The organism is Mariprofundus ferrooxydans PV-1 (assembly GCF_000153765.1).
Classification (GTDB): domain Bacteria; phylum Pseudomonadota; class Zetaproteobacteria; order Mariprofundales; family Mariprofundaceae; genus Mariprofundus; species Mariprofundus ferrooxydans.
Genome location: NZ_DS022294.1, coordinates 906,513 through 956,303 on the forward strand (window position 1 = coordinate 906,513; position 49,791 = coordinate 956,303).

The following is a 49,791-nucleotide window of genomic DNA, read 5'->3' on the forward strand; positions in this document are numbered from 1 at the left end:
TAATGCGCTGCTGGAGCTGGCTGACAGCTTTGGCGCCAAGGTCGTCGACGATCATATCGACAGTCATATGATCCTGGAGCTGACAGGCAAGGCGCAGCAACTCGATGAGTTTCTGTCGCGCCTGTCAGACTTTGATGTCACGGCCATGACTCGCACAGGTCCGGTCGGCATGCGGCGTGATGCAAAAGGTTTCAACCTGGACTGATATCTGCACCATAGCCGCGCTAAAATCATGGCCGGAGTCAGTCAGGCTTGCGGATAATAGAGTTGCACCATATGCAACAGCTGCTGCGGCGGGAACGGTTTTTGCAGGAATGGCAGGCTGCCGACTTCATGCAGAACATTGCGCCCCGAGATAATAATCGTTTTGATCTGCGGCACATATTTCAGCATCGCCCGATGCAGCTCAACACCATTCATCTTCGGCAGGTTGAAGTCGCTGATCAGCAGCTGCGGGGGCGCTTCTTTACTGTGCATATGTTCCAGCACATGTTCAGGATGGGCGAAAGCGTGAACCATGTATCCCTGACTGCTCAACAGGCAGGCCAGAAACTCGCAAAGGTGACTATTATCATCGACAACATAAATACTCATCCAAGCCCCTTCCCGCCCACCATTGCTGATTTTTATAGATGTAAAAGCAGTTATAGTCAAGTTGAGAGCTTTTCCGTATTGCCATCGAAAGCAGGGCGTAGCTGATATGCGGGCTTCGATGGCAACCTGCTTCTATGCTAAGCTAGGGCCATCCATTGATTTGTTTTGCCAAGAGAGGATTTCATCATGAGACCATTGCGCAAGATCATTTTTCCCGCTGCGGGTATGGGGACGCGCTTTCTGCCGGCCACCAAGGCCAGCCCGAAAGAGATGCTGACCATCGTCGACAAACCATTGATTCAATATGGGGTCGAGGAGGCCCTTGCTGCGGGCATGGATCACATCATTATGGTTACCGGTCGCGGCAAACGCGCCATTGAAGACCATTTCGATATCTCGGCTGAGCTGGAGGCCAATCTAAAAAGCGCTGGCAAAAGCAAGTTGTACAAGGCCGTCTCTCGCGTATCGCGCATGGCCGAGGTGGTTTATGTGCGGCAAAAGCAGGCTCTGGGGCTGGGTCATGCCGTGCTCTGTGCCGAGCACTGGCTTAATGATGAGCCGTTCGGCGTGTCGCTGGCAGATGAGCTTATTGTCGGCAACATACCGGCCATGCAACAACTGCGCGAAGTATATGAGGCAACAGGCTGTTCGGTACTCGGGCTGATGCAGGTACCGGAAGACCAGGTCTCCCGTTACGGCATCGTCGATTATATCGCCGAAGAGAGCGGGCTGTTGCGCCTGACCGATATGGTGGAGAAGCCGGCACCGGAGGACGCACCATCGCATCTGGCCATCGTCGGCCGTTATATCTTTACCCCTGCTTTGATGGCGCTGCTCAAAGATGTGCAGCCGGGCAAGGGTGGCGAGATCCAGTTAACCGATGCGATTGCCACACTGGCCAAACAGGAGCCGATTTACGGCGTACTGCTGGACGGCCAGCGCTTCGATGCCGGCACCCCGGAGGGGTTCCTGAAAGCCAATGCCGTGCTCGGCCTGCAGCATGCCGTTTACGGTGATGCCTTCCGACAGGCTCTGAAAGAGTATTTATGAAACAGTCGATGAATATACTGGCTCTGGATACAGCAACGGATATCACCTGTGCCTGCCTGCACGTAAACGGGCATGACTACCCGGCCGCACTCGATGGCGGCCAGCGTATACGCTCCACCGGCATTATGCCGCTGCTCACCGGGCTGCTGGAACAGGCGGGCCTTGAGTGGAAGCAGCTGCAACTGCTGGCCTTCAGCCAGGGCCCCGGTTCATTTACCGGCCTGCGTATTGGTGCGGCGACACTTGCCGGCATCAATGCAGGCCTGCATCTGCCCGTACTGCACCTCTCATCGCTGGCTGTCACTGCGCGTCAGGCGGCAGTAACCGACCAGCTATGGGTCGTGGAAGATGCACGTGCCGGCGAAGCCTTTGTCGGTTGTTATCAGGATGATGCAGCCGTAATGCCGGAACGCTGCATGCAGTGGCAGGATATCGTTTCACAGCTACCGCCGGGCAGGTTTGTCTGTCATGCTGAACCGCCTGTTGCGATGCCTGGCTGGCAGCGGCAGCCGCTGCTGCTTGATCGTGCTACAGCACTCGGGCAGCAGGTCCAGGCAGTGCTCCCTGCACAGGATAAACAGTGTGCATTGCCGGTCTACCCCGCACCCGCCTATATGCAGTTATCACAAGCGGAAAGGAGTGCTCATGCCCGCTAATCAGATCCGTGTCCTGTTTGTCTGTCTGGGAAATATCTGTCGCTCACCACTGGCTGAAGTGGTCGTGCGCGCAGTCGCACACGAACGAGGTCTACAGCACTACCACTTTGCCTCCGCCGGTACCGGTGACTGGCATGTTGGTGGCTCGGCCGATCCGCGCTCATCGGCTACCGCGCTGGAGCACGGTCTGGATCTGAGCTCTCATCGCGCGCAGCAGATCACCGGAGCCGGCATCGGCGGATGGGACTGGTTTGTGGCGATGGATCGCGAAAATCGGCGCGACCTGCTGCGCATGGGGGTGACAGAGGATCGGCTGCTGCTGATGCGCCAGTTTGAGGAGGACAACCCGGAGCCGGATGTGCCGGACCCCTACTACGGCGGCCCTGACGGCTTTGAACATGCCTATCGGATGCTGACAGCCAACGCCGAAAAACTGCTCGATTATCTGGAGTCAAACACCTGACAAAGGTATCAATCAACGTCAACGGCGATGGCGCGCCCGGCCTTGAAGGCTCTATCGTCGGCAAACAGCCATCTCACCATTTGCCCTGAGTCCGACACCCTTCTAGGTTAGGCAGATGCGTTTTGCCCCCTTTGCCCATCTGCATGTGCACTCCGACTTTTCTCTGCTCGGTTCCACCCTGAAAATAGGAGATCTGCTGCATAAAGTCGCCGAGCTGCGTCAGCCGGCCGTAGCCCTGACCGATTATGGCAACCTGTTCGGCGCTATCGAGTTTTACAGCAAGGCCATGCGTATGGGCATCAAGCCGATCATGGGCTGCGAGGTGTTTATCTGTGAAGATCACACCAAACGCATCTCCGAGGGACCGCGCGGACCGCGGTTTCCGCAACTGGTACTGCTGGCGCGCAATAACCACGGCTGGAAAAACCTGCTCAAGCTGGTCTCTATCTCCTATCTTGACGGCTTTTACTACAAACCGCGCGTCGGCAAACCGCTGCTTAGCGAGCATGCGGACGGCCTGATTGCCATCTCCTCCGGCTGGAACGGCGAGATCGAGCAGCACCTGCAGCGCGGTGATATCGAGGGCGCGCGTAAGGTGGCCATCGCCTACCGTGACATGTTCCATGAGGGCTGCTTTTTTATCGAGATTCAGCGCCAGAACGGCTCCGGTCAGGAACAGATCAACGAGCTGTTGATTGAGCTGGCTCACGAGCTGGATATCCCGCTGGTGGCCAGCAATAACGCACACTTTCTCGAGCGCGAGGATTTTGAGGCGTTTCAGGCGATGCAGGCGCTGCAACAGAACCGCACACTCAATGATGATGTCTCCGGCCACTTTACGCCCGAATATTACCTGAAGTCCTATGAGGAGATGCAGGAGCTGTTTGAGGATATACCCGAGGCTCTGGAGAATACGGTACATATTGCCAACCGCTGCAATGTGGACCTGCAGTTCGGCAATTATCAGCTGCCCGACTTTCAGCCGCCGGAGGATATGGAACTCTCTGCCTATATGCGTCAGCAATCGATGGAGGGACTGGATGATCGCTGGCCGGCCATTCTGGCCGGTGATCCGGATGCGGTGCGCGAAACCTACGATGCACGGCTGGCCTTCGAGCTCGACGTCATCGAGAACATGGGCTTTCCCGGTTATTTTCTCATCGTATCCGACTTTATCACCTGGGCGAAACATCAGGGGATCCCGGTCGGCCCCGGTCGCGGTTCCGGCGCAGGCTCCCTGGTAGCCTACTGTCTGAAGATTACCGACCTCGACCCGATCAAATACGGTCTGCTCTTCGAGCGATTCCTCAACCCTGAGCGCGTATCGATGCCCGATTTCGACATCGATTTCTGTATGAGCCGGCGTGAAGAGGCGATCCGCTACGTCACCCATAAATACGGCGAGGACAAGGTGGCTCAGATCATCACCTTCGGCTCTATGAAAGCCAAGGCAGTGATCCGTGATGTCGGTCGTGTACTGCCGATGGAACTGGCCAAGGTCAATATGATTGCCAAGCTGGTACCCAATGACCTGAAGATGACGCTGGAAAAGGCCCTGGTGGATGAACCGAAGCTGGCCAAAATGGTCAAGGAGGATGTCGAGGTAGCGCGGCTGTTTGCGCTGGCCAAACGACTGGAGGGTAGCCACCGCAATGCCGGCAAGCATGCCGCCGGCGTGATTATCGGCCGACGCGAGCTGGTGGATACAGCGCCGCTGTTCAAGGTGGCGGGTGAAGAGGGCAAGGTTGTACAGTGGGACATGGCCAATGTTGAAAAGGTCGGCCTGATCAAGTTCGATTTCCTCGGTTTAAAGACGCTGACGGTAATCGATATTGCCGTAAAACTGGTGCGCCAGTACGAATCGGGTGATGCCGCGAAACACTTTGATATCACGACGATTCCGATGCATGACGAAGCGACATTCCAGCTCATGCAGCGCGGCCAGACGGGCGCTGTATTCCAGGTGGAGTCATCGGGCATGCGCGACCTGCTCACACGCCTTAAGCCCGACTGCTTTGAGGATATTATTGCGCTGGTGGCACTCTATCGCCCGGGCCCGCTGGAATCGGGCATGGTCGACACCTTTATTGAGTGCAAACATGGCAGACAGGCCATCGAATACCCGCTGCCACAGTTGAAAACGATCCTGCAGGAGACCAACGGCGTGATTCTGTATCAGGAACAGGTGATGCAGATCGCCCAGCTGCTGGCCGGTTTTTCGCTCGGACAGGCGGATATGCTGCGTCGCGCCATGGGCAAGAAAAAAGCCGAAGAGATGGCCGAGCAGCGCAAGATTTTCATGGCAGGCGCGGAAAAGCAGAAGGTGGATCTGGACAAGGCCGAGCACATGTTCGACCTGATGGAGAAATTTGCCGGCTACGGCTTTAACAAATCCCATTCCGCCGCCTATGCACTGATCTCCTACCAGACCGCCTTTCTGAAGGCCCACTATCCCAGAGCGTTTATGGCCGCAACGATGAGCTGTGATATGGGCAATACCGATAAACTGGCGCTGCTGGTAACCGACTGCCGCAATATGGGCATTGATGTGCTGCAACCGCATATCAATGAGTCGGACTGGGAGTTCCGCCCGGAAGGGGATTGCATCCGCTACGGGCTGGGTGGTATCAAGGGCGTCGGCGAAGCCGCACTGCGCGCGGTGATCGACGAGCGCAAAACCAACGGTGAGTTCACATCGTTTGAAGATATGATCATGCGGGCACCGGCGCGCACGCTGAACAAACGCATTCTCGAAGCCATGATCAGGGCCGGGGCACTGCAAGGGCTGATTCCGCATCAGCGAGCGGCACTGGAAGGGTTGGGAGAAGTGCTGGAAAATCTCTCCCGTAAACGTAAGGAGTTTGCCTCCAACCAGTCCTTTTTGTTTACGGTAGCGGAGCCTGAGAGTGCCGATGGCGGTTTCCCGACACTGCCGGCATGGAGTCCCGGTGAAAGCCTGCAGGCAGAGCGCGAGGTGCTCGGCTTTTATCTGACTGGTCATCCGCTGGAGGCATGGCTGAAACGCACAACCGGCTTGGGTGATTGCAACTTGAGCGAGCTCAAGGAGCGAGAGGAGGGGGCTGAAATTGTCGTACCGGTCGGCATATCCTCCATACGCCAGTACCAGGGTGGACGCGGCACGATGGCTTTTGTGCAGCTGGAAGATTTGCACGGTCAGGCTGAAATGGTCTGTTTTTCAACCATCTACGCCGACATAGCGGAGCTGCTGCAGGCTGACATACCGCTGCTGATTGCCGCCCGGGTAGACAAGAGCAAGGATGAACCGGTACTGATTGCGGAAGCGGCTGCCTCGCTTGCGGAGCTGGTGCCGGAGCTGGTCACGGAAGTCCGCATTACCACAGCCAGTCTTGCCTGGGATGAAATAACCCTGGCACGACTGAAATCCCTTGCTCAGGGCGGCCCTGCACGTCTGTCATTCCATGTCAGACTGCCAGACGCTAGTCTTGCCATTCTGCAGACTGGTCCATGTCTGCGCTGGGATGAGGATGTCAAAACGCAGCTGGATGCGCGTTTCGGCCCTGAATCGATTCATTTACAGTGCAAACCATGGCAGCCGCAGCGTCCGGCGCGCCGGGCATATGAACGGAACGACAAGAGAGGATAAAGTGGCATTTAGTTATCTCGAATTTGAACGTCCGATCGCGGAGCTGACCTCCAAAATCGCAGAGCTGTCCAGTATGGGCAGCGGTTCCGGCGTGAATATCGCCGAGGAAGTGGAGCGCCTGAACGTCAAGCGCGACAAACTGGTCGAGCAGATCTACAGCAAGGCAACCCGTGCCCAGATCTGTCAGCTCTCCCGACATCCGGACCGTCCCTATATTCTGGATTATATCCCGCTGATCTTTGATGATTTTCAGGAGCTGCACGGCGAGCGCACCTTTTCCAACGATGGAGCCATTGTCGGCGGTCTGGCCAGTTTCCGTGGGCAGAGTGTGATGCTGATCGGGCATCAGAAGGGACGCGATACCAAAGAGAAATTAAAGCGTAATTTCGGCATGCCCAGACCGGAAGGCTATCGCAAAGCCCTGCGCCTGTTCCGTCTGGCGGAACGCTTTGATGTGCCGATACTTACCTTTATCGATACCGCCGGCGCCTGGCCGGGTATCGATGCCGAAGAGCACGGACAGAGTGAGGCGATTGCCCGTAACCTGCAGGAGCTGGCCGGACTGAAAGTACCGGTGATCTGTACGGTGATCGGCGAGGGTGGTTCCGGCGGCGCACTGGCTATCGGCGTCGGTGACCGGATGTATATGCAGCAGTTCTCCACCTATTCGGTCATCTCACCCGAGGGGTGTGCCGCCATTTTGTGGCGCGACCGTGCTCACGCCGAGGAAGCGGCAGAGGCACTTAAACCCACTGCCAAAGATCTACAGGGTCTGGGCCTGATCGACGGTATTATTGCCGAGCCGAAAGACGGTGCGCACCGAAACATCAACGAAGCAGCCGACCTGATTGCCGAGGTGCTGGACAGTGCGCTCAAGGAGCTGCTGGCAACACCGGTCAACAAACTGTTGGCCGCCCGCGCAGCACGACTGCGCAAGATAGGTTCATTCAGCGAATCCTGATTGTCGCCACCGGTCTGTGTTACGACGGCCCGCTTTACACCGGGCCCGGTGCCCCTATGCTTCGCGCACTTGATCAGACCTGCCTTCATGGAGAGGTATTCGAAGTGGTCATAACGGCACCGACTCGAAATCGGTTGGGGGCGAGAGTCCCACGTGGGTTCGAATCCCACCCTCTCCGCCATATAAAAAAAGCGCGCCTTTACGGTGCGCTTTTTTTATATGTACCGAGAGGTGACGATTAGAAACCAATCGGGTTCGACCGATCAGCAGGATCGCTGACCGGAACGCCGCATCAGCGGCGGCCCGCAAGGGTGGAGGGCAGGAGCCCGACATAATCCCGTCCGCCCATATCCATACGCTGAAAATAAAGCGCGCCCTTTACGGTGCGCTTTTTTAATATGTGCCGAGCGGTGACGCTTAGAAACCAATCGGGTTCGACCGGTCAGCAGGATCGCTGGCCGGAACGCCGCATCAAGCGGCGGCCCGAAGGGTGGAGGGCAGGAGCCCGACATAATCCCGTCCACCCACCCATATCTACGCCAAAAACAAAGCACTTCACCAGTTTGCAACGCGCTGTTTTTATAGGGAGAATGTGAGGTCACACGCCGGGTTTTAATCGAGCGAAAACACTACAACCGCAAATCAGTGGTGATGATCGACAATCGCTTCCAGCCGTGTCAGCCCCAGCATCAGTCGCATGCGGCGAGACTCCGGTGAAGCGGTCGGATCATTGATCTGCGGCTCCAGGCTCTCAATATCCGACCAGTAGGGATGCTGCTGCCAGAGAGTGGCGGCAAGGCTATCAAAGTCGTGGCCGGGCTTGCTCAGCAGCTGGGCAATGGCACGGTTTTGCAACAATGTCAGCCGGTGCAACCACTCCCGGCGCAGGTTATGTGCATCATCGTCAGCCCACTCCGGCGAGCGTAACGAACGCTCCATCTCATCAATAGGCAGCAGGGCAAGACATGCGCGACTGGCACTGAGACAGCGGTTCAGGCTGATGTGCATGGATGAGGCCAGATGTACAGCACAGGCGGACTGTGCCAGCAACGGCATGATCGCCAGATGCCGACAGTGCTCCTCCGCAAGCCCCGATGCAATCAGGGCTTCATCCGGATCTACATCAGCAGCCATTTTCTTGCGGAACCGGCGCAAGCCACGTAGCTGAGTAGCGATCCATGCCTGATCGAGCTGCTCGACCGGACACAGTCGCAACAGGTTTTCGGCAAACAGCATCTGTGATGCCTGTAACGCATGCTGCAGAGCCACCGCCAGATTCATGTCAGCAATATCATCCCAGATGGCTGTCCGTAGCGACTCTGTATCAAGCAGTACCTCGGCAATCAGCAGTGCTTCAACAATGTCGGCCGTTGAGGCATCCACCAGCGTTTCCATATGGTGAATGGTGCACAGTCCCATATGGTTGACCACATGATTGGTCACCTGCGTATTGATAATTTCGCTGGCTAGCGGGTGCGCCGAATAAGCGGATGCATATTTTCGCTTCAGGGCCGGCGGAAAATAGTCCTGTAGCAGCTGCTGACTGAATACGCTGCTCGTATCGAAGTCTGTGCCGGAAAGCCGCGCATGAATCCGATTCTTCTCCTGCCCCAGCAGTATCGACAGCTGAGGGCGCAGATGCAGCAGTTCATTATCATCGATTTGTGGTGCAACAGATGCATCCAGCCAGCCCTGATTGGCCAGCCCGTCGCGCAAACGCTGCATTCGCGGCGGATAGTGTCCTGCATCAAACTCCGCCAGTGTCAGCGCGCGAGATTGCAACAGGTTATCCATCAAACACTGTTCGGTCACTGCATCGGTAAGCTTCACCAGCAGGCTGTTTCGTCTGGCCAGCGGTGCTCTTACCGTCGGCACATTGAACAGAATCTTCAGGTTCACCTCATGGTCTGACATATCGACACCAGCGGAGTTATCCATGGCATCTGTATTGATCAGGCCGCCAGCCCGCGCATATTCAATGCGCGCTTTCTGAGTAAAGCCGAGATTGCCGCCTTCGCAGACCACCTTGCAACGCAACTCCGCAGCATTAACCCGCACAGCATTATTGGCCGGATCACGGGCTTCGGCATGGGCCTCTGTTGTCGATTTAACGTAGGTGCCGATACCACCGTTGTAGAGCAGGTCGACCGGGGCGGAGAGAATCGCACGTATCAGCGCCTCCCCGTCCAGCTCTGCCGCTTCGATACCAAGCACCATGCGCACATGAGCCGAGAGTTTGATCTGTTTGGCACTGCGTTCGAATACGCCGCCACCCCGACTGATGACTGATGTATGATAACCATCCCAGCCACTGCCTGCGGCAAACAGCCGGCGGCGCTCGGCGAAGGCCTTTGCGGCATCCGGTTCCGGGTCGAGGAAGATATGGCGATGATTGAAAGCCGCTACCAGGCGTATGGCCGGGTTGAGCAACATACCGTTACCAAATACATCGCCGCCCATATCGCCAATACCGACACAGGAGATCGGATCCGCACAGGCATCCACACCCAGCTTGGCGAACAGGTGTGTGGCGCAAATCCATGCCCCGCGTGCAGTAATGCCCACAACCTTGTGGTCGTAGCCGAAACGACCGCCACTGGCAAAAGCATCATCCAGCCAGAAACCATTCGCCTGCGATTCGTCGTTGGCATCATTGGAGAAACTGGCTGTGCCTTTATCGGCGGCAACGACCAGATAGGCATCATTGGCATCGACTTCCGGAATACGGATACCTTCGGGCGGTCGCAATGCGCCATCCACCAAATTGTCGGTCAACGCCAGCAGCGTTCGAATAAATGATCGGTACTGTTGCAACACAAAGGCTGGACCCTGGCCGCCGCGAATGACAAAACCGCCCTTGGAGCCGGTTGGCACAATCTGTCCGTTTTTGATCGTCTGCGTACTCATTAACTCCAGAATTTCAGTGCGGAAGTCCGCCGGGCGATCGGAGTAGCGGATACCGCCGCGGGCAATGGGGCCGGCGCGCAGGTGTGCGCCCTCCACATGTACGCCATGCACGAATATTTCACGCCACGGCAGCGGGTGAAGGGCAAAACCGAGTTGTGCTGTGTCAATTTTAATGCCGATTGGGGCGCCCCGGCTGCGTACAAATGCATTGGTGCGCACGCCGGCCTCAACCAGTTCGGCCAGAGCCCTGAACCAGCGGTCATCGGTCAGGCTGCCGACACTCTGCATGGCATGATCAAAAGCGTTACGCGCTTCAGCCAGAACACTGTCGGGCATACCAGAGAGGTGTCGGGCGGCGAACAGACGCTGCAGGCAGGCACTGACTTTGGCATGGCGCAGCATCATGTCCGTTAACGGCAGCCGGGCAGCATCAGGTAGCAGTTGTACCAGATGATTACGCAACGTGATCAGGATAGCCAGTTCATCAATATCCAGCGAAGCGGCTATCATAAGACCATTGACTGCATCATGGTCCGCCTCACCGTTGAGTACCAGTGTCAGGCCACGCTGCAACCGCTGAATATCGCCGTGATCCAGGTGGTGAGGTGCCCGGCAGGTCAAGGCAGAGATATAAATACGACCGCGACCGGGATCACCACTACCGTCGGGGGAGAGCCCGAAAGGCACCAGCGACTCCTGTATCGGATCCAGTGCAAACAGGCGCAGGATGTCGACCAGCTGCCCCAGCGACGGCTGCTCAAGCGAATAGATATGCAGCTGGGCAATCTCCCCGACAGAAGCCTTCTGGCTGACATGCACGCAGGTGCGGCCATTGGCCAGCAGGTGCTGACGCATTTTAACATCGCGAGTGTACTGGACAGGCGGAAACAGATCCTGATACAGTGACGGTACGCTCTCCAGCTCCTGCAGCGTATCGGGTATATTAAGGGTTGCGGCATGACGCAGCACTTCCGCCTTAGCCAGATCTTTCCAGAATATGATACAGCGACGGATCAGGGCGCTGAGTTTTGCCGGCGCGATCTCTGCCCGTTCGCGTGCAATGCTAATCAGAATAATGCGGTGAGGACCGATGCCGAATGAGTCATAGCCATGTACAGGTATGCCCGCATCGGCCAGCGAATCCATAACTCGCTGCATGACGACCGGCCCGAAACGTTTGGCCGCAATAGCCACCAGCAGGGTATCCAGATTACCACGCACAGACGGCAGGGTGTTGACGACCAGTTGCAGTGGATCCGCCAAGTCAATAATCCCCTTTAACGGTTCCAACCAGTCTTCCGGCCGGGTAGCCAGCAGAATACGTTTTGGCATGCGGTCAAATAGCGTACGCACTTCACGTCGATAAAAGGCGGAGTGCTGCAACAGTGGATCGGTAGACAGTGCACGCCAGCGTGCCGCCAGCATGGGCAGGTAGCTGGCATTAGCGAAACGGGCGCTGCGGGAGAAGTGACCGATAATCAGCGCCTCTTCCAGTTGTCCGCCGGGAGCTGTCCAGCATATACGGACGACTTCGACACTGGCTGCGCTGTAGAGATAATGCTGACAGGCAGCCAGATTCAGCCATTCGAGGCCCGGCTCTTCTGCCGCTCCACATGCCTCAACCTCATCCGGCAGTCCGGGCATCACGCGTGCAAGTACATTTTTGTTGCATAGCAATCCCAGTCTCTTGTCATGCTGGGTAATACCGAAATAGAGATAATGATTGTCGTTTATCCAGTCCAGCATGGCGGCAGCGTCGGGGTTCTCCGGCATCAGGCGTGCCACATGGTGGCCGACATGCATACGCATGTCGGAAAAATCCTGCACAGAAAGGTCAACAGCCTTCAGAATCGCCTTGATATCGAGCCTGAGAGGTTCGGCGTCAGGCGTCAGTGTGGCGGAAATATGTATGGCGATAAACATGAAGTTGTCTTCGTCATGAATATCCGGTTTGTACAGCTCCAGCGCGCAACCGTCAGGACCGCAGGGCATGCGTGCGACCATGGTCTGCTGACCTATCGGCTGGATGCCCAGACGAAGCAGATAGCCCTTGATTGCATCCAGATAAAAGGCCTGATCAGGGCAACGGATGGTGAAAATATGGCGGTGCAGGTCACCATGGGTGAGCGTGCGGGCGCCCATCGCGATACGTTTCGTCTTGCCCTTTGGCAGCAGGGCATAGAAGTCCTGCACCAGTGCCGCCATCAATCTGGGCTGAACGCGACCCATAGCGTGCTGCAGGCGTGCCTGATCCAGTAGATCAATGAGCTGACGGCGTAGGTGGCGCATGGCTGTAGTCAACCATGTCCATGGCCCGATGTCGACTGATCTTAAGCCGGACGCTGCTACCAATGACGTCCTGTTTGACGCAGAAACCTGTTTTCGCTTGCATGAGCTGATGGACGCGAGCATCAAGGGCCATCGGCAACGACTCCGGCAACGTTTTTCACAACGCGGTTTTGACGGCTTCCATGACTATGAGGTGCTGGAGCTACTGCTCACGTATGCCATTGCGCGCACCGATGTGAAGCCGCTGGCCAAGTCCCTGCTCACCCGATTCGGCACGCTGGCAGGCGTATTCGATGCGCCGTTGGCTGAGTTGAAAGAGGTTCATGGTATCGGTGAGGGCGGCGCGCTGTTTCTGACGTTGATACGTCAGGTTGAGGTGCGTTATCTGGCCTCTGATTTACCCGGCAGGCAGCTGCTTTATCGCCCCGAACGGGTCAGGGCATATCTGCGCCTGTTGGTTCAGGGCAGAGGCATGGAGTGTTTTGGCGCCATGTTTACCGACCAGCAGCACCGCTTGCTGACGACACAGATCCTGTTCGAAGGTACGGTGGACCGCACAGCCGTCTATCCGCGCAATCTGATGAAGCGGGCGCTGGAACTGGATGCCAGAGGTATGATTCTGTTTCACAATCATCCGGGCGGCACCCCGCATGCCAGTAACGAGGATATCGAGCTAACCCGGCGTATGGCCGAGGCCTGTGCACCGCTTGAGCTTAAAATCCTCGATCATTTCCTCATTGCCGACAAGGAGGTCCTCTCATTCAGGGAGCATGGCTGGTTTTAATAAACCGCTTCGGTAAACGCCTGCACCTGAGTCGAATCGAACACTCCGACCTCCGGTGCTGGCTGAGAGCACAAAAATGTGACAGTTTCTTCACGTATAATGGCGCAAGAAGTCAGAAGGCGGGGGCTCATGCGCCCGGGTAAGTGCAAATATAAGGCAGTCCCGGTCACCCGACCGAATCTGTCCGAATAGAGGTATCCATGTTTACAGGCAGCTGCATGTGCGGACAGGTCAGGTATGAAGTACGCGGTGAAGCAGGGCCGATCACCCATTGTCACTGTCCGACCTGCCGCAAGGCACATGCCTCAGCCTTCTCTTCGGTGACCGCGGTAGAGGCCGGCGGCCTCATATTTACTGCCGGTGAAGCACTGCTGAAATTTTATGAGTCCTCACCGGGCAAACGACGCTACTTCTGTTCCAACTGCGGTTCACAAATTTATGCCAAACGCGATGAGCAGAGCCACTATATTCTCCGCATGGGTACGGTTGACGGCGACCCGGGCATACGACCGGCATGTCACATATTCACGCGCTACATGGCACCATGGTACGATATACACCACCACCTGCCCGAGCACCTCGAGTGGCCACCGAAGCAAGAGGAGGGCAGCCCTGCCATACCTGCCGAGTACGAAGAGCTCCATACGACCATGCAGGATGTTTTTCATCTGGCGACCAGAAAAGAGGCCTCCACATCGCTGCTGCTGATCATGATTAATATCGGTGAAGAGCGAACGGATACCCCACCGTACATTACAGATCTGATCTGTCGCAAGATTCAACTGAACGTACGTGATTCGGACACGGTCGTCACCATTGGCAATCACCGATTTGCCGTTCTTCTCCCCTATACCGATGCCAAAGCCTCACTCATTCTGGCCGAGCGCATTCGTAATGCCATCAAGGGTACAGGGCAGCAGGCCATATCCGCCTGCATTGGTGCGGCCACACTTTCAGCCGATCAACTGGATCCGGCTGCCATGGTGGAGAGCATGCATACGATTATTGCCAGAGCCGAACATGCATGCCGGGCATCGCAGCAGAAAGGCGGCGATAAAGTCACCCATTGTGATGCCCTGACGCCCCTTTGAATCAGGCGCTGCGCAAACAACGAAGCTGTTGTCCGGATCACGGCTTCCTCTCAGTCTGACTGTTTAACAGATCAGTCCAACCTTATAGTAGCATAAGAAATATAATTTCCGAAAAAGCTAAAGTCAGGAAATTCTCAACCGATGAATAGGAGTGTGAGGCTCTGTATACACAGATTTCACCCAATATCAGTTTAAGGAGGAGTTGACTGTGGCAATGACTATTTCGCCAGCTGATGGTTTTATTTCGCGTCTGTTACAACAGACACGGCAGACTGCGCCCGCAAAAGCGCCCACAACAGCTACTTCGCAAGGCTTCAAACCGGATCAGACCTCGATCTCCCCGGAAGCCCGCCAGGCCATTCAGGGTTCAAATCACCAGAGTATGGAGTCAAAACTGCTGGATTTGTATAATCAGAAAGGCAATCGCAACGCTTAGTCGCTGTTTTTCGACTGGTGAAAGCAGTAGCAGTTTCTGCCACCATGTTTGGCTCTGTACATGGCATTATCCGCCGCAGTAATTAACAGGTCGCAACTCGTACTATCCTCAGGATAAATCGCAATGCCCATACTCATCGTCACCTGGTGACCCGCTCCCACATCCTCATACGGGGCCGAGATGGCTTCGATCAGTTTCCATGCTACCAGTTCAACCGTATCCCGCGTATGTACATCATCCAGAATAATCGCGAACTCGTCACCGCCCATGCGTGCCACAGTATCCACTTCGCGTACGTTCGCTCGCAGGCGGTGTGCCGTTTGCACCAGCAGGTTATCACCCGCCTGATGGCCCAGGTGATCGTTCACAGCCTTGAATCCATCCAGATCAAGATACATGACGGCAAACTGTTTCTGATGACGCTTTGAGTACGCCAAGGTCTGACTCAGCCGGTCATGAAACAGAGCTCGATTGGCAAGCCCTGTCAGCGCGTCGAAATGCGCCATCATCATCAGCCTCTCTTCGTAAGCCTTGCGTTCGCTGATGTCGTAAACAACCCCCTGCAAATAGAGGTCCTGATCATGATCCCGAACCGTAGCGGCAGCATCCTTCACCCAGAGATAGCTGCCATCTTTTGCATATATCCTGTATTCGGCATGAAAGGGGATCTTCGCATTCAGGCTCTGGTGCACCTCAGAGAGTACCCGCTCACGATCCTCCGGATGAATTTGTTGTGACCATATTTCCTGATTAGCCAGAAAATCATCCTGTCTATAACCCAGTATATCCTCGACCTGCGGGCTGACAAACAGGATTCGACTGCGATCGAGCGTGGCGATATAAGTGATGGCGGGAATCTGCTCTACCAACGTGCGGTAGGTGGCTACCGATTTTTCCAGATCAGCCTCGACTCTTCTCTTTTCTGACTGCTGGATGGCATTTTCAATGGCAACCGTCATCATGGTTGCCAGCTTTTCCAGCAGGACGACCTCACTGGCGGCAAGCCGGCTTGCCGCGTCGGCAAACAGCAGCAAACAGCCGAGAAGATCATGCTCTTTGCCGATGACCGGCACCACAGCCAGCTGCTCTGTTGCCGGAAAACAGTGGCCTGTTTGCTCGGCAAATGCATCCATCTCATCAGATTCGCGAATCACGAACGAGCGTTGGTTTGCCATCAGCTCGCGCACCCAGCCGGCTTCATCACCAAACCTGCATGGCAGCGGCTGCCGCCGATCACCCTTGACGTATTCGGTGAAAGCCAGACAGCCATCCATCATCAGGGCCGCGGCACCAGCATTGGCATCAACCAGTTGCACGGCTGTCAGCATGCCAACCTGCAAAATAGCAGGAATATCAATCGAGCCATGCATACGGTTGCTGGCGTCAGCAATCAGCGATAACAATGCTGTATGGCTTTGTTGCGCCTGGCTGGACATATGCACCCTCCTTCCCCCGCCGAAATCATCAGCATAAACAGAGTAAAGCAATTATCATTCCAAAAAAGGAAACAGGACCAATATCGCCCCTGTATATACGACTATATGGTCACCCCTGATAACGCAGGGCATCAATGGGCCGCATCATGGAGGCCTTGCGCGCCGGGTAGAGGCCGAAAAAGATGCCGACAGCCACTGAAACCCCGAAGGCGAGCAGCACAGGCATGGCGGTGATGGCTGTCCAGACATCGAACATCCGCGTGGCGACAAGCGCCAGACCGATGCCGGTCGCAATCCCGGCCACGCCGCCGGCCATCGTGATAATGACCGATTCAAGCAAAAACTGGGTCAGAATATCCCTGCGGCTGGCTCCGATAGCCATGCGGATGCCGATTTCGCGGGTGCGCTCGGTTACCGATACCATCATGATATTCATGATACCGATGCCACCGACAAACAGGGAGATCGAAGCAATCGCACCGAGCAGGATGGAGAGCATCCCGGTCACCTCCGAGGCCGTTTCGCTCACCTCCGTCATATTGGTAATGCGAAAATCATCCTCGGCGCGGGCATTGAGATGGTGACGCTGACGCAGCAGGTCATGAATGCTTTGCTCCAGCGGCGTCATATCAGCAGGCGATCTGGCCTGTACCATCACCATCGACACCGTACCCTGAAACTGCGTGCCGAAGAGCTGTCGTTGTGCAGTAACCAGCGGCACAATGATCATATCATCCTGATTTTGCCCGCCCATGCTCTGGCCCTTGGCATCAAGCAGGCCGATCACCAGAAAAGGTGAACGTTGCACGCGAATTGATTTGCCTACCGGATCCTCATCACCGAAGAGCTGACGCGCCACCTCCTGCCCGAGCAACGCCACGCGCACGCCGCTCATCGCCTCCGAATCCGAAAAGTCACGCCCGGCAACGACCCGCCAGTCGCGGATGCCCAGGTAATCGGCATTGGTACCTGCAGCCGTGGTATTCCAGTTATTGGGGCCGTATATGATTTGTACCGAACCCATGACGGTCGGCGCAACCAGTGCAGCGCGCGCAAGCTGACTGATAGCCACGGCATCCATGGTTGTCAGTGTGGGCATATTGCCTGCTCCGCCGTGCACGCCCCCCTTTCTTGGTGCGCCGGAACGAATGATCAGCAGGTTTGAGCCCATGGAGGCGATCGAGTCAGACACCTGCTTCTGCGTGCCCTGACCGATGGCAACCATCAACACGACGGCGGCCACGCCGATCAGAATACCCAGTGCGGTAAGAAATGTACGCAGCCGGTTGGCAGCCATGGCAGCCAGCGCTTCACCAAGCAGGGAAAGAATCATGCCACCTCCTCTTCGCGAAAGGCGTCCACAGGTCCATCATAGTGAATGCGTCCATCCAGCAGATAGACCAGCCGTGAGGCGTAACTGGCCACATTACGGTCGTGGGTGACCAGAACCAGCGTCATGCCGCTGTCGCGGTTGATCTGCTGAAACAGCGTCATGATCTCACGACCGGTGCGGGTATCAAGGTTGCCTGTCGGCTCATCGGCCAGAATCAACCGGGGTTCGGTGACCAGCGCCCGGGCGATAGCGACGCGTTGTTGCTGGCCGCCGGAGATACGCGGCGGCAGGGAGTTTAGCCATTCACCTAGCCCTACACGCTCAAGCATGGATGTCGCACGCGCATTGCGGATACCTCGCCCGATGCGCTGGTAGACGAGTGGCAGCGCAACATTGGCCACGAGCGAGGCGCGAGGCAGGAGATTGAAACCCTGAAACACGAAGCCGATAACCTGACTGCGCACTCTGGCCAGCTCGTTATCAGGCAGGCTGCCTACATCGTGTCCGTCAAGCAGGTATTGACCGCTGGTTGGCACATCCAGGCAGCCGAGGATATTCATCAGCGTCGACTTGCCGGAACCCGATGGTCCCATAATGGCGACGAACTCACCCTCCTGAATTTGCAACGACAAAGATTTAAGTACCGGTACCGGGCCGGCATCTGTCTCATAATCCTTGCCCAGATCACGCAGGGTCAGCAGCTCACTCATATCAATATCCTGCGCTAGCGGATACGTACACGAGCCCGGCGCTTGGCGTCGGCAGGGGTCGCGACATCAATGACCACCCTGTCACCGCTTTTCAGTGCCCCGGCCAGCACTTCCGTGTCGGTATTATCCGAAGCGCCCAGCTCCAGCCTTACCGGCCTCAGCCCCTTGTCCCCGGTCAGATAGACTGTGCCGCGTATGCCCTCTGATTTTCCACCGGGTTCGGGCACATGCTCATTTTCAATCACCGTATCGGCCGCAGGCCGGAAGCGGAGCGCCGCATTGGGCACCTTGAGCACCTTTTTCAGGCGAGCGGTGATGACGCTGACGTAAGCGGTCATGCCGGGCAGCAGCACACCATCATCGTTGTTAACGTCGATGACAACGTTATAAGTGACCACATTCTGTTGCGTGGTCGGGTTCAGGCGCAATTGGCGGACCGTGCCTGTGAACTCCCGGCCCGGAAAGGCATCGACAGTGAATGTCGCCTGCTGTCCCGCCCGTATGCCGCCGATATCGGCCTCGGCAAAACTGGAATCAATCTGCATGCTGGTCAGGCTCTGGGCAATCTTGAACAGGGTTGGCGTCTGAAACGACGCTGCCACGGTTTGTCCCACATCCACCTCGCGCGACACGACCACGCCGGAAACCGGAGAGCGGATCACCGTATAACCGAGGTTGATGCGGTCACGCTTTACCTGTGCCATGGCCAGAGCAAGCTGCGCTTGAGCGGCCTTCAGAGCCTGCGTAGCCGTATCGACATCCTGAGCAGTAACATACTCCTTTTTGAACAGTGCGCGGCTACGTTTCATGTTCGCACGGGCCAGATCAAGGGAGGCCCTGGCCGAGGCAGCATTGGCTTCCGATTGTGCCAGCGCCGCTTTCGTCAGCGACTGGTCGAGCTCAAGCAGAACCTGTCCCTCCTTCACCTTGTCATTGAAATCGGCGTGAATCTTCTGCACTACGCCGGACACCTGAGTACCGACATTGACCAGCGTTACCGGATTAAGCGTGCCATTGGCAGACACGGTTTCAACAAGCCCACCATCCTGCACAGCCGTTGTTGTATAGCGCTGACTCAGTGGCAACGCTTTCGGCCAGAACATGCTATATGCGCCGGCAGCAAGGAGTATGGCTGCGATGCTGCCAATGACCAGCTTGCGCCTGAAAAAGTGCATCACACTCATAATTATTGCTCCATACGGCGAATTTTCTGCAAAGCAGTGAGATCAAGCGCACCGACTGCCTGAGCCAGGGAAAAACGCGCTGCGTGCCAGTTATAAAGTGCACTGACATGCTGTTGTCGTGCGCTGGCCATGGCGCTCTGTGCCGTCAGCAGATCAAGGATATTGCCCACGCCTTCGCGGTAACGCCCCAGACTCATGGCCTCCGATTCGGAGGCTGAGGCCAGCAGATCGTCGGATGTGCGCAGTGCCTCTCCCTGAGTCCGCAGGTTCTGATAGGCCTGCCAGACCTGTAGCGTAACCTGCTGAGCCAGCTGATCACGCGTAGCGATAGTGTTCTCCAGTTCTGCTTCTGCGGCGAGCGTCTGATAGGTTGTATTGAAGCCGGTAAAGATAGGGAAGCTGATATTCAGGGCAATACTGCCGCCGCCTGTATTGGCATAATTACCTCCGGCCACGGCGCTACGGGAGTCGGACAGCGAGGCGTCGACGCTCAACTGCGGCAGACCTGCCGCACGTACTGATTCAATATTTGCGCCGGAAGCACGAATGCGCGCCTCGGCAGCCGCCAGATCAGGCCGCTGCTGCTGTGCCTCACGAATCAATTTGCCTACATTATTCTCCAGTACAACATCGGGCCGTGCCGGGGCCGGGTCGGCAAACTCCAGCTTCGCTGTCGGCGACATCCCCATCGCATTAGCCAGTGTGCCGAAGGCCTTGTTCATCGTACCTTCTGCAGTGATGCGTGTGAGCTTTGCCTGAGCCAGTGCAGTTTTGGCCTGCAATCGATCTGCCGGGGTGGCTGCGCCGACCTTATAGCGCTCCACGGCGGCCGACAGGCTGGCGCGCGCCGACGCCTCACTGGCGCGGCTTGCCTCTACGCTGGCACGTGCCGACATCAATGAGAAATAGGCCGTCGCAGCATTAAGGAACACACTTTGCAGAGTCGCATTACCGCTGGCGTTGGCGGCATCAAGCAGTGCAAGCGCATTGTCGATGCCAGCTTCGCGTCCCCCGAAGTCATAGAGCAGGTAACTGGCAGAGAGCGAGGCGCTCTGCTGATTGCTGACCGAGTGGACGCTGCCGGTGGCCGAAGCGGCGTGTGTGGCGGCTCCCGACAATGACAGCGTGGGCAGCAACGAAGACTTGCTGGCACCAAGCTGAGCCGCAGCACTTCTCGCCGCAGCCCAGGCGGCACGTGTCTGCGGGTTATTGCACAAGCTGATCTGGATGACATCGGCCAGGTTGAGTTGTTTCCCTTCGATGTGCTTCTCACAGGTTCCGGCATCCGCCGGTGATGGTACCATGGTGTTGACAGAAAACGGATCATCCAGCCCGGCTGCTTCCGCTGACAGCGCAGTCGCAAGCATAGCCAACAGGGTAAGGGAACAGAAAAACTTCATCATCGTCGCGATACGATAACGCAAGCACTTTGCACAGGACACCACCTTTACGTTTCGTTTACATATGCCCATGCGCGCTGGGTCATGGCAACACCGATTTCCGCCTGATTACACTGCTATTTATTAGTTGTGCGACTCATCGACATCGTTGCGGGTATCCCTCTTGCGCAACATATGCCCGCGCAGGAACCAGCCCGTGCCGGTACCCACCAACATAAGGAAGAGGAACATCAGTGAACGCGACATATCTATTTTCCAGAATAAAAAGCGCAACTCAACCACATCGGTATTCTGAATGATAAATATTGTTGCCAGCACAAACAGTGTAAGGATGGTCAATAGCTTCGGACTCATGGCTGCCTCACGTTAGGTGGCGCTCTTGTACGCCCTCATTTGTCGCTTGTTTCTAGCATAGTAGCGGCAAAATAGCCACACTGACAGGGGCAAATCGATCGCATCAGGCATAAGCCCGTTAATCATTTCTGCCGGTTGCGTTTGCAGTGATTGGACGCCAAGCTTGGCAAGCGGCATGATACGGAGACTATCTAGCCCGGATTACCTGGATGAGGTGCCATGACAGCCAAGCCTTGTGTGCAGGATGTAGCGTTTCCTGAATGTGAAAGCAGCCATGTAGGCAGACTGCGTCTGCAGCTCAACTGCAACAGCGACTGTGTACATGTATTGCGCTCTATCGTCGCTGTGATGAGCGCCCGTGCCGGCATGGATGAGTTGCGCAGCAATCGGGTGGCCATTGCCGTGGATGAACTGTTCGCCAATATCGCCCGTCATGCCTATGGCGGCAAGCCGGGCCGGGTAGAGTTCGAGAGCCGTATTGTTGACAGAAGTGACGGCTCAGCACTCGTGTTTGATTTCCGCGATTACGCATCAGTCGGCTGGAATGGTTGCATGCAGGAGGTGGCCGAACGCCACATTGATCACCAGGACCCGTGCCCGGGCGGGCTGGGTCTGCAGCTGATCTGTTCGGTTGCGGATCATTGTGAACACGTAGTGCTCGATGATGGGAACCACTGGCTGCTGATTTTCAACCTCGGAGAGAAAGATGAACGTTAAACTCACATTCAAACGTGAAGACCGTGACAATCAGGCTGTGCTGCTGCGCGTAAAGGGTGATGTAACGATTCATACCTCGCCGCGCCTGCGTGAAGAGCTAAAGCCACTGTTTTCCGCCAGCATGAAAGAGGTTCACGTGGCTCTGGATGACGTGGGCTTCATGGACTCATCCGGTATCGCCACGCTGGTTGAAGGATTGCAGTGGGCACGTATGACCGGCGGCCACTTTGTCCTCTCCGGACTGAGTGAAAATGTACGCGATGTGTTCGAGCTGGCCAAACTGGATACCGTCTTCGACATAGAGGACAGCACTGCATGAGCTATCGCGATATGCGAGCCTTTATTGATGATCTGGAAACACGCGGGCTGCTCAGGCGCATTACGACTGAAATCAGCACAGAACTCGAAATCACCGAAATTTCTGATCGGGTGCTGCGAGCTGGCGGACCGGCCCTGTTGTTTGAACGGGTAAAGAACCATGACATGCCGGTGCTGACCAACCTGTTCGGCACCGCAGAACGCATTGCGCTTGGCATGGGACGTGAGTCTGCCGGAGAACTGCGGGAAATCGGCGAGCTGCTGGCCTACCTGAAAGAGCCGGAGCCGCCTAAAGGGCTGAAAGATGCCTGGGATAAATTTCCGGTGCTGAAAAAAGTCATGGACATGCAGCCTAAAACGGTGAAAAAAGCACCCTGGCAGGAGGTTGTGTTCAGCGGCGATGAGGTGGATCTGGATCGCCTGCCCATCCAGACCTGCTGGCCTGAAGATGTCGGGCCGCTGTTGACATGGGGGCTGGTAGTCACCAAGGGGCCGAATAAATCCCGCCAGAATCTCGGCATCTACCGACAGCAACAGATCGGCAAGAACAAACTGATTATGCGCTGGCTGAAACACCGTGGTGGCGCTCAGGATCATCTGGAAGCAAAAAAATCGGGCGCCGACTCGTTCCCCTGTGCTGTCGTGATCGGTGCCGACCCGGCCACGATTCTGGCTGCAGTCACACCCATTCCCGATACCCTATCCGAATACCAGTTTGCCGGGCTGCTGCGCGGCGAAAAGACGGTGTTGACCGATTGTGCCACCGTACCGCTGCAGGTACCGACATCCAGCGAAATCGTGCTCGAAGGGCATGTCTCCCTCGGTGAATATGCCGAGGAGGGGCCGTTTGGCGATCATACCGGCTATTACAATGAGACCGAGATGTTTCCGGTCTTCACTGTGGAGCGGGTAAGCATGCGCCGTGATGCCATCTACCACTCCACCCATACCGGTAAGCCGCCGGATGAACCGGCCGTGCTGGGACTGGCTTTCAATGAGGTATTTGTTCCAATCCTGAGAAAGCAGTTTCCGGAGATCGTTGATTTTTATCTGCCGATGGAGGGCTGCTCCTATCGTGTGGCCATTGTCTCTATTCGCAAGGGTTATGCGGGACACGCCAAGCGTGTGATGTTCGGCATCTGGTCCTATCTGCGTCAGTTCATGTACACCAAATTTATTATCGTCGTCGATGAGGATATTGACTGCCGGGACTGGAAAGAGGTCATCTGGGCCATCTCCACCCGATGTGACCCGGCCCGTGATTTTACCATGGCTGAGCGTACACCGATCGACTATCTGGATTTTGCCTCTCCCGTCGCAGGTCTTGGCTCAAAGGTGGGGATTGATGCCACTAACAAGTGGGCGGGTGAAACCGACCGCGAATGGGGCCGTACGATCACGATGCGTGCGGATGTAAAAGCCCGTGTCGATGAGATCTGGCATGAGCTGGATCTATGATCAGGGCCGGGTGCTGACATGAGCCTCCGTTCGTCTCTGTTTCTGGTAGCCGCACTGCTGTTTGCCGGCATGCTCTATCTGTTTCTTTCTACTCCGAATTACGGTGATGCGAATGTTGATCCGATAACCAAAGGCAAAGAGGCCTTTCAGCAGGGCGATTTCGATACGGCTGCGGAATGGTTCAAGGTGGCAGCCAAAGGGGGTAAGGCGCAGGCACAATATCGCTTTGCCATGCTCTATCGGGATGGCAAGGGTGTTAAGCAGGATGACAGCCAGGCTGTGCGCTGGCTGCAACTGGCGGCAGCGCAGGGGCACACAGAGGCACAGTACCAGCTTGGTGTCTTGCTCGAGAATGGACGTGGCGTTGAACAACGGGACCCCGCAGGCGCGCTGACATGGTTTCGCAAAGCGGCTGCCAAAGGGCATGCAGGCGCTGAACTGCATCTGGCTGTGATGTACGCTGAAGGCCGGGGTGCCCGTAAAAATGATGCCGAGGCTCTGGCCTGGGCAATCAAGGCTGCCGCTGGCGGGAATACGGAAGCACGCTCATTTAAGCAACAGTTGCTTAACCGCGTGACTGCACAGGCCTCCGCGGGCGATGCAACTGCGCAGTTTGTGCTGGCCATGTTGTATCAGCAGGGGCAGGGGCTCACTGCCGACATGCAACAGGCTGAAAGCTGGCTGCGGCAGAGTGCGGTTCAGGGCAATGTTGAAGCGCAGTTTCACCTGGCCGAGCTACTGATCAGCCGTGAAGGTGATGCCAACGCACAGGAAGCGGCAGCGTGGTATCTGAAAGCTGCAAACCAGAAACATGTGAAAGCGGCCGCCGCTATCGGGGTGTTATACGCAACAGGTCGTGGCATCAAGCAGGATAACCAGAAAGCTCTGCACTGGCTGAATATTGCAGCAACCGCCGGCGATGTGCGCGCGCAGGCCAACCTGGGAATCATGTATGCCGAGAGCGGCGAAGATGCACAGGCGATACACTGGCTGACTGAGGCGGCAAAGGCAGGCTTAACCGATGCCGAAAATAATCTTGCCGTATTCTCTGCGCTCGGGCGCGGTGGCAAGCCGGATATGCGCGCGGCGCTCGGTTGGCTGAAGAAAGCTGCGGTGACAGATCATACCGCTCAATACAACCTGGCGCTGATGTACCTGCGCGGGATCGGTACGATTCAGAATGATGAGGCTGCTGCAGAGTTGCTAAAGCAGTCGCTGCAAGACGGCAATCCACGCGCCAGCCTGTTACTCGGGCTGCTGTATGATTTAGGCCGTGGTGTCGTCACCAATAGCGAGGATGCAATCACCTGGTATCAAAAGGCAGCCGAGCAGGGCAATGCCGATGCCATGTATAATCTGGCCGTTCTCTATTACCGCAAAGAGGATGCAGCCCGCGCCTTCGAACTGTTCGAACGCGCGGCCAAAGCCGGTGACAGCGAGGCACAGAACATTATCGCATCGATGTATCAGCGTGCACAGGGCACCGCATTCAATATGCCTCAGGCTATTGCCTGGTATGAAAAGGCGGCGCAGAGCGGCTATGCACCTGCCCAGTTTAATCTGGGCAACCTCTACCGCAAAGGTGACGGCGTAGAACAAAAGGATAGCAAGGCACTCTACTGGTACAAAAAGGCGGCGGAGAGCGGTTTTGCGCCGGCACAGAATACGCTGGCCTATATGTATGCACTGGGCAGGGGCGTTGCTGTTGATAAACAACAGGCCCGCCAATGGTTTGAAAAAGCTGCGAATCAGGGATTGTCTATTGCCAGTCAGAACCTCGGCCTGTTAGCACAAAAGCAGAGTAGTTTTACACTGGCCAGCCATATCGTAGAGGTCACGCCACGCACGCAGATTCTGACTCAAGAGCCATTTAATATAGCTCACTATCTGCAACTGTATCGCACTCCCAGCCTGAAGTAGCCCGCCGGGCTCTCGGAGCTTAGTCAGGCGTAGTTAACTTGAGAGCCAGTCATCGACGCTGGGCTCTTTGGGCGAATTCTCGCCGGAAGCGTCGTCATCTATTTCAATACCCTGCTTGCGCAGGCGTTTTTCTTCAGCTTTTTTCTGTTTGGCGATTTCTTTCTGACGTTTCTCAAATTTAAAGTTCTGTCTGGCCAATGGGGGGGACCTCCGCTGCAAGTATCCGGTCAATGCAAGCTGTCGCTCTGCTTATGTCATTGAAGCGGAAGGCGCGAACTATGCCCATTTTTTTCTGAATCGTCTTGCAAAATTGTTGGCATGACCACTCAGGCAACCGCCCAGCGGGCCAGCGATGCGCGTGCATTGCCGCCGCTGATGTCCGGAATGATCTGCAATTCCAGTGCCGTGACGCCGTCGAAATCAACGCGGAACGTCTCCAACTCCTGCGTTGCATCAGGGGCGCTGAAATTATACTGCTGGCGGGCGATTTCATGATAAGTCGCGCCTCCATCCGGAGACCAGCGCAAGGTAAACTGTTGCGTCCGCTCCTGATCATCAACCTGAAACAGCAGACGAATCAGTTCAATACGCTGTGGCTGGTCAAAAAGCAGACGCAGTGTCTGCTCTCCGGCTTCGGCAGCCCGCCAGCCCGGCCCGGTTCCGGCAGCAAGCGCCGACTCTATCGGGTATGCCTCATCCTCGGAGCTCATCTCCACCTGAACCAGATTTTCCAGATCCAGCCAGCTCTCTTCATTGTCTGATTCCGCCTTCATATCCCGTGCAATCAGCTTTTTTCGCATACTTTCCCCCTGTAAACATCTTTTACATATGTCTGGACTATAGACCTATCACCCGATCATTGCATGGCATATGCATAGACGTACGCTGCTCTCATCGCTAGAGTGCGCGCCGTTTTGGGTGTCCCGATGCCGTTCGGCAGAAGGATGAAACGGGAAGTCCGGTGCGATTGATTATCAGTCAATTCCGGCGCAGCCCCCGCTACTGTAGACCTGACAACGCTGTTCAGAACCACTGGGAGACCGGGAAGGAGAACAGCCGCGGATGAAGGTAAGCCAGGAGACCGGCCCGAAGCACGGCATGACGATAGTGAGGTGTTTGATTTTTAGCCTCTGGTAAGGCGCGAGCAGCGAAAAAGCGGAGCATACTTTCTGTATGTGAGCATTTGAGCAGCACAGCAACACAACCAGAGGGGAAAAGCGGACACCCTTGCATGCCATCGGTTTGAGACCTCGGAGGGAGGCCAAGTGCCGGAGCTGATGGCGCTACCATTGCCCCCTCATCATCCGTCCTTTCCACCTTCCAGCGTTTCAACCGCCCATACTATGAAAATGCGCGGCGGGCGCGAAAGGAAGATACAGTGAAACTAAAACATATTTTATGGCTGATCGCGGCGATGCCGGCAACAGCTATCGCTCAAACACAGGATCTCGGTGAGCTGAATGTCACAGCCAGCCGGGTTACTGCACCATCAATCACATCATCCCGGCCGGTAACGGTCATCGACAGACAGGCCATCGAAGCCTCTCATGCTGCAACTGTTGTCGACCTGCTCAAGGGGCTGGCCAATATTGTTGTCCGCGACACCTCCGGAGTCGGAGCAAAATCGCAGGTGGATCTGGGCGGTTTCGGCGAGTCGGGTGCAGCCAACAATGTTGTGCTGATCGATGGGCGCCGGATCAACAACCCGGACCTCTCCGGCACCGACTGGGCACAGATTCCACTGGATCAGATTGAACGCATTGAAATAGTACATGGCGCCAACTCTGTCCTGTACGGTAACGGCGCTGTAGGAGGCGTCATCAATATCATTACAAAAATACCCGCATCCGGTGGCAATATTAGTCTGGCCGGCGGCAGCTTCGGCGAATTTTCAGGCCAGAGCCGGATCGGTGCAGATGCAGGAAAAACGCGCATGGAAGCAAATTTCTCCGGCCTGACCAGCAAGGGGTATCGCGACAATGGCTTCTTTGACCGCTTCGATGGTGGCGCGCGTGCAGAGGCTGATCTCACAGACAGCCTGAGCCTGCATCTTTCCGGCAATCATCATCGTGATCGGGCCGGTTTACCCGGTGCCCTGAGCAGCGCGCAGATGAGAGCCAACCGCAAGCAGGCTACTACACCTCAGAACTTCAGTCGCACAACCGACAATTATATTGATGGCGGTATAAACTGGCTGTCTGATTTCGGCCTGGAGGCGGACATTGCAGGCGGTTTCCGGCGCCGTGATGTGCACTCCGAATTTGTCAGCTTTGCTTCCATCAGCGATTTTGTCCAACGCAATGCATCCTTGCGACCGAAACTCACATTCACGGCCGGCTCTGACATCGTCAGCCGTATCGTGGCCGGCGCCGATATCGATCGCGGCAATGGTTCGTTTAATTTTGGCGGCGCTGTCGGCAATACCGACTTCGATCACAAACGCGACGGTTATTACGGTGAATTGACGGTCAGTGCCGCCGATAACAGCTGGGCTGTAAATGGCGGCCTTCGCAGCGAACGCATACGCGACAGCTTCACCAAGGGTAGTGTCAGCGCTATTGCCAATCAGGCAACGGCCTGGGATGTCGGCGCCTCACTGGGCCTGAGCGAACGACTGCGCCTGAGACTGAACGCTGCCAGCTCCATGCGCTTCCCACTGCTGGATGAGCGATTCAGTTTCTTCTCCGGCACGGTAGACACCACCCTAAAAACGCAGACAGGTCGCCATTACAGCACCAGTCTGCGTTATGATATGAAGTCCGCCTGGCTGGAGGTTAGCGCCAGTCGCGCCAACCTGAATCATGAGATTTATTATAACCCGGTGGGAGGCGCATTCGGATTCGGCGCCAATGAAAATTATGGAGCCAAAACACGTCATGATGTGATCATGCTTGGTGGTCATTGGCATGCGCATGATTTGTTACAATTCTCTGCAAACTACACCTATAGCAAGGCCAGTTTTCGCGGCGGTATTTCCAGCGGTAAAACTATCCCGGCCGTAGCACGTAACCGCTTCGGCGCCGAATGGAAGGCCGACTGGATGCAGGGACTCTCCAGCAGCATTAAGCTCACTTATGTGGGCGCATCATTCCTGATCAGTGATCAGGCTAACGCCCGTCCGCGCCTGCCTGCCTATCTTACTGCAGATGCAGTGATCAACTATCGCTGGCAGAATGTCGAGATGTTCGCGCGTGTGGATAACCTGACAGGAAAGAAATACAGCAATTATGGCGTGTTCTCCACATTCAGCGGCGATTCGTTCTACCCGGCACCAACAGCAAGCTTCCACGCCGGAGCGAGCTATTCTTTCTAGGTTATTCAGGTTCTGGCCATGGCTGGCTGCCAGTGCAGCCATCCATGGCCTGTTACTGACCGGCTGGCTGCAACTGCATCGGCCGACGACAGCTGCCGGTGAGACAGTGGTCATCGAACTGCTCAACATCGACTCAAAGCCCGAGCATCAACAAGCCCGGGCGATGCCGGAGCGCCGCGTTTCTCCCGTAACAGGAAGAAGTTCACAGCATGCGCCCGTTTTACAGCAACCGCCACACCCCTTGGCGGAATCGTCTGTTCTCCACAAAACAACACCGGCCTCCTCCATACAGGTTGCAACTGCAGCTCAACAGCCCGCTGCGGCTTCCGTTCGGCCTGTAAAAACAGAACCCGTAACGGCCCTGCCTGCAACAAAACCGCGGCAAATTCAGACAGCCTCCGCAACAACAGCTGTAGTCGACGAAGACAAGCTACGCCTGCTGTTGCGCAAGCATCTGGAGTCATTCAAGTTTTATCCGGCCAGTGCGCGACGTCGCAACATCGAAGGGGATGTTGATGTCGGCTTCACCCTGACCCGCGACGGCTCAGCCGATCAGGTGACGGTCCTGCACGGCTCCGGCTATGCCGTGCTGGACCATGCGGCGCTCGAGACAGTCTACCGGGCACAGCCGTTTCCTGTTGCAGATGGCCGGTACCAGTTTCGTTTACGGTTCAGGCGGCTGTGAAAGCCTTGCTAGTGCTGCTGGCCTGCTGCTTTGCCAGCAGCAGCGCATGGGCCGGGGCACGTATTCTGGCGCTTGCACCGCACGCCTGCGAAATGCTGTATGCAATCGGTGCCGGCCCGCAACTGGTCGGCGCGTCCTCCTTCTGTGATTATCCGGCTGCTGCAAAAAAACTGCCACGTGTCGGCAGCTATAACGGCATCAATGTGGAGGCGGCCCTGCGCCTTAAGCCGGATATTGCTGTGGTTATCAGTCGAAGCGTCAGCGGCGTAAAAATGCTGGAGAAGATGGGCGTACGCATCATTGTCTCCAATCCGGACAGTTTTGATGCAGTATTCAATGATATGCTGAAGCTCGGCACTTTGACCAACCATCCGGAGAGAGCGACATCCGTTGTTGCCGGGCTACGCCAGCGATTGCAAATAATTCGCTCCCGCCCCCCCTCCGGAACAGCCGTCTTTTATGAGGTATGGGATGACCCTCTGATGACGGCAGGCGGTCCCAGCTTTATCTCCGACCTGATACATGAGGCAGGCGGCAGAAATATCTTTGCCAACCTCAATATTGAAACGCCGCATGTGAATGTTGAATCGGTGGTTCGCGCCCGGCCGGCACTGATTGTCATTCCGCAGGAAAAACGGGATATTGAAGCGCGGCGCGCATTCTGGGAGCAGTGGCTGGGTAAGGGCAATGTCCGTATTATCGCCATCAATCCGGACCTGCTGAACCGACCCGGCCCGCGCCTGCTCGACGGGCTGGAGCTGCTACAGCAGGCGCTAGAGGAGAAAACGGATGTCCGTTAAGATCGAGCTGCGCGTTTTCTCCAGACGGGAGCCTGTCGCGTCCCTCCTTGCCGATGGACTTTACCCGCTATGAAAAGCCTGATGATCCAGGGCACCGCTTCAGGCGTCGGCAAATCGGTGTTAGTGGCGGGGCTCTGCCGGCTGCTGGCCAGAAACGGCGTGCGCGTGGCGCCATTCAAGCCACAAAACATGAGTAACAATGCTGCCGTCACCATTGACGGTGGCGAAATCGGTCGTGCCCAGGCACTGCAGGCATTTGCCTGTGGTATTGAACCGAGCGTGCATATGAACCCTGTACTGATCAAGCCGGAAGCTGATGAGCAGGCACAGCTGGTTGTGCGCGGCCAGGTGGTCGGACAGTTACATGCAAAACGATTCCGGGAAGATCGGATCGGCTGGATGCAGATGGTACTGGAGTCATTTGCGCTACTGCAGGCGCAATACGATGTGGTGATTATTGAGGGCGCGGGATCGCCTGCCGAGCCGAACCTGCGCGAGGGTGATATTGCCAATATGGGCTTTGCCGAAGCGGCTGACGTGCCAGTCTGGCTGGTAGGGGACATCGATTGCGGTGGCGTGTTTGCAGCCCTCACAGGTTCACTCGCTATCCTCTCCGATTCCGAACAACAGCGGGTAAAGGCACTGTTGATTAATCGTTTTCGCGGCAATATGGAGCTGCTTGATGATGCGCTGGTCTGGCTGGAGGAGAAAACAGGGCGACCGGTTGCCGGCGTGATCCCATGGCTTGCACTGGAACTGCCGGAAGAGGACGCCCCCTACCGGCATGCTCAGGATTCAGCTCCCGACAGCATACAACTCAATATTGCCGTGATTGCCTTGCCGCGCATGTCGAACCATGACGATATCGACCCGCTGGCATCGGAAGCCGGCGTGAATCTGCGCTTTGTCCGCACAACCAAAGAGCTCAATCACGCCGACCTGATCATTCTGCCCGGCTCAAAACATGTGGCCTCGGATCTTGCGTGGCTGCGTCAGAGTGGATTTGTGCCAGCGCTCGCACGCCACCTGCGCTACGGCGGCAACGTGCTGGGCATCTGCGGCGGCATGCAGATGCTGGGCACGGTGATTGAAGATGACGGTGTGGAGGGCGACAGCGCCGAAGGGCTCGGCTGGCTGCCGCTTGCAACCACGATGCGCACGCAGAAGACGCTGATAAAGGTGGATCGGCCATCGCCCTGTTTTGCCGGCGAGCGAGTCACCGGCTACGAGATTCATCACGGCGAATCAGACAGTGATAAGGCACTCTTTCCGTTTGCATGCAAATCGGCAGACGGGCTGGTTTGGGGCAGTTATCTGCATGGGCTCTTCGAGCAGGGTGGCTTTCGCAAGGCGTGGCTTAACGAGCTCGGTTTTTCAGCTAGTGATGGCAAAGATCAGCATCAACGCACCATGGATTCACTCGATCTGCTGGCCGATGCGCTGGAGCAGGCGATCGACCCGGAGCTACTGAAACCACTCCTTGCCGGGAGCTCGCTCTAGCATGCTACGGTGGTCTGCCTTGATAGCAGCTGTCGCCGTCTGCCTGTTGATCGGCCTGGCCATGGGCGATCAGTGGATCAACCCGTTTTCGGCCAGCAATTCGCTGGATCAGACGATACTGTGGGAGCTGAGACTGCCGCGCTTGCTCACGGCTTTTGCTGTTGGCGGCCTGCTGGCGCTGGCCGGCGCCTGGTTTCAGGTGTTGCTGGGTAATCCGCTGGCTGAGCCCTATGTTTTGGGTGTGGCCGGTTCCGCCTCTGCAGGTGCGGTCACCGGCCTGATGCTGATGCCGGAATCGAGCTGGATCATGTCGGCAGGCGCCTTTACCGGAGCCTGGGTCGGGATTGTTGCGGTGATGTTCTTCTCACGTCTGGGGCCGAACCGCATGCTGCTCGCCGGCGTGGTACTGGCGGCCTTCTGGTCTGCCGTGCTCGCCCTGTTGCTGGCCCTGTTGCCTGAACAGGGGTTGTTCCGCGCCTTCTCATGGATGATGGGGGACCTCTCCCGCTCCGACCTGCCGATTCCACTGCTGCTGCTGGCATGGGTTATAGCCTTGGCCTGCGGCCTGCTTCTCTCCGGTGCGCTCGACAAGCTGCTGCTCGGAGAGCGTCATGCCGAGGCACTGGGTGTGGATGTTAAACAACTGCGGTCGCGATTGCTGTTGCTGGCATCGGCAGTGACGGCACTGGCCGTGACGGCGGCAGGCACCATCGGCTTTATCGGGCTGGTGATTCCCCACCTGATGCGCCTGATCTTCGGTTCTCTGCACAGAGCCGTGCTGCCCGCCTCTGCCATCGGAGGCGGCCTGCTGCTGGTACTGGCCGATTCCGCCGCCCGCACGATTATCGCTCCGGCAGAGCTGCCGGTGGGCATCCTCACTGCCATGATCGGCGTGCCGGTATTCCTCTTTCTGCTGTTGAGGCGCACAGCATGAGCGGCATCATGAATCTCTCCAACCTTACCGTGGTACGGGGCGGCCAGACGCTGCTCTCCGGACTCTCCTGTGCATGCAATGCCGGTGAAGTAGTTGTTGTGCTTGGTCCCAACGGCGCAGGTAAATCGAGCCTGTTGCTGGCCATGGCCGGCCTTATTCCTGTAGCCGGAACCATTACCCTCTCAGGGCAGCTTTTGTCGGCGTACGATCGGCGCGAGATCTGCAGACAGATTGCCTGGCAGGGTGATCTGCCGCCTACCGAGTTCGGCCTTACGGTCAGGCAACGCCTTCTCCTTGCCGCAGGCGAAGCGGATCAGGGCATCGAGGCCACGGCAGCCACCATGGATATCGCACTACTGTTGCAACGACCGCTTGGTGAGCTCTCCAGCGGCGAGCGGCAGCGGGTGGAGCTGGCAGCATTGATGCTGCGCGATACACCCGTCTGGCTACTTGATGAACCTACCGCCCACCTTGATCTCAAACACCAGATTCGCTGCATTCAGATGCTTAAAGCACAAAGTGCAAATGGTCGCGCCATTATCACGGTACTGCATGATCTGCAGCAGGCGATGGCGATTGCCGACCACCTGATTCTTATTGATGGTAAAGGCGCGGCTGAGTATGGCAAAGCAGCAGAGCTCTTTGATGGCAACAGGCTCTCGCAGCTCTTTGATGCACCGGTGATTGCCCGTGGGTCGGTACTGATTCCTGATTATGGAGAAGAACGATGAAGTCACGTGATAAACGGCAAGGCATTGTGCTGGTGCATACCGGTGAGGGCAAAGGCAAATCATCCAGCGCTTTCGGCGTAGCCTTTCGTGCCGCAGGCTGGGGCATGAAGGTATGCGTGATCCAGTTTATCAAGGGCAAATGGAAAACCGGCGAAGAGCGGGCTGCGAAAAAGTTCGATAATATCGAGTGGCATGCGCTCGGCGACGGTTTTACATGGGATACCAAAAACCCGGAGCAGGATATTAAAACCAGCCGCGGGATATGGGAGCTGTGCAAGGAAAAGGTCCGCTCACATGAGTTTGACCTGCTGGTTTTCGATGAGATCAACTATTGCAGCGGTTATGGCTGGATCACCGGCGAAGAGATTGCCGCCTTCATCCGCGAAGAGAAGCCAAAATGGATGCATATGGTTCTGACCGGCCGGGGTGCCGCCCCCGAGGTGATCGAAGTAGCCGATACCGTCACCGAAATGAAGATGGTAAAGCATGCCTATGAATCCGGCATCTCCGCCACGCAGGGCATTGAGTTCTGAAGCATCAGTCTGAGTACTATTCGCATGGACGCCTGATCGCCTTTCAACGAAACTTTGCTGCATTCAAACCATCTCCGCACTACTATTCATAAACTGATCAGCATTTCAGACAATTCGAACAGAAAACGAACGTGCAGGATATATGCGTCGTTCACAGACGATATAGAAAAACACGGAGGTTTTTTGATGGGTATTGTTACATGGAGCAGGCTGGTCAGATATATTGTCCCTGCCGCCGAGGTAGTCGGGCCGTGCTGAACCATATTCGTCTTACGCGCGCCTTGCTTAGAAACCCCAAAGCAGTCGGGGCTCTGGTTCCAAGTTCACGTTACCTTGCATCACAAATGGTGGGGTTGTTACCACTGGAAACCGAAGTGGTGGTGGAATTCGGCGCCGGCACGGGGCCAATGACAAAAGCACTGCTTGATACCGGCTTTTCTCCTGACAACCTGTATGTATTCGAACTATCCGAGCAGTTGTGTCTGCATTTAAAGAACCGCTTCCCGGCGGTACATGTTATTAACGCTTCTGCCGCTGACATCATGGATCTTGATCGCAAGGTTTGCGCCATCATCTCTTCGCTGCCGTTGAAAAGCATACCGGATGCAACTGTAAGTGAGATATTGGCAGCAGCGCAAAAAAAACTTCGCCCCGGCGGTTACTTTGTGCAGTTCACATACGACCTGATAAGGTACCATGAGGTATTTGATGTCGGCTTCAGGCATGTCAGTAAACACGTGGTTTGGGCCAATCTGCCTCCGGCTCGTATTGATATATTTCAAAAAATTTAGAGGCTTTTTCAGCTCTCCCTGTTCTCCAGCGCATCCGTTTTCCCGAACTATTTTGACCGGACAAGGTTCAATCGTGCAGTATGACCCTACACGGCAGCCGGCCCCGCTTACGGAAGAAGAACCCGCACCTGCCATGGCATGTATGGTATAAAAGGATGGATATGAGGCGCATATGAGCGTTGATCAAACCAAACCTGACCTGGAAACGCAGTCAATACGGCTGGCGATTGACGGCATGCGCTGCGCCGGTTGTGTCAGCAAGGTAGAAGCCGCGCTGGGAGGCCTGCCCGGCGTACGTCAGGCCAGCGTCAATCTGGTGGATCGAACTGCGTCGGTACAGGCAGATCAGAGCCTCTCAACAGATGCGCTGATTGCAGCAGTACAGTCGGTCGGATTTGATGCCAGCACGCTCCGGGGCATGGAGAATATAGCTGAGCAACAGGCGGCAGAAACCGCTCACATGAAAAGCCTGTTCAGTCGCTTTTTAGTCGCCGCTCTGGTCGGGCTACCCCTGTTTCTCAATATGTTTTTTCATTACTTGCCCGGCATCACAGGGCATATGCCCGTATGGCTGAGTATTGGCCTGATCACACTAGCGGTGATGGCTTATGCCGGTCGCCATTTCTATATCGGAGCATGGCGAGCCTTCCTCCATCATTCGGCCAGCATGGATACGCTGATTGCCATCGGCACAGGTACCGCGTGGCTCTATTCGATGGCATTGATTTTCTGGCCGCAGATAGTGCCTGATGCAGTGGCCAGTATGGGGCGGCATGCGTATTTCGATGCCTCATTGATTATCATCGCCCTGATCAATCTGGGGCAGACGCTGGAGGTGCGCGCACGCGGCAAAACCAGCCAGGCTATTCGCCGGCTGATCGGGTTGCAGGCCAGTCACGCACGCGTAGTGCGTGATGAACGGGAAGTGGATATCCCCATAGCCGAAGTCATACCCGGCGATGTGATCCGGGTGCGCCCCGGTGAAAAAATACCGGTGGACGGAGCAGTGCTGGAAGGGGATTCCAGCGTCGATGAATCAATGCTGACCGGTGAGCCGATGCCGGTACGCAAGCAGTCCGGTGATGCGGTCGTAGGCGGTACCATCAATACTTCCGGCAGCTTTCTCTACACAGCCAGTCATGTCGGCAGCGACACGGTACTGGCACACATTATCGAGATGGTAAACAATGCTCAGGCATCCAAACCGAAGATCGGTCGTATTGTCGATAAGGTTGCAGGCGTGTTTGTGCCGACGGTACTGATTATTGCAGTAGTGACTGCACTGGCCTGGCTCAATTTCGGGCCGGAGCCGCGCATCAGTTTTGCGCTGATTGCAGCGATGAGCGTACTAATCATCGCCTGCCCCTGCGCGCTGGGACTGGCCACGCCGATTTCGCTGATTGTCGGTGTCGGCAAGGCAGCCGAGTTCGGCATCCTGATTCGAAAGGGCGAAGCACTCGAGCGTGCCTCGAAGCTTACCACTATCGTGCTGGACAAAACCGGTACCGTAACCGCAGGAAAACCGGCTGTAACCGATATCATCGGCGACGATCAGCAGGCGATTATCCGCCTGGCTGCAGCTCTCGAGCAGGGCAGCGAACACCCGCTGGCTGCCGCCATTGTCGCTAAATCCGGCGACATCAGCTTGCCGCCGTGTGATCAGTTTGAGGCGATTTCCGGTCATGGTGTCAGCGGGCGGGTGGATGGGCATGCCATCCTGCTGGGTAATACGGCCCTGATGGCGAAGTACAATGTCACTGTTGATGCAGCAAACAGCGCGCAGATAACTGCACTCTCAGCAGAGGCTAAAACGCCCGTACTGCTCGCCCGGGACGGTATACTGATTGGCATGATTGCCATCGCCGATCCCATCAAATCGGACTCGAAAGCCGCCATTGCACAGATGCAGGAGCTGGGGCTGGAGGTGGTGATGCTCACCGGGGATAATCGCCAGACAGCCGAAGCCGTTGCAGCCCAGGTCGGTATCACACATATTTTCGCTGACGTCATGCCTGCGGACAAGGATGGCAAAGTGGCTGAGTTGCAAGCTGCCGGCGCGATCGTTGCCATGGTAGGCGATGGCATTAATGATGCGCCGGCGCTCTCGCGGGCCGATGTGGGGTTTGCAATCGGGGCCGGTACCGATGTCGCGATCGAATCTGCGGATATCACACTGATCCGCTCTTCGCTCGATGGCGTGGTGATTGCCATCGCTATTTCAAAGGCCACGCTGCGCAATATCAAACAGAATCTGTTTGGTGCATTCATCTATAACAGTCTGGGCATCACGGTTGCCGCAGGCCTTCTCTATCCGCTGATGGGGCTGATGCTCAATCCGATGCTGGCTGGTTTGGCGATGGCCATGTCATCGGTCACGGTCGTAAGCAATGCAAACCGGCTGCGCCTGTTCCGACCGGAGGGCAGGCCATGATAGTGATCAACCTGACCGGATTATTGCTGATCGCTTTCATTATCTGGTGGTTCTGGCTCTATCGCCCGTCTGCCGGCGTAGCCGCAACGCCGGGCCAGATTATCGAAATTCGCGTCAAAGATGGTGTCTACGAACCATCGCTGATCGAGGCCTCTCTCGGCAAGGGCATTTCACTACGCTTTATACGTGAGGATGCAGCCGCCTGCGCCGAACAGGTGCTCTTCCCGGATCTGGGCATCCGGAAAGAGTTGCCGCTGGGCAAGCCTGTCATCATCAGGCTGGTACCGGATCAGGTCGGGGATTTCACATTTCAGTGCCAGATGGGCATGTATCGCGGCACTTTGCGCGTTCTAAACCAATAAGCCGGACGTTCTTTCGCACTCATGTGATCTGTTGCACTGTTTGAATCTCCAGACTCTCTCAGCTTTTCCGCCATGAACAGCTCTTTTGATCATCACAAAAGTCGCTGCGTTCAAACAAACCATAGAAGGATAAAATCATTCATGCGAAATTATATGAGCTGGGTACATCTTGTAGCGCTGACATGCGTACTCTCTTTGCCTTCCACATTACTCGCCGCAGAACTGCCATGGGCTGACCTGCTGAAAGTCTTGCAGGATGAGCAATCCGAGAGCGTGCGCAATATGTCGAAACAGGATCGCGTTATTCTGCAGGCGCAGATATTACTTAACATGCATCAACATGGCCGGGCAATGAAGCTGCTGGCCAACCAATCAGGCAGCCCGCTGGTGACCATGCTCAAGGTTGAGGCGGACCACCAGAGGCGTATTGCTGCAGTGCGCCGTGCCGGCGGCAGTTTGCGGGAGGTGCATATGGATTTCCCTGCCGGGTACAAGGCTGCTATGGACGAAGTGGATGCCCGCCTGAATACATTTATAAACTCACCGCAAGTTCAACCCGTGGCTACGAAAAATCTATTCACAGCCTTTGCTTCGCCAGATGATCCATCTGAAATTACCGAACCGGCTATCCAGGCCCCATCGCTTCAGGGTGGTGAAGATGCGCAGCTCTCTCCTGCTGTACGCAGCGCTGTGCAAACTGCACTTGAGACATGGTATACCGCCTGGAGTAACCGCGATCTGGATACCTATTTTTCGGCTTATGCGGATGATTTTGATGTGAGTGACCGCTTTCAGAGCATCAGTGCGTGGAAAAAATACAAGACGTGGGCCATCACAAAACATGCTTTTATCGCCGTCAGGGTCAAGAACATCACGATGAACGCCATATCATCAGACACTTTGCGGGTGCAATTTCTGCAATATTATCGCTCCGATACGTTGAATACGGATGCTCTAAAAACACTTGTATTCAGACAGACCCCGAACGGATGGAAAATTATTCATGAATCCATTTCAGGCTAACGCAGCTGCTATTAGGCAGCAGGCTTCACGCATAGCTCCTCGTACGTGATACGATCATGTGGCAATAAAACACAGCAGCCAGCATTAGTTGATGAAAAAACCTAAACTTATCTGCTAATCCGGCGATAGATTGAACAGGGTGTTTGCTTTGTGAGATCGAATCCTCCAAAGCGGACCGGGAAAATGGAGGAGATGCTGATGGCAATGCTAAAAACCCTTAAAAACTGGTGGACTGAAGAAACCCATAAGCAAAACAATGCGCCTGAACTATCATTCGCAATCACCAAACTGATGGTAGGAATGATGGGCATGGATGGTCGCATTGATGCATCTGAACGCGTTGAAATCAATTTTCTGCTGCGCGAGCACTACGGATTAACGGCAATAGAGAGCGACGAACTGATTGAGCAGTGTATCAGTAACGATGCTGCAGAGCTGCGCTTCGATAAAGTCGTGAAACAGATCAATGCCAATTATGACATTCCGCAAAGAACCGAAATTCTCAGACAGATCTGGCAGGTGGCACTGGCGGACGGAGAGATCGACTTTCTCGAAGATCAGTATATCAACCGCCTCTCCGGCCTGATCGGTGTGCCGGTTGAATCACTGGTCACTGCAAAACACGTGGTTCAGGCCGAATAAGCCACACTCTGACAGCATGTAAATCAACTGTCGGCACTTTGCGATGCGTCTGTAAGGTGGCACCATAAGCGGCATGCAACTGATTGACAGTCACTGTCACCTGGACGATGTCCGCTTTGATCAGGATCGTGATATTATACTGGCGCGCGCAGCCGACCATGGCATCGACAGCTATATCGTGCCGGCTGTATCACGCAGCAGCTGGCCGAAACTGCAGACCCTGGCCGCCACACACCACAACACAATCCACCCCGCTTACGGCCTGCATCCGTGGCTTTGCCTGCAGCATAGCCATGGTGATCTGGATCAGCTGCCTCTGTTTCTCGAGCAGGCTGTCGCAGTAGGGGAGTGTGGTCTGGATGGCGGCCGGGCCAACAGCGGTGAACAACTGTACTGGTTCCGTGCCCAGCTTGATCTGGCGCTGGCAATGCACCTGCCGGTTATTATCCATGCTTATAAAGCCGTTGATGAGGTCTGCCGTGAACTACGCCGAAGACCGGCATTAACCGGTGTCATCCACGGTTTTTCCGGTAGCCCCCAACAGGCAGAAACCGTGATCACCCAGGGCTTTTATCTCGGTATCGGTAGCAGCATCACCTATCCGCAAAATAAACGCCTGCAAGGCATCGTGACCGAAATGCCGCTGGAGCGGCTACTGATCGAGAGCGATGCGCCTGATCAACCGCCATATACCCGCAGGGGGCAACGCAACGAGCCGGCTTTTCTGCTCGAAATTGTGCAGCAACTCGCTACGCTTCGCGCCGCAGATACAGCAAGCATCGCAGATCAATGCAATCGCAATGTCAGGGAGTTATTCAGACTGTGAGTCATGCCCAGGAACGTACCCAGATTCTGACCGGAGTGAGCGGCCTTAAACACCTGACTGACTGCCATGTGCTGGTAGTCGGGCTCGGCGGTGTCGGCGGAGCCGCTGCTGAAGCAGTCGCCCGGGCAGGAATCGGACAAATGACCATCGTGGATCACGACAAGGTCGGTATCTCAAACATCAACCGCCAACTGGTCAGCACCCATAGCGTCATCGGCCGTAATAAAGCTGAGGTGATGGGGGAGCGGCTGATGGATATCAATCCGGAACTGAAACTCAACAGCCATGTCGGCTTTCTCGATCCGCATAATATGGAATCATTTCTGTTGGCGGGGAATTTCGACTATGTGATCGACTGCATTGATTCGGTGGCCTGCAAGGCGGTGCTGGTGGCTACATGCCAACGCCACGGTATTCCGGTTGCATCCAGCCTCGGAGCCGGCGGCAGGCTCGATGTAACACAGGCTGAAATCACTACACTGGATAAAACCTATAACTGCGGACTGGCAGTCAACCTGCGCCGCAAACTGCGCCGGGCCGGTGCATCGCTGGATTACCCGGTAGTCTTTTCGGGTGAATTTCCGATCAAGCCACTGCCGCAGGCACCGGTCAGCAATAATCCCGAGCATCTGCCGCGCGCCGTCAACGGCACTATTTCCTATATGCCCAACCTGTTCGGCTTCATGCTGGCGGGCTTTGTGATCAAACAATTGCTGGATTCAACAGCGGGGAGTCAATCATGAGTTTCTGGAAGCGTAAAAGAGCGACGGCCAGTGCCCGCCATATTCTGGTGCCCGATCGAGCACAATGCGAAGCCCTGAAAGCCGAAATTGAGGCTGGTGCCGACTTTGCCGAACTGGCCAGAAAGCACTCAACCTGTCCCTCAGCCAGCAAGGGTGGCGACCTCGGCGAATTCCGCGAGCGTCAGATGGTTAAGGAGTTCAATGACGTGGTCTTTTCGGCCGAGTTGCACACCGTGCACGGACCGGTCAAAACACAGTTCGGTTACCACCTGATTGAAATTACCGCCCGCAACAAGTAAAAGATAGGAACCCGGATGGGGGAAGCAGCATTGAACTTAAGCATTCAATGCGTATTCTGCGCCGCCTTAACGGAGACTCCTATGAAATTTATTTTTACACTGCTCATGATCTGCTCACTGGCCATGCCGGCTCTTGCCGCCGATGTGCAACCGACTGACGAGTGGAAAAACAGCTCGGAAATCGGCGCCCTGCAAACATCTGGCAATACCCGCACGCTGACTCTGAATGCCAAAACCAGAATGAGTCATGAAGGTCGCCATCTGCGCGATACATTCGAGGCAAGCGCCCATGCCGCCACAGATCGCAATACGACGACGGCCGAAAAATATACAGCCAGCCTGCAAGAGGACTGGAAAATAACCGATCGCGACTATCTGCTTCTCCGCATTGGTTTTATCACTGACCGCTTCTCCGGTTTTCGTCGCCGCACGAGCGAAACCATCGGTTACGGACGCGACCTGATTAAAAGCGATGCCTTCGAGTGGAATATGGAACTCGGCGGCGGTCTACGCCAGAGCAAGCTGACCAATAACACATCAAACAACGAGTCGATTGTCCGCGGATCCACGCGTGCACAGTGGCAGATCGCCGATTCAGCCACTCTGATCCAGAAACTTTCCACTGAAGGCGGTAAAAGCGGCTGGGCATCCAAATCGGTAACCGCCCTGCAACAGAAAATTAACTCACATCTGGCCAGCAAAATAAGCCTGACACTGGAACACAATAGCAAAGTACCCACCGGCAGGAAAAAACTCGATATTGAAACGGCTATTACACTGGTAGTTAATTATTAATGTCCTACCCTGTTGAGGAGGAGGCAACATTTACCAAACAGGGATCATTGCCAGCAGGTCAGTGACAGAGCCATGCAGTGACGCATCAACGCCTCGAGGCATGGGCATTAACCAGATCCCTGCTATAACCGCGCTATATAGCAGCAGATAGGAGAGCCATGCAGCGGGAGAAAACAGGGTCAACGCCGTGCCGAACGACTGTTTGAGGTGACTACCCGTCAAATTCACGCTGAAAGCCTCATCCAGCAGCAGGTGTAGCAGATATCCGCATGTGACAAAAGCCGCCGCTAACCAGGTGAAATGCAGCGACCATCCTGCCAGCTGATGACCCAGTGCAATCGTAACCAGCCCCGCCAGCAGTGCAGCCGGGAGAGAGTGAAACAGACCGCGATGCACTGTAATACGGGCAAACAGGTTCAGTACGATGTAGCGCATCACCACGGCCCCGGCTCCGGCACATGCCAGCAACTGCCATAGCGGCAATTTACCCTGCCACCCGAGAAGAATAAGCAAGGCGGTAGCCAGACTGAACAGACGAAAAAGCCATTGGGCCGGCACCGAATGATCGGAATCGATATCCGGCAACAGCCCGGCTACTGTGCCGAATGTAAACAATCCCGCCGCTTCAGTCTGATTCACCATACCTGCCTGCAGACAGATACCGGTTGCAACCAATGATCCGACAGCCGCGACCGCAATATGGGTTTTGAAGTTGGCCATGATTTCCTCTCAACATTGATGCACGAGAGAAGGCTACAGCCAGAGATGATACCCGACGGTGAGCCGGCTCACGCCAGACTCACGATCCGGTTGCCGCAACAGAGAACTTAAAACTGTTCCTTATCGATGCATACAGATTTTCATTTTTGATTGCAGTGACTAAAGGTTATAGCCCCTTTTTGCTGGCCAACGTCAACCCGTCGGCCAGAGGCAACATCGCCATATCGATTCGACTATCTCTGTAGAGCATGTTGTTAAATGCGCGAATGGCATTGGTGGATGGCTCCTGATTGTCAGGATCAATGACACTGCCACCCCACAGAGTATTATCGATGGCGATCAGGCCCCCGACGCGCAACAGTTCAAGACTGCGCTCGTAGTAAGCTGTATAATTCACCTTATCCGCATCAATAAAGACAAAATCAAACGAGCCTGCAGCACCATCGATCAGCAGTCTGTCCAGTGTTTCGAGCGCCGGCGCAAGCTGCAGATCAATGCGATCGCTAACCTCCGCCTGCTCCCAGAACCGGCGAGCCACATTCGTCCACGCTTCGGAAAGATCGCAACTGATGATTTTTCCATCTGCCGGCATTGCCAGAGCCATCCACAGGGTGGCATAACCGGTATAGGTGCCCACCTCCAGAATCCGACGCGCCCCGGTCAGGCGAATCAGCATAGCCATCAGCTGCCCCTGTTCGGGCGCCGAGCGCATCACTGAAAGCTCTTCCTGCTCTGTAGCCGCACGCAACGCCTGCAGAATAGCCGGTTCCCTGACACCAACCTGTTGAACATAGGTGGCCAGGGCGGCGTTCAGCCCCAGCGTATGATTAGCCAACCAAGGCTTCCAGTTCGCGGACACGCTGTTCCGCTTCCTGTAACTGATGCTCACTAAACACCGAGATGCCGTGTCTGATCAGCAGCCTTGCCGTCATACCCTGTCCCTCTATTTTTACTCCGGAAAAACTACCATCATTGACCAGACATACCCCACAGGAGGGGCTGCCCTCCTTGAGAATGGCGACCTTGATCTTGTGGTGCCAGCATTCACGCAGCGCTATCTCTGCGCCCTCAACAAAGGCATCGGTGACATCAGTGCCATCCTGACGGCGCACAGCCCCCTGGCCTCGCATGACAGCACCTACATCTCCGCCCTCTATCTCAGCCGGCGGGCGCGGAGTTGGCAGTCCGGCCATGGTTTCCGGGCACAAGGATACGATACGACCCTGCCTCTGCCACTGATCGAGTACGCCATGCTGCTGGCAGTCGCTACCATCGTAACGAACCCTTTCGCCCAGCAGGCATGCACTAACCAGTACTTTTTGCATGCCGTCAGCTTAACTCCGCCAGCGATTCAGTAAAGCTGTGATGTGATTTGTGTTTTATACCGAAAAAAGCAAAAAACTCCGGCGATATGATTTCACAGTTGTTCTTACACCAGAAGGCGAGTAAAGCGGCATGCTTTTGCCTCCATCGTATAATCTGTATCAGCCGCCGGGTTTGATACGGGCGAGAATATTATGCCCCATGCGCTGATGCAGAATCACCGCCAGTACATGTGCACCAAGCAATGCTTCCAGCACGCCGACAACCAGTTCATGTGTGCTGGCAACCAACTCAATAAAGGCTGTTTGTGGCGCCGTCTGGCTCCAGCCAAAATATAGTATAGTACCACTCATGCCCATGATAATCCCGGCTATCAGTATCAGGCCATGCACGCTACGGGCCACCGCTTCGCCATCTTCCGGAGGAGCCAGTTTCGCCTGCTTCCAGCCAGCCACCTGAACGCGAATCTCACTGGCCAGTTGCTTGCGTCCATCGGCAAACACCCATGGCACCAGCTGCCGCCAGTTAGCACCGGGCAGAGAGGTTAGCGCGAGCATGATGCGGACCAACAGCAGTCCGCCAATAACCAGGCCCAGAATTTCATGCACTTCAAAACCCAGTGTGGCCTCTACCGGCGCACCGGGCACAGCCTGATGATGTCCTTCATGAGCATAGGCCGGCATGATCCACTCTATTGCCGACACCGCAGGCTTATCCTCAACCTCGGGTACGTCCATTAACTCACCGATGGCGATTTGTGAAAGCATGCACAACGCCAACAGACTGTGTAATAGCCGAATCGGTTTCGCGTAGGCCTGTTCCGTCATTTTAAAACTCCCGTCACATTATTCATGCGCAGGCGCAGGGCATTGAGTTTGATAAAGCCACCGGCATCCTTCTGATCATAGGCACCCTGATCATCCTCAAAAGTACACAGGCGCTCATCAAACAGGGACTGATCTGAACGACGGCCGACAACCTGAACGCTACCCTTGTACAGTTTCAGGCGTACATCACCATTGACCGTAGCCTGAGTATAGTCGATCGCCTGCTGCAACATGATGCGCTCCGGTGCAAACCAGTAGCCGTTATAGATCATTTTGGCATAACGCGGCATCAACTCGTCTTTCAGGTGAGCTGCCTCCCGATCCACGGTGATTGATTCGATAGCACGGTGCGCCTTGAGCATGATCGTGCCACCCGGTGTTTCATAACAGCCGCGCGATTTCATACCGACAAAGCGGTTTTCAACGATATCGATACGGCCGATACCGTGTTTTCCACCCACCCTGTTCAACTCGGTCAACACCTGAGCCGGCGTCATCGCGACGCCATTGATCGAGACGATATCGCCGCCCCGGTAACCAAGCTCAATATATTCAGCCTCATTCGGCGCATTCTCAGGAGAAACCGACCAGCGCCACATCTCCTCAGACGGTTCGCACCACGGATCTTCCAGATCATATCCTTCATAGGAGATATGCAGCAAATTCGCATCCATCGAGTAGGGAGACTTGGAACCTTCACGCTTACGCTCAACCGGAATATTATGTGCCTTGGCATAGTTCAACATATCTTCACGTGAAACCAGGTCCCATTCACGCCATGGCGCAATCACTTTCACATCGGGTTTCAGCGCATAAAAACCCAGCTCAAAACGTACCTGATCGTTCCCCTTGCCAGTGGCGCCATGCGATACCGCATTCGCGCCTTCTGCATTGGCAATCTCTATCATGCGTTTGGCAATCAGCGGCCGGGCTATCGAGGTGCCGAGCAGGTACTCACCCTCATAAATGGCATTGGCACGGAACATCGGAAACACGTAATCGCGTACAAACTCTTCGCGCAGATCCTCGATATAGATAGAGGATACGCCGCCAGCTTTCGCTTTGGCGCGGGCATCTTCCACCTCATCCCCCTGACCAAGGTCGGCCGTAAAGGTAACCACCTCACAATCATAGGTATTCTGCAACCAGCTCAGAATAATTGAGGTGTCCAGACCGCCGGAGTAGGCCAGGACCGCTTTTTTTACTTCAGGATGCGACATTATTGTTCCCCACGCTTAAATTAGGAGCCCGGCTGTGCCGGATTCCGGTAAGCTACACATCAGCTCTGGCCGTTTCCATATGCGTTAAATATTGAATAGGTGAAAAGGTTCATATCACTCGCTATGAGCGATATCCCATAGAGTAGTGCCATCGCCGAGATGCAAAATCCTGAGCAGGGAATAGCGTTAGATTAACATCCGGACAGTGCTACCGCCCATCATCCGATCAGCGTAACGATTTCCCCATCCTGCTTGTGAATACGACCGATGCGATAAACGGTTTCACCGGCATCACGCAGAACAGACTCCGCCTTTACGGCTTCTGATTCTGACAGGATCGCGACAAAACCAATCCCCATATTGAAGGTACGATAGCGCTCAAACTTCGCTACATCGGCAAAGCCAAGCAGATACTCGAATACCGGCGGAACCGGCCATGAGGCGATATCGACTGTTGCTGCCAGTCCTGCCGGCAGAATGCGTTCGATATTGTCGAACATGCCGCCACCGGTGATATGGGAATAACCATGCACCTCAACGCCGGCTTTGAGCATCGCTTTTACTGCCGGAACATACAGTCGGGTTGGTGCCAGTACGGCATCAATGGCAGGAGTGCCATCCGACAGCAGATCGTTCGCGATATCTGCACCGCCAACCTCAATCAATTTGCGAATCAGGGAAAAGCCGTTGGAGTGGGGGCCATTGGAAGCTATACCCAACATCACATCACCATCGGATATGGTCACACCATCCACAATCGACGGGCGATCAACCACACCGACAGAAAAACCGCCGATGTCGTAGTGACCTGGTGCATACATACCCGGCATTTCAGCCGTTTCACCACCGATCAGGGCGCATTCACACACACAGCATGCTTCGGCGATGCCCTCAACCACAGCAGCCATCGTCTCATCATCCAGCTTGCCTGTTGCCAGGTAATCCAGAAAGAATAGCGGTTCGGCTGCCTGCGCCGCCATGTCGTTGACACACATGGCAACCGCATCAATACCGGCGACGTGCGGTCGGCCGTGTTGTTGCAGTAGTAGCAGCTTGGTGCCGACACCGTCGGTTGAAGCCACCAACACCGGCTCCTGCATATGCTTGAAGTTGGCGCTGAACAATGCGCCAAAGCCGCCAAGACCACCGATCACTTCCGGCCGGGTGGTGGACGCAACAGCCTGTTTGATACGACCAACAAAGGCATTACCGGCGTCAATACTGACTCCGGCATCGGCATAGGTAAGCGTAGGTTTATTATCAGTAGTCACTTGAAATCCTTTAAACGTCCAGATTTTGTACTTTCAGAGCATTATCCTGAATAAAACGACGCCGTGGTTCCACCGCATCACCCATCAGGGTGGAGAATGTTTCATCCGCATTCACCACATCTTCCAGCATAACCCGCTTGAACACGCGGTTGACCGGATCCATGGTGGTCTCCCACAACTGCTCCGGATCCATTTCGCCCAGACCTTTATAGCGCTGAATACCCAGCCCCTTGCGTCCTTCACTCTCAATAATAGATGCCAACTCATCAAAATGCGTGATGGGCCAGTTCTTCTCACCTTCACTCAGGTGTGCGCCATCATCCACCAGATTCTGTATCGATGCGCACAGCTTCTGGGCTTCTCCGAACTCGGCAGTGCCTACCAGGTCCTTGTCCAGTCGCGAAATCATGACCCGACCATGATCACGGCGCTGGAATTGTATCCAGCAGGTGCCGTCTTCTTCATTTTCGTTCACTTTCCAGGTTAATGTTTCATCTTCGCGCGTCGTCAGTTCAAACAACCGGTCCAGCGCCTGCAACCTTTCTTCCAGCTCCGCTCTGCTACGCATCATTTGCATGCTGATTTTGCCACTCTCAATCAGCAACTTAAGCACCTTCCTGTCAATACGCTGGGACAAGCGGCTCAGCAAACGCTGTAAACGATGGATACTGCGTACGGATGTCTGCAGGCGCTCACCGCTTATGGGTTGCCCATCGCTGGATGAGAAATACTCCTTCCCGTCAGATCCATGTTCGAGCAAAAATTCGAACAGACCGTCATCATCGGCGATATAGCGTGATTTCTTGCCACGGGTCACACGATATAACGGCGGTTGCGCAATATACAAATAGCCTCGTTCAATCAGCTCCGGCATCTGGCGATAAAAGAAGGTCAGTAACAACGTCAGAATATGCGAGCCATCCACATCGGCATCGGTCATGATGACAACCTTGTGATAGCGCAGTTTGGAGATATCAAAATCATCCTTACCGATGCTGGTGCCAAGGGCAGTGATCATCGTGCCTATTTCCTGCGATGACAGCATTCTGTCGAACCGGGCTTTTTCCACATTCAAAATCTTGCCTTTCAATGGCAAAATAGCCTGAGCCTTGCGATCACGCCCCTGTTTGGCAGAGCCACCGGCAGAATCGCCCTCCACCAGATAGAGTTCAGAGAGTGCAGGGTCTTTTTCCTGACAGTCAGCCAGTTTGCCGGGCAGACTGGAAATATCGAGCGCGCCCTTGCGACGGGTAAGATCACGTGCCTTGCGTGCAGCTTCACGCGCCGTTGCAGCTTCTGCTACTTTACCAACAATCCGCATAGCCTCTTTCGGATTTTCCTCAAACCACTCAGCCAGCTTTTCATTCACCACACTCTCGACAATCGGACGCACTTCCGAGGAAACCAGTTTTTCTTTGGTCTGTGATGAAAATTTCGGATCCGGCACCTTAACCGACAGCACGGCAGTCAGTCCCTCCCGACAATCCTCACCGGTGAGGCTGACTTTATGCTTTTTCAACAAGCCGCTGGCAGCCGCATAATTATTAACACAACGGGTCAATGCACCACGCAGGCCAGCCAGATGAGAACCACCATCCTTCTGCGGAATATTATTGGTAAAGCAGAAAACATTTTCCTGATAGGAGTCGGTCCACTGCATGGCCAGTTCCACCCCGACATCATTCCGATCAATCTGCATCGATACGCAATCGCTATGCAACGGTGCGCGTGTCCGGTTCAAATGTTCAACAAAGGCGGAAATACCGCCCTCATATTCAAATACAACCTTGTGGTCGGTACGCTCATCCAGCACTTCGATATGCACGCCACTATTGAGAAAGGATAACTCGCGCAAACGGGCCGCCAGAATATCGAAGGACATATTGCGATGAGAAAATATTTCCAGACTGGGCAGGAAGCGTACTTCCGTGCCGCTACCCTTGGCATCGCCAATCACCTTCAAAGGCTCAACCGGAACACCCATCAGGTATTTCTGGTAATGGACATGACCTTCCCGTCGGATCACCAACTCGAGTGATTCCGACAACGCATTGACCACCGATACGCCAACACCATGCAATCCGCCTGAGACTTTGTAGGAGTTATCATCGAACTTGCCGCCGGCATGCAGCACGGTCATAATCACCTGGGCAGCCGAACACTGCTCCTCGTCATGCATGCCGACAGGAATGCCACGTCCGTTATCGCGTACTGTCACCGAATCATCCGAATGGATGATAACCTCGATTTTGTCACAGTGGCCAGCCAGTGCTTCATCAATCGCATTATCAACCACTTCGAACACCATATGATGCAGGCCGGTTCCGTCATCGGTA

46 protein-coding genes, 1 tRNA gene and 1 riboswitch (1 of these 48 cut by a window edge) are annotated in these 49,791 nt (G+C 55.5%); of the genes, 30 read left to right on the forward strand and 17 right to left on the reverse strand.

Going from position 1 to position 49,791, the window contains the following annotated elements; translation table 11 throughout:
- A protein-coding gene (gene ilvN, locus SPV1_RS04240) for an acetolactate synthase small subunit (protein ID WP_009849882.1) crosses the window boundary here: on the forward strand, positions 1–205 show its 3' end. It extends 293 nt beyond the left edge of the window; the window shows 205 of its 498 coding nt (coding positions 294–498); the start codon falls outside the window, past its left edge; it ends in the stop codon at positions 203–205.
- A 41-nt stretch (positions 206–246) separates the two neighbouring features.
- Here ilvN and SPV1_RS04245 read toward each other — a convergent pair whose 3' ends face one another.
- A complete protein-coding gene (locus SPV1_RS04245; protein WP_009849883.1) occupies positions 247–594 on the reverse strand; it encodes a response regulator in 348 nt (115 codons plus the stop codon).
- A gap of 186 nt (positions 595–780) precedes the next feature.
- Here SPV1_RS04245 and galU point away from each other — a divergent pair, with 186 nt between their 5' ends.
- The 6 genes from galU (at position 781) to SPV1_RS04275 (ending at position 7,530) form a co-directional block, all read left to right on the forward strand.
- Positions 781–1,644, forward strand: a complete 864-nt coding sequence (galU, locus tag SPV1_RS04250) for a UTP--glucose-1-phosphate uridylyltransferase GalU (RefSeq protein ID WP_009849884.1) — start codon at positions 781–783, stop codon at positions 1,642–1,644.
- Positions 1,641–2,300 carry a tRNA (adenosine(37)-N6)-threonylcarbamoyltransferase complex dimerization subunit type 1 TsaB gene (gene tsaB, locus SPV1_RS04255; RefSeq protein WP_009849885.1) on the forward strand — a complete coding sequence of 220 codons (660 nt, stop codon included), beginning with the start codon at positions 1,641–1,643 and terminating at the stop codon, positions 2,298–2,300. Before galU ends, tsaB begins: the two co-directional genes overlap by 4 nt.
- Complete coding sequence (locus tag SPV1_RS04260; protein ID WP_009849886.1) at positions 2,290–2,763, forward strand: low molecular weight protein-tyrosine-phosphatase; 474 nt, start codon at positions 2,290–2,292, stop codon at positions 2,761–2,763. The genes tsaB and SPV1_RS04260 overlap by 11 nt, the downstream gene beginning before the upstream one ends.
- Positions 2,764–2,878: 115 nt before the next feature.
- A complete protein-coding gene (gene dnaE, locus SPV1_RS04265; protein WP_009849887.1) occupies positions 2,879–6,388 on the forward strand; it encodes a DNA polymerase III subunit alpha in 3,510 nt (1,169 codons plus the stop codon).
- Complete coding sequence (locus SPV1_RS04270) at positions 6,363–7,349, forward strand: acetyl-CoA carboxylase carboxyltransferase subunit alpha (RefSeq protein ID WP_009849888.1); 987 nt, start codon at positions 6,363–6,365, stop codon at positions 7,347–7,349. The genes dnaE and SPV1_RS04270 overlap by 26 nt, the downstream gene beginning before the upstream one ends.
- Before the next feature lie 89 nt (positions 7,350–7,438).
- A tRNA-Ser gene (locus SPV1_RS04275) sits at positions 7,439–7,530 on the forward strand.
- Between the two features lie 461 nt (positions 7,531–7,991).
- On the opposite strand, the gene SPV1_RS04280 is transcribed toward SPV1_RS04275, so the two are convergent.
- Positions 7,992–12,545 (reverse strand): NAD-glutamate dehydrogenase domain-containing protein, encoded by a 4,554-nt coding sequence (locus SPV1_RS04280; protein ID WP_009849889.1) that lies wholly within the window; start codon positions 12,543–12,545, stop codon positions 7,992–7,994.
- Between SPV1_RS04280 and radC the strand changes: the two genes are divergently transcribed.
- From radC to SPV1_RS04295, 3 genes are all read left to right on the forward strand, one after another.
- The gene (radC, locus tag SPV1_RS04285; RefSeq protein WP_009849890.1) at positions 12,544–13,329 is read left to right on the forward strand and encodes a RadC family protein; all 786 of its coding nucleotides are present in this window, start codon (positions 12,544–12,546) and stop codon (positions 13,327–13,329) included. The genes SPV1_RS04280 and radC overlap by 2 nt on opposite strands.
- A gap of 200 nt (positions 13,330–13,529) precedes the next feature.
- Positions 13,530–14,420, forward strand: coding sequence for a GFA family protein (locus SPV1_RS14115; RefSeq protein ID WP_009849891.1), 891 nt, complete (start codon positions 13,530–13,532; stop codon positions 14,418–14,420).
- Positions 14,421–14,634: 214 nt separating this feature from the next.
- Positions 14,635–14,856, forward strand: a complete 222-nt coding sequence (locus SPV1_RS04295) for a hypothetical protein (RefSeq protein WP_009849892.1) — start codon at positions 14,635–14,637, stop codon at positions 14,854–14,856.
- Here SPV1_RS04295 and SPV1_RS04300 read toward each other — a convergent pair.
- The 6 genes from SPV1_RS04300 to SPV1_RS04325 form a co-directional block, all read right to left on the reverse strand.
- Positions 14,853–16,292: a diguanylate cyclase domain-containing protein gene (locus tag SPV1_RS04300; protein WP_009849893.1), complete on the reverse strand. Its 1,440-nt coding sequence runs from the start codon at positions 16,290–16,292 to the stop codon at positions 14,853–14,855. The two genes, SPV1_RS04295 and SPV1_RS04300, sit on opposite strands and share 4 nt — an antisense overlap.
- A 109-nt stretch (positions 16,293–16,401) precedes the next feature.
- On the reverse strand, positions 16,402–17,625 hold the full coding sequence (locus tag SPV1_RS04305) for an ABC transporter permease (protein ID WP_009849894.1): 1,224 nt from the start codon (positions 17,623–17,625) through the stop codon (positions 16,402–16,404).
- Positions 17,622–18,335: an ABC transporter ATP-binding protein gene (locus SPV1_RS04310; protein ID WP_009849895.1), complete on the reverse strand. Its 714-nt coding sequence runs from the start codon at positions 18,333–18,335 to the stop codon at positions 17,622–17,624. Before SPV1_RS04310 ends, SPV1_RS04305 begins: the two co-directional genes overlap by 4 nt.
- Positions 18,336–18,349: 14 nt before the next feature.
- Positions 18,350–19,519, reverse strand: a complete 1,170-nt coding sequence (locus tag SPV1_RS04315; RefSeq protein WP_009849896.1) for an efflux RND transporter periplasmic adaptor subunit — start codon at positions 19,517–19,519, stop codon at positions 18,350–18,352.
- Between the two features lie 2 nt (positions 19,520–19,521).
- Positions 19,522–20,886: a TolC family protein gene (locus tag SPV1_RS04320; protein WP_231288278.1), complete on the reverse strand. Its 1,365-nt coding sequence runs from the start codon at positions 20,884–20,886 to the stop codon at positions 19,522–19,524.
- 156 nt (positions 20,887–21,042) lie between these two features.
- Positions 21,043–21,273: a lipopolysaccharide assembly protein LapA domain-containing protein gene (locus SPV1_RS04325; protein ID WP_009849898.1), complete on the reverse strand. Its 231-nt coding sequence runs from the start codon at positions 21,271–21,273 to the stop codon at positions 21,043–21,045.
- 219 nt (positions 21,274–21,492) lie between these two features.
- Between SPV1_RS04325 and SPV1_RS04330 the strand changes: the two genes are divergently transcribed.
- Genes SPV1_RS04330 through SPV1_RS04345 form a run of 4 tightly spaced genes read left to right on the forward strand, consistent with a single transcriptional unit; the run spans position 21,493 to position 25,686 of the window.
- The gene (locus tag SPV1_RS04330) at positions 21,493–21,990 is read left to right on the forward strand and encodes an ATP-binding protein (RefSeq protein ID WP_009849900.1); all 498 of its coding nucleotides are present in this window, start codon (positions 21,493–21,495) and stop codon (positions 21,988–21,990) included.
- Entirely contained in the window at positions 21,980–22,309 is a 330-nt protein-coding gene (locus SPV1_RS04335; protein WP_009849901.1) for an STAS domain-containing protein, read from the forward strand. Before SPV1_RS04330 ends, SPV1_RS04335 begins: the two co-directional genes overlap by 11 nt.
- Positions 22,306–23,766 (forward strand): 4-hydroxy-3-polyprenylbenzoate decarboxylase, encoded by a 1,461-nt coding sequence (ubiD, locus tag SPV1_RS04340; protein WP_009849902.1) that lies wholly within the window; start codon positions 22,306–22,308, stop codon positions 23,764–23,766. Before SPV1_RS04335 ends, ubiD begins: the two co-directional genes overlap by 4 nt.
- Before the next feature lie 18 nt (positions 23,767–23,784).
- The gene (locus SPV1_RS04345) at positions 23,785–25,686 is read left to right on the forward strand and encodes a tetratricopeptide repeat protein (protein WP_009849903.1); all 1,902 of its coding nucleotides are present in this window, start codon (positions 23,785–23,787) and stop codon (positions 25,684–25,686) included.
- A 33-nt stretch (positions 25,687–25,719) separates the two neighbouring features.
- On the opposite strand, the gene SPV1_RS14480 is transcribed toward SPV1_RS04345, so the two are convergent.
- Both SPV1_RS14480 and SPV1_RS04350 read right to left on the reverse strand, forming a co-directional pair.
- A complete protein-coding gene (locus tag SPV1_RS14480) occupies positions 25,720–25,884 on the reverse strand; it encodes a hypothetical protein (RefSeq protein WP_009849904.1) in 165 nt (54 codons plus the stop codon).
- A gap of 128 nt (positions 25,885–26,012) precedes the next feature.
- A complete protein-coding gene (locus SPV1_RS04350) occupies positions 26,013–26,486 on the reverse strand; it encodes a hypothetical protein (protein ID WP_009849905.1) in 474 nt (157 codons plus the stop codon).
- 99 nt (positions 26,487–26,585) lie between these two features.
- A riboswitch (cobalamin riboswitch) is annotated at positions 26,586–26,790 on the forward strand.
- Positions 26,791–27,064: 274 nt separating this feature from the next.
- On the opposite strand from SPV1_RS04350, the gene SPV1_RS04355 reads away from it, so the two are divergent.
- The 16 genes from SPV1_RS04355 to SPV1_RS04430 all read left to right on the forward strand — a co-directional run bounded on the left by SPV1_RS04355 (position 27,065) and on the right by SPV1_RS04430 (position 42,094).
- Positions 27,065–28,999, forward strand: coding sequence for a TonB-dependent receptor (locus SPV1_RS04355; RefSeq protein ID WP_009849906.1), 1,935 nt, complete (start codon positions 27,065–27,067; stop codon positions 28,997–28,999).
- A complete protein-coding gene (locus SPV1_RS14120) occupies positions 28,914–29,684 on the forward strand; it encodes an energy transducer TonB (RefSeq protein WP_081441964.1) in 771 nt (256 codons plus the stop codon). Before SPV1_RS04355 ends, SPV1_RS14120 begins: the two co-directional genes overlap by 86 nt.
- The gene (locus tag SPV1_RS04365) at positions 29,681–30,484 is read left to right on the forward strand and encodes a cobalamin-binding protein (RefSeq protein WP_009849908.1); all 804 of its coding nucleotides are present in this window, start codon (positions 29,681–29,683) and stop codon (positions 30,482–30,484) included. Before SPV1_RS14120 ends, SPV1_RS04365 begins: the two co-directional genes overlap by 4 nt.
- 69 nt (positions 30,485–30,553) lie before the next feature.
- The gene (locus tag SPV1_RS04370; protein WP_009849909.1) at positions 30,554–31,984 is read left to right on the forward strand and encodes a cobyric acid synthase; all 1,431 of its coding nucleotides are present in this window, start codon (positions 30,554–30,556) and stop codon (positions 31,982–31,984) included.
- A 19-nt stretch (positions 31,985–32,003) separates the two neighbouring features.
- Entirely contained in the window at positions 32,004–32,918 is a 915-nt protein-coding gene (locus SPV1_RS04375) for a ferrichrome ABC transporter permease (protein ID WP_009849910.1), read from the forward strand.
- On the forward strand, positions 32,915–33,649 hold the full coding sequence (locus SPV1_RS04380; RefSeq protein WP_009849911.1) for an ABC transporter ATP-binding protein: 735 nt from the start codon (positions 32,915–32,917) through the stop codon (positions 33,647–33,649). The genes SPV1_RS04375 and SPV1_RS04380 overlap by 4 nt, the downstream gene beginning before the upstream one ends.
- Positions 33,646–34,182 (forward strand): cob(I)yrinic acid a,c-diamide adenosyltransferase, encoded by a 537-nt coding sequence (cobO, locus tag SPV1_RS04385; RefSeq protein ID WP_009849912.1) that lies wholly within the window; start codon positions 33,646–33,648, stop codon positions 34,180–34,182. The genes SPV1_RS04380 and cobO overlap by 4 nt, the downstream gene beginning before the upstream one ends.
- Before the next feature lie 251 nt (positions 34,183–34,433).
- Complete coding sequence (locus SPV1_RS04390; RefSeq protein WP_231288279.1) at positions 34,434–34,973, forward strand: class I SAM-dependent methyltransferase; 540 nt, start codon at positions 34,434–34,436, stop codon at positions 34,971–34,973.
- A 172-nt stretch (positions 34,974–35,145) separates the two neighbouring features.
- Positions 35,146–37,404, forward strand: a complete 2,259-nt coding sequence (locus SPV1_RS04395; RefSeq protein WP_009849914.1) for a heavy metal translocating P-type ATPase — start codon at positions 35,146–35,148, stop codon at positions 37,402–37,404.
- Entirely contained in the window at positions 37,401–37,766 is a 366-nt protein-coding gene (locus SPV1_RS04400) for a cupredoxin domain-containing protein (protein WP_009849915.1), read from the forward strand. The genes SPV1_RS04395 and SPV1_RS04400 overlap by 4 nt, the downstream gene beginning before the upstream one ends.
- A gap of 141 nt (positions 37,767–37,907) precedes the next feature.
- Entirely contained in the window at positions 37,908–38,789 is an 882-nt protein-coding gene (locus tag SPV1_RS04405; RefSeq protein ID WP_040881469.1) for a YybH family protein, read from the forward strand.
- Positions 38,790–38,987: 198 nt separating this feature from the next.
- The gene (locus tag SPV1_RS04410; RefSeq protein WP_231288280.1) at positions 38,988–39,431 is read left to right on the forward strand and encodes a tellurite resistance TerB family protein; all 444 of its coding nucleotides are present in this window, start codon (positions 38,988–38,990) and stop codon (positions 39,429–39,431) included.
- Positions 39,432–39,504: 73 nt separating this feature from the next.
- The gene (locus tag SPV1_RS04415) at positions 39,505–40,257 is read left to right on the forward strand and encodes a TatD family hydrolase (RefSeq protein WP_009849918.1); all 753 of its coding nucleotides are present in this window, start codon (positions 39,505–39,507) and stop codon (positions 40,255–40,257) included.
- The gene (locus SPV1_RS04420; RefSeq protein ID WP_009849919.1) at positions 40,254–41,000 is read left to right on the forward strand and encodes a tRNA threonylcarbamoyladenosine dehydratase; all 747 of its coding nucleotides are present in this window, start codon (positions 40,254–40,256) and stop codon (positions 40,998–41,000) included. The genes SPV1_RS04415 and SPV1_RS04420 overlap by 4 nt, the downstream gene beginning before the upstream one ends.
- A complete protein-coding gene (locus SPV1_RS04425) occupies positions 40,997–41,299 on the forward strand; it encodes a peptidylprolyl isomerase (protein WP_009849920.1) in 303 nt (100 codons plus the stop codon). Before SPV1_RS04420 ends, SPV1_RS04425 begins: the two co-directional genes overlap by 4 nt.
- Before the next feature lie 81 nt (positions 41,300–41,380).
- The gene (locus SPV1_RS04430) at positions 41,381–42,094 is read left to right on the forward strand and encodes a DUF481 domain-containing protein (protein WP_009849921.1); all 714 of its coding nucleotides are present in this window, start codon (positions 41,381–41,383) and stop codon (positions 42,092–42,094) included.
- A 30-nt stretch (positions 42,095–42,124) separates the two neighbouring features.
- Here the strand turns inward: SPV1_RS04430 and SPV1_RS04435 are convergent, their stop codons facing one another.
- From SPV1_RS04435 to gyrB, 7 genes are all read right to left on the reverse strand, one after another.
- On the reverse strand, positions 42,125–42,814 hold the full coding sequence (locus SPV1_RS04435) for a metal-dependent hydrolase (protein WP_009849922.1): 690 nt from the start codon (positions 42,812–42,814) through the stop codon (positions 42,125–42,127).
- A 166-nt stretch (positions 42,815–42,980) separates the two neighbouring features.
- A complete protein-coding gene (locus SPV1_RS04440) occupies positions 42,981–43,649 on the reverse strand; it encodes an O-methyltransferase (protein ID WP_009849923.1) in 669 nt (222 codons plus the stop codon).
- Positions 43,642–44,139 carry a DUF523 domain-containing protein gene (locus tag SPV1_RS04445; RefSeq protein ID WP_009849924.1) on the reverse strand — a complete coding sequence of 166 codons (498 nt, stop codon included), beginning with the start codon at positions 44,137–44,139 and terminating at the stop codon, positions 43,642–43,644. The genes SPV1_RS04440 and SPV1_RS04445 overlap by 8 nt, the downstream gene beginning before the upstream one ends.
- 159 nt (positions 44,140–44,298) lie before the next feature.
- The gene (locus SPV1_RS04450) at positions 44,299–44,964 is read right to left on the reverse strand and encodes a cytochrome b/b6 domain-containing protein (protein ID WP_009849925.1); all 666 of its coding nucleotides are present in this window, start codon (positions 44,962–44,964) and stop codon (positions 44,299–44,301) included.
- Positions 44,961–46,184: an argininosuccinate synthase gene (locus SPV1_RS04455; RefSeq protein ID WP_009849926.1), complete on the reverse strand. Its 1,224-nt coding sequence runs from the start codon at positions 46,182–46,184 to the stop codon at positions 44,961–44,963. Before SPV1_RS04455 ends, SPV1_RS04450 begins: the two co-directional genes overlap by 4 nt.
- 218 nt (positions 46,185–46,402) lie before the next feature.
- Positions 46,403–47,455, reverse strand: coding sequence for a phosphoribosylformylglycinamidine cyclo-ligase (gene purM, locus SPV1_RS04460; protein WP_009849927.1), 1,053 nt, complete (start codon positions 47,453–47,455; stop codon positions 46,403–46,405).
- A gap of 10 nt (positions 47,456–47,465) precedes the next feature.
- On the reverse strand, positions 47,466–49,791 hold a 2,326-nt coding region (gene gyrB, locus SPV1_RS04465; RefSeq protein ID WP_009849928.1), incomplete at its 5' end, for a DNA topoisomerase (ATP-hydrolyzing) subunit B.

Coding starts and splice junctions, on each gene's coding strand:
- SPV1_RS04245 (WP_009849883.1), bottom strand. CDS start 594: ATGAGTATTTATGTTGTCGATGATAATAGTCACCTTTGCGAGTTTCTG.
- galU (WP_009849884.1), top strand. CDS start 781: ATGAGACCATTGCGCAAGATCATTTTTCCCGCTGCGGGTATGGGGACG.
- tsaB (WP_009849885.1), top strand. CDS start 1,641: ATGAAACAGTCGATGAATATACTGGCTCTGGATACAGCAACGGATATC.
- SPV1_RS04260 (WP_009849886.1), top strand. CDS start 2,290: ATGCCCGCTAATCAGATCCGTGTCCTGTTTGTCTGTCTGGGAAATATC.
- dnaE (WP_009849887.1), top strand. CDS start 2,879: ATGCGTTTTGCCCCCTTTGCCCATCTGCATGTGCACTCCGACTTTTCT.
- SPV1_RS04270 (WP_009849888.1), top strand. CDS start 6,363: ATGAACGGAACGACAAGAGAGGATAAAGTGGCATTTAGTTATCTCGAA.
- radC (WP_009849890.1), top strand. CDS start 12,544: ATGGCTGTAGTCAACCATGTCCATGGCCCGATGTCGACTGATCTTAAG.
- SPV1_RS04280 (WP_009849889.1), bottom strand. CDS start 12,545: ATGCGCCACCTACGCCGTCAGCTCATTGATCTACTGGATCAGGCACGC.
- SPV1_RS14115 (WP_009849891.1), top strand. CDS start 13,530: ATGTTTACAGGCAGCTGCATGTGCGGACAGGTCAGGTATGAAGTACGC.
- SPV1_RS04295 (WP_009849892.1), top strand. CDS start 14,635: ATGACTATTTCGCCAGCTGATGGTTTTATTTCGCGTCTGTTACAACAG.
- SPV1_RS04300 (WP_009849893.1), bottom strand. CDS start 16,292: ATGTCCAGCCAGGCGCAACAAAGCCATACAGCATTGTTATCGCTGATT.
- SPV1_RS04305 (WP_009849894.1), bottom strand. CDS start 17,625: ATGATTCTTTCCCTGCTTGGTGAAGCGCTGGCTGCCATGGCTGCCAAC.
- SPV1_RS04310 (WP_009849895.1), bottom strand. CDS start 18,335: ATGAGTGAGCTGCTGACCCTGCGTGATCTGGGCAAGGATTATGAGACA.
- SPV1_RS04315 (WP_009849896.1), bottom strand. CDS start 19,519: ATGAGTGTGATGCACTTTTTCAGGCGCAAGCTGGTCATTGGCAGCATC.
- SPV1_RS04320 (WP_231288278.1), bottom strand. CDS start 20,886: ATGCTTGCGACTGCGCTGTCAGCGGAAGCAGCCGGGCTGGATGATCCG.
- SPV1_RS04325 (WP_009849898.1), bottom strand. CDS start 21,273: ATGAGTCCGAAGCTATTGACCATCCTTACACTGTTTGTGCTGGCAACA.
- SPV1_RS04330 (WP_009849900.1), top strand. CDS start 21,493: ATGACAGCCAAGCCTTGTGTGCAGGATGTAGCGTTTCCTGAATGTGAA.
- SPV1_RS04335 (WP_009849901.1), top strand. CDS start 21,980: ATGAACGTTAAACTCACATTCAAACGTGAAGACCGTGACAATCAGGCT.
- ubiD (WP_009849902.1), top strand. CDS start 22,306: ATGAGCTATCGCGATATGCGAGCCTTTATTGATGATCTGGAAACACGC.
- SPV1_RS04345 (WP_009849903.1), top strand. CDS start 23,785: ATGAGCCTCCGTTCGTCTCTGTTTCTGGTAGCCGCACTGCTGTTTGCC.
- SPV1_RS04350 (WP_009849905.1), bottom strand. CDS start 26,486: ATGCGAAAAAAGCTGATTGCACGGGATATGAAGGCGGAATCAGACAAT.
- SPV1_RS14120 (WP_081441964.1), top strand. CDS start 28,914: ATGGCGTGTTCTCCACATTCAGCGGCGATTCGTTCTACCCGGCACCAA.
- SPV1_RS04370 (WP_009849909.1), top strand. CDS start 30,554: ATGAAAAGCCTGATGATCCAGGGCACCGCTTCAGGCGTCGGCAAATCG.
- SPV1_RS04380 (WP_009849911.1), top strand. CDS start 32,915: ATGAGCGGCATCATGAATCTCTCCAACCTTACCGTGGTACGGGGCGGC.
- cobO (WP_009849912.1), top strand. CDS start 33,646: ATGAAGTCACGTGATAAACGGCAAGGCATTGTGCTGGTGCATACCGGT.
- SPV1_RS04395 (WP_009849914.1), top strand. CDS start 35,146: ATGAGCGTTGATCAAACCAAACCTGACCTGGAAACGCAGTCAATACGG.
- SPV1_RS04400 (WP_009849915.1), top strand. CDS start 37,401: ATGATAGTGATCAACCTGACCGGATTATTGCTGATCGCTTTCATTATC.
- SPV1_RS04405 (WP_040881469.1), top strand. CDS start 37,908: ATGCGAAATTATATGAGCTGGGTACATCTTGTAGCGCTGACATGCGTA.
- SPV1_RS04410 (WP_231288280.1), top strand. CDS start 38,988: ATGGCAATGCTAAAAACCCTTAAAAACTGGTGGACTGAAGAAACCCAT.
- SPV1_RS04415 (WP_009849918.1), top strand. CDS start 39,505: ATGCAACTGATTGACAGTCACTGTCACCTGGACGATGTCCGCTTTGAT.
- SPV1_RS04425 (WP_009849920.1), top strand. CDS start 40,997: ATGAGTTTCTGGAAGCGTAAAAGAGCGACGGCCAGTGCCCGCCATATT.
- SPV1_RS04430 (WP_009849921.1), top strand. CDS start 41,381: ATGAAATTTATTTTTACACTGCTCATGATCTGCTCACTGGCCATGCCG.
- SPV1_RS04435 (WP_009849922.1), bottom strand. CDS start 42,814: ATGGCCAACTTCAAAACCCATATTGCGGTCGCGGCTGTCGGATCATTG.
- SPV1_RS04445 (WP_009849924.1), bottom strand. CDS start 44,139: ATGCAAAAAGTACTGGTTAGTGCATGCCTGCTGGGCGAAAGGGTTCGT.
- SPV1_RS04450 (WP_009849925.1), bottom strand. CDS start 44,964: ATGACGGAACAGGCCTACGCGAAACCGATTCGGCTATTACACAGTCTG.
- SPV1_RS04455 (WP_009849926.1), bottom strand. CDS start 46,184: ATGTCGCATCCTGAAGTAAAAAAAGCGGTCCTGGCCTACTCCGGCGGT.